Annotated in this window: 50 protein-coding genes and 1 tRNA gene (2 of these 51 only partly in view); 19 read left to right on the top strand and 32 right to left on the bottom strand. The window is 60.7% G+C overall.

What is annotated here, in order from left to right; genetic code table 11:
- Positions 1 to 457: the 3' end of a formaldehyde dehydrogenase, glutathione-independent gene (gene fdhA / locus JN524_RS24345; RefSeq protein WP_047596484.1), read on the top strand. Its footprint begins 743 nt before the window's first position; only the last 457 of its 1200 coding nucleotides appear in the window; its start codon lies off the left edge, out of view; the stop codon is at positions 455 to 457.
- A 117-nt stretch (positions 458 to 574) separates the two neighbouring features.
- Here the strand turns inward: fdhA and JN524_RS24340 are convergent, their stop codons facing one another.
- Positions 575 to 1249 carry an anti-sigma factor gene (locus tag JN524_RS24340; protein WP_202370989.1) on the bottom strand — a complete coding sequence of 225 codons (675 nt, stop codon included), beginning with the start codon at positions 1247 to 1249 and terminating at the stop codon, positions 575 to 577.
- The gene (locus JN524_RS24335) at positions 1246 to 1881 is read right to left on the bottom strand and encodes an RNA polymerase sigma factor (RefSeq protein WP_202370988.1); all 636 of its coding nucleotides are present in this window, start codon (positions 1879 to 1881) and stop codon (positions 1246 to 1248) included. The genes JN524_RS24340 and JN524_RS24335 overlap by 4 nt, the downstream gene beginning before the upstream one ends.
- Before the next feature lie 148 nt (positions 1882 to 2029).
- Here JN524_RS24335 and JN524_RS24330 point away from each other — a divergent pair, with 148 nt between their 5' ends.
- A complete protein-coding gene (locus tag JN524_RS24330) occupies positions 2030 to 2587 on the top strand; it encodes a DUF2780 domain-containing protein (protein WP_135296719.1) in 558 nt (185 codons plus the stop codon).
- Position 2588: 1 nt separating this feature from the next.
- Here the strand turns inward: JN524_RS24330 and JN524_RS24325 are convergent, their stop codons facing one another.
- A complete protein-coding gene (locus tag JN524_RS24325; RefSeq protein ID WP_202370987.1) occupies positions 2589 to 3485 on the bottom strand; it encodes an acyltransferase in 897 nt (298 codons plus the stop codon).
- 245 nt (positions 3486 to 3730) lie between these two features.
- Here JN524_RS24325 and rloA2 point away from each other — a divergent pair, with 245 nt between their 5' ends.
- The 3 genes from rloA2 (at position 3731) to creC (ending at position 6401) form a co-directional block, all read left to right on the top strand.
- Entirely contained in the window at positions 3731 to 4234 is a 504-nt protein-coding gene (gene rloA2 / locus JN524_RS24320) for a retropepsin-like aspartic peptidase RloA2 (protein WP_041069928.1), read from the top strand.
- A 68-nt stretch (positions 4235 to 4302) separates the two neighbouring features.
- Positions 4303 to 4983: a two-component system response regulator CreB gene (gene creB / locus JN524_RS24315; protein WP_202370986.1), complete on the top strand. Its 681-nt coding sequence runs from the start codon at positions 4303 to 4305 to the stop codon at positions 4981 to 4983.
- Positions 4983 to 6401, top strand: a complete 1419-nt coding sequence (gene creC, locus JN524_RS24310) for a two-component system sensor histidine kinase CreC (protein WP_202370985.1) — start codon at positions 4983 to 4985, stop codon at positions 6399 to 6401. The genes creB and creC overlap by 1 nt, the downstream gene beginning before the upstream one ends.
- Before the next feature lie 22 nt (positions 6402 to 6423).
- Here creC and JN524_RS24305 read toward each other — a convergent pair whose 3' ends face one another.
- Positions 6424 to 7434, bottom strand: coding sequence for an acyltransferase family protein (locus tag JN524_RS24305; protein ID WP_202370984.1), 1011 nt, complete (start codon positions 7432 to 7434; stop codon positions 6424 to 6426).
- A gap of 143 nt (positions 7435 to 7577) precedes the next feature.
- Here JN524_RS24305 and creD point away from each other — a divergent pair, with 143 nt between their 5' ends.
- Positions 7578 to 8948: a cell envelope integrity protein CreD gene (gene creD / locus JN524_RS24300; RefSeq protein WP_202370983.1), complete on the top strand. Its 1371-nt coding sequence runs from the start codon at positions 7578 to 7580 to the stop codon at positions 8946 to 8948.
- Between the two features lie 199 nt (positions 8949 to 9147).
- Here the strand turns inward: creD and JN524_RS24295 are convergent, their stop codons facing one another.
- From JN524_RS24295 to JN524_RS24260, 8 genes are all read right to left on the bottom strand, one after another.
- On the bottom strand, positions 9148 to 9777 hold the full coding sequence (locus JN524_RS24295) for a glutathione S-transferase (RefSeq protein ID WP_202370982.1): 630 nt from the start codon (positions 9775 to 9777) through the stop codon (positions 9148 to 9150).
- 133 nt (positions 9778 to 9910) lie between these two features.
- Positions 9911 to 10090 (bottom strand): hypothetical protein, encoded by a 180-nt coding sequence (locus JN524_RS24290; RefSeq protein WP_202370981.1) that lies wholly within the window; start codon positions 10088 to 10090, stop codon positions 9911 to 9913.
- Positions 10087 to 11220: a PepSY-associated TM helix domain-containing protein gene (locus JN524_RS24285; RefSeq protein ID WP_202370980.1), complete on the bottom strand. Its 1134-nt coding sequence runs from the start codon at positions 11218 to 11220 to the stop codon at positions 10087 to 10089. The genes JN524_RS24290 and JN524_RS24285 overlap by 4 nt, the downstream gene beginning before the upstream one ends.
- Before the next feature lie 74 nt (positions 11221 to 11294).
- On the bottom strand, positions 11295 to 13721 hold the full coding sequence (locus JN524_RS24280) for a TonB-dependent siderophore receptor (protein WP_202370979.1): 2427 nt from the start codon (positions 13719 to 13721) through the stop codon (positions 11295 to 11297).
- Between the two features lie 269 nt (positions 13722 to 13990).
- Entirely contained in the window at positions 13991 to 14962 is a 972-nt protein-coding gene (locus JN524_RS24275) for a FecR domain-containing protein (RefSeq protein ID WP_202370978.1), read from the bottom strand.
- The gene (locus tag JN524_RS24270; RefSeq protein WP_202371005.1) at positions 14959 to 15477 is read right to left on the bottom strand and encodes an RNA polymerase sigma factor; all 519 of its coding nucleotides are present in this window, start codon (positions 15475 to 15477) and stop codon (positions 14959 to 14961) included. The genes JN524_RS24275 and JN524_RS24270 overlap by 4 nt, the downstream gene beginning before the upstream one ends.
- Before the next feature lie 236 nt (positions 15478 to 15713).
- Positions 15714 to 16421 carry a 3'-5' exonuclease gene (locus tag JN524_RS24265; RefSeq protein WP_202370977.1) on the bottom strand — a complete coding sequence of 236 codons (708 nt, stop codon included), beginning with the start codon at positions 16419 to 16421 and terminating at the stop codon, positions 15714 to 15716.
- Positions 16418 to 18352, bottom strand: coding sequence for a putative nucleotidyltransferase substrate binding domain-containing protein (locus JN524_RS24260; RefSeq protein ID WP_337248675.1), 1935 nt, complete (start codon positions 18350 to 18352; stop codon positions 16418 to 16420). Before JN524_RS24260 ends, JN524_RS24265 begins: the two co-directional genes overlap by 4 nt.
- Before the next feature lie 259 nt (positions 18353 to 18611).
- Here JN524_RS24260 and JN524_RS24255 point away from each other — a divergent pair, with 259 nt between their 5' ends.
- Entirely contained in the window at positions 18612 to 19058 is a 447-nt protein-coding gene (locus tag JN524_RS24255; protein ID WP_096797572.1) for a response regulator, read from the top strand.
- Between the two features lie 154 nt (positions 19059 to 19212).
- On the opposite strand, the gene JN524_RS24250 is transcribed toward JN524_RS24255, so the two are convergent.
- The gene (locus JN524_RS24250) at positions 19213 to 21390 is read right to left on the bottom strand and encodes a malate synthase G (protein WP_202370975.1); all 2178 of its coding nucleotides are present in this window, start codon (positions 21388 to 21390) and stop codon (positions 19213 to 19215) included.
- Between the two features lie 648 nt (positions 21391 to 22038).
- Between JN524_RS24250 and JN524_RS24245 the strand changes: the two genes are divergently transcribed.
- On the top strand, positions 22039 to 22557 hold the full coding sequence (locus JN524_RS24245) for a glycine cleavage system protein R (protein WP_202370974.1): 519 nt from the start codon (positions 22039 to 22041) through the stop codon (positions 22555 to 22557).
- 223 nt (positions 22558 to 22780) lie between these two features.
- On the opposite strand, the gene rarD is transcribed toward JN524_RS24245, so the two are convergent.
- The 5 genes from rarD to JN524_RS24220 form a co-directional block, all read right to left on the bottom strand.
- The gene (gene rarD / locus JN524_RS24240; RefSeq protein ID WP_095137447.1) at positions 22781 to 23668 is read right to left on the bottom strand and encodes an EamA family transporter RarD; all 888 of its coding nucleotides are present in this window, start codon (positions 23666 to 23668) and stop codon (positions 22781 to 22783) included.
- A gap of 161 nt (positions 23669 to 23829) precedes the next feature.
- A complete protein-coding gene (locus JN524_RS24235; protein ID WP_027610685.1) occupies positions 23830 to 24804 on the bottom strand; it encodes a serine/threonine protein kinase in 975 nt (324 codons plus the stop codon).
- 209 nt (positions 24805 to 25013) lie between these two features.
- Positions 25014 to 26915, bottom strand: a complete 1902-nt coding sequence (locus JN524_RS24230; protein ID WP_202370973.1) for an alkaline phosphatase PhoX — start codon at positions 26913 to 26915, stop codon at positions 25014 to 25016.
- Between the two features lie 71 nt (positions 26916 to 26986).
- Positions 26987 to 27751, bottom strand: coding sequence for a TOBE domain-containing protein (locus tag JN524_RS24225; protein ID WP_202370972.1), 765 nt, complete (start codon positions 27749 to 27751; stop codon positions 26987 to 26989).
- Positions 27752 to 27964: 213 nt separating this feature from the next.
- A complete protein-coding gene (locus JN524_RS24220) occupies positions 27965 to 28699 on the bottom strand; it encodes a ComF family protein (protein ID WP_202370971.1) in 735 nt (244 codons plus the stop codon).
- A gap of 91 nt (positions 28700 to 28790) precedes the next feature.
- On the opposite strand from JN524_RS24220, the gene bioB reads away from it, so the two are divergent.
- The 9 genes from bioB (at position 28791) to JN524_RS24175 (ending at position 39300) form a co-directional block, all read left to right on the top strand.
- On the top strand, positions 28791 to 29846 hold the full coding sequence (gene bioB / locus JN524_RS24215; RefSeq protein ID WP_047596458.1) for a biotin synthase BioB: 1056 nt from the start codon (positions 28791 to 28793) through the stop codon (positions 29844 to 29846).
- Between the two features lie 129 nt (positions 29847 to 29975).
- Positions 29976 to 31154 carry an 8-amino-7-oxononanoate synthase gene (gene bioF / locus JN524_RS24210; RefSeq protein ID WP_202370970.1) on the top strand — a complete coding sequence of 393 codons (1179 nt, stop codon included), beginning with the start codon at positions 29976 to 29978 and terminating at the stop codon, positions 31152 to 31154.
- Positions 31147 to 31878 carry an alpha/beta fold hydrolase gene (locus JN524_RS24205; protein WP_202370969.1) on the top strand — a complete coding sequence of 244 codons (732 nt, stop codon included), beginning with the start codon at positions 31147 to 31149 and terminating at the stop codon, positions 31876 to 31878. Before bioF ends, JN524_RS24205 begins: the two co-directional genes overlap by 8 nt.
- Positions 31871 to 32683 (top strand): malonyl-ACP O-methyltransferase BioC, encoded by an 813-nt coding sequence (bioC, locus tag JN524_RS24200; RefSeq protein WP_202370968.1) that lies wholly within the window; start codon positions 31871 to 31873, stop codon positions 32681 to 32683. Before JN524_RS24205 ends, bioC begins: the two co-directional genes overlap by 8 nt.
- A complete protein-coding gene (bioD, locus tag JN524_RS24195; protein ID WP_202370967.1) occupies positions 32680 to 33360 on the top strand; it encodes a dethiobiotin synthase in 681 nt (226 codons plus the stop codon). Before bioC ends, bioD begins: the two co-directional genes overlap by 4 nt.
- 109 nt (positions 33361 to 33469) lie before the next feature.
- The gene (locus JN524_RS24190; RefSeq protein ID WP_003228898.1) at positions 33470 to 33766 is read left to right on the top strand and encodes a hypothetical protein; all 297 of its coding nucleotides are present in this window, start codon (positions 33470 to 33472) and stop codon (positions 33764 to 33766) included.
- 277 nt (positions 33767 to 34043) lie between these two features.
- The gene (locus JN524_RS24185; RefSeq protein ID WP_202370966.1) at positions 34044 to 35849 is read left to right on the top strand and encodes a phenylacyl-CoA dehydrogenase; all 1806 of its coding nucleotides are present in this window, start codon (positions 34044 to 34046) and stop codon (positions 35847 to 35849) included.
- 193 nt (positions 35850 to 36042) lie between these two features.
- Complete coding sequence (locus JN524_RS24180) at positions 36043 to 37332, top strand: GGDEF domain-containing protein (RefSeq protein ID WP_202370965.1); 1290 nt, start codon at positions 36043 to 36045, stop codon at positions 37330 to 37332.
- Between the two features lie 189 nt (positions 37333 to 37521).
- A complete protein-coding gene (locus JN524_RS24175) occupies positions 37522 to 39300 on the top strand; it encodes an acyl-CoA dehydrogenase C-terminal domain-containing protein (protein ID WP_202370964.1) in 1779 nt (592 codons plus the stop codon).
- Between the two features lie 226 nt (positions 39301 to 39526).
- Here the strand turns inward: JN524_RS24175 and JN524_RS24170 are convergent, their stop codons facing one another.
- Positions 39527 to 40456, bottom strand: coding sequence for a LysR family transcriptional regulator (locus tag JN524_RS24170; RefSeq protein WP_047596451.1), 930 nt, complete (start codon positions 40454 to 40456; stop codon positions 39527 to 39529).
- A gap of 169 nt (positions 40457 to 40625) precedes the next feature.
- Here JN524_RS24170 and JN524_RS24165 point away from each other — a divergent pair, with 169 nt between their 5' ends.
- On the top strand, positions 40626 to 41909 hold the full coding sequence (locus JN524_RS24165) for an aspartate aminotransferase family protein (RefSeq protein ID WP_202370963.1): 1284 nt from the start codon (positions 40626 to 40628) through the stop codon (positions 41907 to 41909).
- Between the two features lie 195 nt (positions 41910 to 42104).
- Positions 42105 to 42263 (top strand): YqaE/Pmp3 family membrane protein, encoded by a 159-nt coding sequence (locus tag JN524_RS24160; protein WP_003228885.1) that lies wholly within the window; start codon positions 42105 to 42107, stop codon positions 42261 to 42263.
- Positions 42264 to 42396: 133 nt separating this feature from the next.
- Here the strand turns inward: JN524_RS24160 and JN524_RS24155 are convergent, their stop codons facing one another.
- From JN524_RS24155 to JN524_RS24095, 13 genes are all read right to left on the bottom strand, one after another.
- Complete coding sequence (locus JN524_RS24155) at positions 42397 to 44208, bottom strand: S9 family peptidase (protein WP_202370962.1); 1812 nt, start codon at positions 44206 to 44208, stop codon at positions 42397 to 42399.
- Positions 44174 to 45346 carry a pyrroloquinoline quinone biosynthesis protein PqqE gene (pqqE, locus tag JN524_RS24150; protein ID WP_202370961.1) on the bottom strand — a complete coding sequence of 391 codons (1173 nt, stop codon included), beginning with the start codon at positions 45344 to 45346 and terminating at the stop codon, positions 44174 to 44176. The genes JN524_RS24155 and pqqE overlap by 35 nt, the downstream gene beginning before the upstream one ends.
- The gene (gene pqqD, locus JN524_RS24145) at positions 45318 to 45593 is read right to left on the bottom strand and encodes a pyrroloquinoline quinone biosynthesis peptide chaperone PqqD (protein WP_003228880.1); all 276 of its coding nucleotides are present in this window, start codon (positions 45591 to 45593) and stop codon (positions 45318 to 45320) included. The genes pqqE and pqqD overlap by 29 nt, the downstream gene beginning before the upstream one ends.
- Positions 45590 to 46342 (bottom strand): pyrroloquinoline-quinone synthase PqqC, encoded by a 753-nt coding sequence (gene pqqC / locus JN524_RS24140; RefSeq protein WP_003228879.1) that lies wholly within the window; start codon positions 46340 to 46342, stop codon positions 45590 to 45592. Before pqqC ends, pqqD begins: the two co-directional genes overlap by 4 nt.
- A gap of 135 nt (positions 46343 to 46477) precedes the next feature.
- A complete protein-coding gene (pqqB, locus tag JN524_RS24135; protein WP_202370960.1) occupies positions 46478 to 47389 on the bottom strand; it encodes a pyrroloquinoline quinone biosynthesis protein PqqB in 912 nt (303 codons plus the stop codon).
- A gap of 81 nt (positions 47390 to 47470) precedes the next feature.
- Positions 47471 to 47545 carry a pyrroloquinoline quinone precursor peptide PqqA gene (pqqA, locus tag JN524_RS24130; protein WP_003422658.1) on the bottom strand — a complete coding sequence of 25 codons (75 nt, stop codon included), beginning with the start codon at positions 47543 to 47545 and terminating at the stop codon, positions 47471 to 47473.
- Between the two features lie 158 nt (positions 47546 to 47703).
- Entirely contained in the window at positions 47704 to 50121 is a 2418-nt protein-coding gene (gene pqqF, locus JN524_RS24125; RefSeq protein ID WP_202370959.1) for a pyrroloquinoline quinone biosynthesis protein PqqF, read from the bottom strand.
- Between the two features lie 48 nt (positions 50122 to 50169).
- A complete protein-coding gene (locus JN524_RS24120) occupies positions 50170 to 50964 on the bottom strand; it encodes a carbon-nitrogen hydrolase family protein (protein WP_202370958.1) in 795 nt (264 codons plus the stop codon).
- A gap of 12 nt (positions 50965 to 50976) precedes the next feature.
- Positions 50977 to 52659, bottom strand: a complete 1683-nt coding sequence (locus tag JN524_RS24115; protein WP_202370957.1) for a flavin monoamine oxidase family protein — start codon at positions 52657 to 52659, stop codon at positions 50977 to 50979.
- Positions 52660 to 52866: 207 nt separating this feature from the next.
- Positions 52867 to 53328, bottom strand: a complete 462-nt coding sequence (locus tag JN524_RS24110; RefSeq protein ID WP_027610706.1) for an Lrp/AsnC family transcriptional regulator — start codon at positions 53326 to 53328, stop codon at positions 52867 to 52869.
- A 296-nt stretch (positions 53329 to 53624) separates the two neighbouring features.
- Positions 53625 to 53822: a hypothetical protein gene (locus JN524_RS24105; RefSeq protein WP_202371007.1), complete on the bottom strand. Its 198-nt coding sequence runs from the start codon at positions 53820 to 53822 to the stop codon at positions 53625 to 53627.
- 230 nt (positions 53823 to 54052) lie between these two features.
- A tRNA-Ile gene (locus JN524_RS24100) sits at positions 54053 to 54129 on the bottom strand.
- Between the two features lie 15 nt (positions 54130 to 54144).
- A protein-coding gene (locus JN524_RS24095; RefSeq protein WP_202370956.1) for a bifunctional diguanylate cyclase/phosphodiesterase crosses the window boundary here: on the bottom strand, positions 54145 to 57671 show its 3' portion. The gene runs 220 nt beyond the window's last position; 3527 of the gene's 3747 nt are visible here — the last part of the coding sequence; its start codon lies off the right edge, out of view — the gene reads right to left on this strand; its stop codon occupies positions 54145 to 54147.

Here is a 57671-nt window from a genome sequence, read left to right as displayed (position 1 = left end):
CGAGCTGCTGGGCGAGCCGGAAGTCGATTGCGCGGTGGATTGCGTGGGCTTCGAAGCGCGCGGCCACGGGCATGACGGGGTGAAAGCCGAAGCCCCGGCCACCGTGCTCAACTCGTTGATGGGCGTGGTGCGCGTCGCCGGCAAAATCGGTATTCCGGGCCTGTACGTGACCGAGGATCCGGGTGCCGTGGACGCCGCCGCGAAAATGGGCAGCCTGAGCATCCGCTTCGGTCTGGGCTGGGCCAAATCCCACAGCTTCCACACCGGCCAGACCCCGGTGATGAAGTACAACCGCCAACTGATGCAGGCGATCATGTGGGACCGCATCAACATCGCCGAAGTGGTCGGCGTGCAGGTCATCAGCCTCGACCAGGCGCCGGAAGGCTACGGCGAGTTCGATGCGGGTGTGCCGAAGAAGTTTGTGATCGATCCGCATCGGTTGTTCAGTGCGGCGTAAGTAAAGAGGGCGACCCACGGGTCGCCTTTTTTTAGATCAAAAGATCGCAGCCTTCGGCAGCTCCTACAGGGATCGATGTGGGAGCTGCCGAAGGCTGCGATCTTTTGATTTTTGCAATCAGAGGGCTGCCAAAGCGCCTTGGTACAGCACCGGACCCGTCGGCTGCCCGGTCGGCGAACCACCTTTCGGCTCCAGACTCACCGCCAGCGCAATCTGCTGGCCGATCAAGACTTTCTGCGCCGCGCTCAACTCGACCTTGCCTTTGCCGCCTGCAGGAATCACCCCCAGCGAAATCGGCTTGCCGTCTGCCGGTATCGCCCACAGTTCCAGGCTGCGATCTGGCCCGACTGCCGCCAATGTCAGCGGTTCGACTTGCAGATAGTCTGCATGCGCTTCGACCTTCAGCGCCGGTTGCGCGTCGGCACTCAGCAGGGTGGCGCGGTAGCGGGCGTCGTCGCGGTTGTACAGGGAGCCGAGGAATACCAGCACCACGATCGAGCAGAGTGCGGCGGTGACTCGCAGCCAGTTCCAGAGCGGACGTTTTTCCGGGACGTGCAGCACTTGCGGCTCTATGCGTGCGGTGATGCCTCGCCACACCCGATCCGGCACCGATTGCTCTGGTACTGCGTCGGTCAGGCTGGCAAGGCTTTCCTGCCAGTGAGCGAGTTCTGTGCGCAGTGCTGCATCGTCCAGCAGCAATTGTTCAAAGCGCCGACGCGCCGCCGCCGACATCAGGCCAATGGCGTAATCGGCAGCGAGGGCGCGGCGCAGGGCGGGGGTCTGGTAGTTCATGATTCAAGGCACCTGCGCAGACGTTCCATGCCACGGCGAATCCACGATTTCACCGAACCCAGCGGCGCGGCCAGGTGTTCGGCCAGTTCCGCGCAGGACAGGCCCTGAAAGTAAGCGACGCTGATCGACTGGCGCTGCATGCCGTCGAGGGTGTCCAGGCAACGGTGCAATGCGCTGGCTTCGCGGCTGCTGTTCAACAGGTCGTGAGCCGAAGGGCCTTCGTCCGGCAGTGTGTCCTGTTCGAAATCGGTCAGCGGCCGTTCGCGTTGTTTGCGCAACTGGTCAATGGCCTGATGGCGGGTGATGTTGATCATCCAGGTCAACGGTGCCGACAAATGGGCTTCATAGCGTGAGGCGTTGTTCCAGATGCGCACGAAGCTTTCCTGCAGCACTTCCTCGGCCAGATCCGCCCGGCCCATGAAGCGCAAGGCCACGCCGTGCAGGCGCGGGCCGACGCTGCGATAGAGGGTTTCGAACGCAGCACGATCGCCCAGTGAGCACTGGGCCAACAGCTGGCGCAACTGATCGGGGTCGGCGATGGAAATGACGGCTCTCCAGGCAATGGGCGGGCGACGAGGGCGCTGCTCGGGCTGTTCACAGGCTAGTTCAGCGACAGCGCTTGTGCCATTCATCTCGGGTTATCCGCGGTTTCACGTTTTATATACGTGGCTATGCTGAAAATGGATGCGCCGGCGAGGAACATGCCGGTTGAAACCCGGTCAAATCGGCAGTTTTGCCGCTCATAGACGGGCGGTTACCACAGCGCAAGAGGATGTCTGAATGAAGATTTCACGCGGTATTGCCTTGGCTTCACTGATGACCCTTGCAGCGAGCCCGGTGTTTGCCGGCTTCAGTCTGGACGATGTGACAAAAGCGGCTGCAAGCATGCAGGGTGGCAACGCTGCGACCGCCGCCGCGCCGACCTCGGAAACCGCCGGTTTGCTGCAAGCCGTTACCGGTCTCGGTGTTACGCCTCAGCAAGCCGTCGGTGGCACCAGCGCCATGCTCGGCCTGGCCAAGAATCAGTTGAGCAGCACCGATTATTCGCAGTTGGCCAAAGAAGTGCCGGGCATCGACAAACTGTCGGGCGGCAGCGGCAACCTGGCGGCGTTGAGTGGTTTGCTGGGTTCGTCGGGCAAGTCGGCCGGGCTGGAAAACGCGCTGGGCAACGTCAAGGACACCAACGACCTGAACAATGCCTTCGGTGCGTTGGGCATGGACAGCGGCATGGTCGGCCAGTTTGCCCCGGTGTTGCTCAAGTACCTGGGTGACCAAGGCGTCGGCGGCCCGCTGCTGCAGAGCCTGGGCAGCATCTGGGGCGCCGGCACCGGTAGCTGATTCAGCCGCGCTCGTAGCGCTCGCCGCGCAGTTCGCTGATGCGCTGATCCTTCTCGGTCCAGAGCTGGTTGACCCAGTTCTGGACCTGCTGGCGAAACTGCGGATCGTTCTCGTAATCGCCCTGCGACAGTGCCGGGTCGAGTTCGCGGGTCTGGATGTCGACAATCACCCGCGGCACGCTGCCGCTGATCAGGTCCCAGAACCCCGGAATCTTCTCCTGTGGATAAACCACGGTCACGTCGAGCAGCGCATCCAGCTGTTCCCCCATCGCCGCAAGAACAAACGCCACACCTCCCGCCTTGGGTTTGAGCAGATGCTTGAACGGTGACTGCTGCTGCGCGCTTTTCGCTGCGGTGTAGCGGGTGCCTTCCAGATAATTCACCACCGTCACCGGCTGGCGTTTGAACAGCTCGCAGGCCTGTTTGGTGATTTGCAGATCCTTGCCCGCCAGTTCCGGGTGCTTGGCGAGGAACGCCTTGGTGTAGCGCTTCATGAACGGGTAATCCAGCGCCCACCACGCCAGACCGAGGAACGGCACCCAGATCAGTTCTTTCTTGAGGAAGAACTTGAAGAACGGCGTGCGCCGGTTGAGGGTCTGGATCAGCGCCGGAATGTCGACCCACGACTGATGGTTGCTGATGACCAGATACGAAGTGTCACCGCGCAGGTCTGCGCCGCCGCGGATGTCCCATTGGGTGGGAATGCACAGGCGAAAGATCAGTTTGTCGATCTCGGCCCAGGTCTCGGCAATCCACATCACCGCCCACGAGGCGTAATCGCGCCAGCGCCCGGGCGCGATCAGCTTGAGCAGGGCAAAGACCAGCAACGGCCCGATCAGGATCAGGGTGTTGAGCAACAGCAGCAGGGTGACGAAACAGCCGGTGAGCAGGCGGCGCATAAGCAACTCTATGAAGGCGGATGGGCGCGCCATGATAAGTGTCTTCGGGTGACAGGCCAAATCGATGGTGACGAATGTTTCACCTTTTAACCCTTAAGATCAAAAGATCGCAGCCTTCGGCAGCTCCTACCCGATCGCTGTAGGAGCTGCCGAAGGCTGCGATCTTTTGATCCTGATTGAGCCGAACGAATTCAAAGGCCACGGTCTAAAATCCCGTTGCCCAACTCCCCAAGGAAGCCCTCTACGTGAAATCCCTCCTTGCACTGTTTGCCCTCGTCGCCCTGCCGGTCATGGCAGCCGAACCGACCCTGTACGGGCGTTATGAATACATCGCGCTGCCGGAAATCGGCGGTGAGGTGCTCAAGGCCAAGATGGACACCGGCGCGCTGACCGCCTCGCTGTCGGCCAAGGACATCGAGACTTTCACCCGCGACGGCGAGAACTGGGTGCGCTTCCGTCTCGGCACCAAGGACGCCAGCAACAAGGTCTACGAGCACAAGATCGCGCGGATCAGCAAGATCAAGAGCCGCTCGGACGAAGAGGACGAAGGCGACAGCACTGAAGTCGCCAAACGCCCGGTGGTCGATCTGGAACTGTGCCTGGGCAACGTCAAGCGCACCGTTGAGGTCAACCTGACCGACCGCAGCAACTTCAACTACCCGCTGCTGATCGGTGCCAAGGCCCTGCGCGAGTTCGGCGCGGCAGTGAACCCGGCGCGGCGTTTCACCGCCGACAAGCCGGACTGCTAAGTGGTCTCATTGACGTAACGTCAGGCTTGGGGCACCGTTCGCGCACTTAACCCATGGGCTCGGACGCCATGCCTCATATCCTGATTGTCGAAGACGAAGCGGCGATTGCCGACACGCTGATTTTTGCCCTGCAGGGCGAGGGGTTCGCCACCACGTGGCTGAGCCTCGGCGCGGCGGCGCTGGAGTTTCAACGGCAGACCCCGGCTGACTTGATCATTCTCGATATCGGCCTGCCGGACATCAGCGGTTTCGAAACCTGCAAACAGCTGCGGCGCTTCAGTGAAGTGCCGGTGCTGTTCCTCAGCGCCCGGGACGCCGAGATCGATCGGGTGGTGGGGCTGGAGATCGGCGCCGACGATTACGTGGTCAAGCCGTTCAGCCCGCGTGAGGTTGCGGCGCGGGTACGGGCGATTCTCAAGCGCATGGCGCCGCGTCCTGTGGTCGAAGCGTCCTCGACGCTGTTCCGCATCGATGCCGAGCGCGTGCAGATCACCTACCGCGGCCAGCCATTGAGCCTGACCCGCCACGAATTCCGCCTGTTGCAATGCCTGCTCGAACAACCGCAGCGAGTCTTCAGTCGCGAGCAATTGCTCGATGCGCTGGGGGTTGCCGCCGACGCCGGCTACGAGCGCAGCATCGACAGCCACATCAAAAGCGTGCGCGCCAAATTGCGCCTGGTGCGGGCCGATGCCGAGCCGATCCAGACCCATCGCGGCCTCGGTTACAGCTACAGCCCGGGGCACAGCTGATGTCGTTGGGGCTGCGGATTTTTCTGGTGTATGTGCTGTTTATCGGCCTGACCGGTTACTTCGTGCTCAACACGGTGATGGAAGAAATCCGCCCCGGCGTGCGCCAGTCCACCGAAGAAACCCTGGTTGACACCGCCAACCTGATGGCGGAGATTTTGCGTGATGATTTCAAGGCCGGCACGCTCAGCGAAAACCGCTGGCCCGAATTGTTGCGTGCCTACGGTGAACGCCAGCCGCAGGCGACCATTTGGGGTTTGCCGAAAAATCAGGTCAACCACCGCATTTACGTCACCGACGCCAAAGGCATCGTGGTGCTGGATTCCAGCGGCGTGGCGGTCGGTCAGGATTACTCGCGCTGGAACGACGTCTACCTGACTTTGCGTGGTGAGTACGGCGCTCGTTCGAGCCGCAGCGATCCGAATGATGCGAACTCCTCGGTGATGCACGTCGGTGCGCCGATCCGCGACAACGGCCGGATCATCGGCGTGGTTACCGTGGCCAAACCCAACAGCTCATTGCAGCCTTATGTCGATCGCACTGAGCGGCGTTTGCTGTTTTACGGTGCCGGGCTGATCGGCCTCGGTCTGCTGTTCGGCGCTTTGTTGTCGTGGTGGCTGAGCCGCGCGCTGCACCGTTTGACCGGGTATGCGCAGGCGGTGAGCGAAGGCCGGCGAGTGGAAGTGCCGCATTACCGTGGCGGTGAACTGGAACAACTGGCCACAGCGGTGGAGCAGATGCGCACCCAGCTCGAGGGCAAGGCTTACGTCGAACGCTACGTGCACACCCTGACCCATGAATTGAAGAGTCCGCTGGCGGCGATTCGCGGTGCCGCGGAATTGCTGCAGGATGAGATGCCAGCGATTCAGCGCCTGCGTTTTGTCGGCAATATCGACAGCGAAAGCGCGCGGATGCAGCAACTGATCGAGCGGCTGCTGAACCTGGCGCAAGTGGAGCAGCGTCAGGGGCTTGAAGAGCGGGTGGCGGTGCCGCTGGCGGCGCTTGTCGATGAACTGTTGCAAGCGCAGGCTGCGCGGATCGAAGGCCGGCGTCTCAGGATCGAGCAGGCGATTGCACCGGACCTGATGCTGATCGGCGAGCCGTTTCTGCTGCGTCAGGCGCTGGGCAACCTGCTGGAGAATGCGCTGGATTTCACCCCGGTCGCCGGGTTGCTGCGTTTCAGTGCCGAACGTGTCGGGGAACAGGTCGAGTTGCGCTTGTTCAACGAAGCCGCCCCGATTCCCGAGTACGCCTTGCCGCGCTTGAGTGAACGGTTTTACTCATTGCCGCGTCCGGACAGTGGGCGCAAGAGCACCGGGTTGGGGCTGAACTTCGTGGCAGAGGTGGCCAAGTTGCATGGCGGCCAACTGTCGATCAGCAACGTGTCGGGCGGTGTGCAAGCCGTTCTGAGCCTGCCCTGAAACCTGACGGACAGGCGCAAGCTCAGGGTGTGGACGAGGCCGCTGCGGTGTGCTGAAGCTTTTTCCGATGGGCGAAGTTCAACGCTGGCTGCTCCACCAGACGCCATGAAGCGATTGCCAGCGCGATCACGATCAGCGCCGAGACAAACATGGACGGCAGAAAGCTCAGGTGGGACTTGTTGATGACCAGTTGCTGGACCGGGAACGCATACAGGTAGATTCCGTAAGAAATATCGAATCGGCCCCGGATACTTTTGTCGACGTAGAGCAGGCCCAGACTCAGGGTGACCAGCGCACAGCCCAGCGTCGCCAGCACTGTGGCCAATGGGGTGCCGACACTGAGGCAGATCAATCCGGTCCCGACCGCCAGAGCGATCGCCAGCACACGGGGATTGCTGAGGTACTGTCTGTGAAAGGCAATCACGGAACCGGCAAAGAAGGCGATACCAGCACCGCAGTAGGTCGCCAGTTTTTGCGCCATGGCGCCGGACACTGCACTACTCAAGACATACGTTGCCACGGCAAACCCCGTCAGCAGGATCCATGGCAACAGGGCTTTTCTATAAAGACCGAGGGCCGCCGCCAGCAGCAAGTAAAAGCCGAATTCGATCTTCAGCGTCCAGAGGCTGCCATTGAAGGACTCGTTGAAGATAAATCCATCGGTAATCTGTTCGATGGTGGCCCGACCGAAAACCGAGATGCGCAAGAAGTCGAGCGCTGCACTTGAGCCTGTGACATAGCCTTCGGCAAAGAGTGCGCCGGCAATATAAGTCATAGCGAAGGCGCAGAGGATCAGTGCCGGAAATATGCGGGCAACGCGCTTGGTCAGGTAGTCGGTAAAGCTTGTGGAATTGACGAAGCTGCGGGTGATCAGCAGGCCGGAGATCGCAAAGAACGCGGTCACGGCGATCCCGCCCAGCGAGTTGAAGCCGGCGATGCCCGGCTCTGGCAGACCCCACAGCGCAAAGTGATGGCTGACCAGCACCATGAGTGCCGCAATGTGCCTGATCAAGTCGAATGAGTTGTTGCGCAACGTACGGGCCCTTTAGTTGAACATTGCCAGGATTGAAAGGAAAAAGCGTTTTACAGGTATTTCCACACAAAGCCCACATAACCTCCACAACAAAACCATACATCGCTTTCAGACTCGCTCCATTCCAACAAGGGAGCGTTCTCATGAATAGAAGTCTCACAATAAAGCTCGGGGTGATTGCCCTGTTGATCCTGCTGTTGCTGATACCGCTGCTGATGATTGACGGCATCATCGATGATCGCCAGCAACTGCGCGACGGCGTGCTCGAAGACATCGCCCGCAGCTCCAGCTACAGCCAGCAACTGAGCGGGCCGGTGATGGTAGTGCCGTATCGCAAAGTGGTGCGCACCTGGAAGATCAACGAGAAAACCAGTCAGCGCTATGAGGAGCTCGGCGAAGAGCGCGGTCGCTTGTACTTTCTGCCGGAGCGCTTCGAGCTCGACGGCCAGGTGCAGACCGAGCTGCGCAATCGCGGTATTTACGAAGCGCGACTGTTCCATGCCGACAATCGCATCAACGGGCATTTCTCGTTGCCGGCGCAGTTGGGGATCAAGGAAGACTTTGCCGATTACCAGTTCGACGCGCCGTTTCTGGCGGTGGGCATCAGCGATATTCGCGGCATTGAAAACGCGCTGAAACTGGAACTCGATGGCCAACGTCTGGACTTCGTGCCCGGCACCCAGGTGGGCTGGCTCGGCGAAGGCGTGCGGGTCACGCTGCCGGCGCTGGATACCCGCAACGCTACGGAGCTGACCTTCGGTTTCGACCTGCGCCTGCAAGGCACCGGTTCGTTGCAGGTGTTGCCGGTGGGCAAAAGCAGTCACGTCAGTCTTGCCGCCAACTGGCCGCACCCCAGTTTTGTCGGCAACTTCCTGCCGGGCAAACGCGAGATCAGCGACCAGGGTTTCAGCGCTGATTGGCAGACCACATTTTTCTCCACCAACCTGCAAGAAGCCATGAGCCGTTGCGTGATGGGCAATGACTGCGAGGCGTTCAACGGGCGCAGTTTTGGTGTGAGTTTCATCGATCCGGTGGACCAATATCTGAAGAGTGATCGGGCGATCAAATATGCGCTGTTGTTCATCGTCCTGACGTTTGCCGGTTTCTTCCTGTTCGAGGTGCTCAAGAGTCTGGCGGTGCACCCGGTGCAATACGCATTGGTCGGGGTGGCGCTGGCGTTTTTCTACCTGTTGCTGTTGTCGTTGTCGGAGCACATCGGCTTTGCCCTGGCGTATCTGCTGTCGGCCAGTGGCTGTGTGCTGTTGATCGGGTTTTATGTTTGCCACGTGCTGCACAGCGTGCGCCACGGCCTGAGTTTTTCTGCGGGATTGGCGGCGTTGTATGGCCTGCTGTATGGCCTGCTGAGCGCCGAGGATTACGCGTTGCTGATGGGTTCGCTGCTGTTGTTCGGCTTGCTTGGTGTGTTCATGGTGCTGACGCGCAAACTCGACTGGTACGGGATCGGGCAGAAACCGGCCAGGCCGCTGGAATTTGATGTGGGGGGGATGCAATGAGCGGGTTGCGGGAGGATCAGCGCTGGAAGGAAGAATTGGTGACGCGGATTGTCGGGTTTCTGCCTGTGGATGCGAGTTGGTGCCATCGCTGGCAAGCCAGCTCCCACAGGGTTTGTGCTGAAACAGAGGTCTCTGCCATACCAAAATCCATTGTGGGAGCTGGCTTGCCAGCGATGAGGCCAGAACAGGCGCGGCCGACTTAAGGCTTGGGCATCGTGGCGACCATGGACGGTCGCTGGCTCACCTCGAAATACCAGTTGGCCAGTTGCGGATTGGCGCTGCGCCAGTCCAGATCCGGATGACGCAGATCGATGTAGCCCAGTGCGCAAGCGACGCTGATTGCGGCCACGTCGAAGTGGCTGGTCAGCTCGGCGATGGCGTCACTTTCCAGATAGGCCAGGGCGCGGCGGATCTTCTCGCGCTGGGCATCGAGCCATTCGTCCCAGTGCTTTTCCGGGGCGCGCAATACCAGTTCGTAACGCACCATCACCGAGGCGTCCATGATCCCGTCGGCCAGCGAGGCCAGGGTCAGGCGCCGCCAGCGGGCCGAACCTTCGCGAGGGATCAGCGGATTGCCGACGTGCTGCTGGTCGAGGTATTCGAGGATCACGCGGCTGTCATGGATCACGCTGCCGTCGGCCAGATGCAGGGCGGGAATCTTGCCCAGCGGGTTGTCGGCGTTGAGCGCAGCGTCCGGGCTGACCGGAGTGAGGACGCAGTCTTGCAGGGCGACGCGATCCTGCTGGCCCGTCTCGTGCAACAGCACCATCACTTTGCGCACGAACGGGGAGAGCGTGTTGTGGAACAGGGTCATGCTGGGGGCGGACATTGGCAAACCTCGGTGGTCATCGAAGAACAGCAGGTTAGCCGTAGGAGCTGCGGAACGCTGCGATCTTTTGATCTTCATTTTAAAAAAGCATAAAGATCAAAAGATCGCAGCGTGCCGCAGGTCCTACAGGTATTCAGCTTCGCGGCAATAAACCTCTTATGGCCAGAAACGTCGGCACACCCAGCCCGACCCAGCTCAACGCATCCCAGATTCCATCCCCCAACAACGCCGCGAACAGCCCCGCCGCACTCAGCAGCGCAATAACCAGCGGCGTGCTGAACACTTTCCAGAAACTCGACTGACGCGGCTTCATGCAGCAGCCTCCGCCGTCACCGGTTTCACCGGTTTCACCGCTTTACGCCGTATCACCCACAGATACACGCCGCTGCCGAGGACAATGATGGTCAGCACGTCGAGGGTTGCCCAGAGGATCTTCATCGGCATGCCGCCGTAGTCGCCGAAGTGCAGCGGCTGGGACATGCCCATGGCGTCCATGTACCACGGGCGCTCGGCCACAGCGGTGACCCGCAGGGTGCTGGCGTCGATCAGCACCGGCGTCAGCAGGTGCGAGGTCAGGTGCGTGCCGCCCTTCATGAACACCGCGTAATGGTGCTCGCTGGAAAAACGCGTACCGGGGAAGGCGATGAAGTCCGGATTCATCCCCGGCGCCACGTCACTGGCGATGTCGAGCAGGCGGGTGGCGGGGGCCAGTCGGGTCAGCGGCGGGGCATCGCGGTAGGGCGCGACCATGGTGCTCAGCGTGTCATTGCGCCACGCGGCGATGAGCAGATCGGCGCAGGCGCTGATCACTCCGGTGACGCCGACCACCAAGGCCCAGGTCAGGGTGACGATGCCGATCAGGTTGTGCAGGTCGAGCCAGCGCAGGCGGGTGGACTTGTCCTGACGCACGGTGCCGAACTGCAAGCGGCGCATGAACGGCAGGTAGAGCACCGTACCCGAGATGATCGCGACCACGAACAGCACGCCCATGAACGCCAGCAGCAATTTGCCCGGCAACCCGGCGAACATGTCCACGTGCAGGCGCAGGATGAACAGCATCAGCCCGCCATTGGCCGACGGGGTTTCCAGCGCTTCACCGGTGCGCGCATCGAGCATGAAGGTGTGCGACGAGTTCGGTTCGGTGCCGGCGGTTTTCGCCATGATCGTCAGTACGGCGTTGGGTTCGTCGTCTTCGAAACCGAAGTATTGCACCACGTCGCCGGGGCGATGCTTTTCTGCGGCCTCGACCAGTTGCGCCAGGTTCAGGCGCGGCGTGTCGGCGGGCATCTCGCGTACTTGCGGGGCATCGCCAAGCAAATGCTCGATCTCGTGATGGAAGATCAGTGGCAGGCCGGTCAATGCCAGCAACAGCAAAAACGCGGTGCAGATCAGGCTGGTCCAGGTGTGGATGAACGACCAGCGGCGAATTGTTTTACTTTTCATTTCATGACCTTCAAAAACACCGAAGCCGTCCATGAAGGACGGCTTGGTGACAGGACCTGTTTCAGCTCACGCGGTTACCACTTGTAGGTGGCGCTGGCGACGACGCTGCGCTGGTCGCCGTAGTAGCAATAGAAGCCGTCGCAGGTGGAGATGTAATCCTTGTCGAACAGGTTGGTGGCGTTGACCGCGACCGATGCACCTTTGAGGCTGTTGTCCAGGCGGCCCAGGTCGTAATGCACGGAGGCGTCGAACACCGTGTAAGCATTGGCCTTGCCCAGCCAGGTGTTGCCCTGGTCGCCATAGGTGTTGCCGGTGTAACGCACGCCACCGCCGATACCGAAGCCGTCGAGCACGCCGCTGTGCCAGGTGTAATCAGTCCACAGCGAAGCTTGCTGGTTTGGCATCAGTTGCAGGCGGTTGCCTTTGTAGTCGCCTTTCTGCACTTCGGACTTGGCCAGGGTGTAGGCGGCAATCACTTTCAGGTTATCGGTGACGTCCGAGGTCGCCTCCAGTTCCAGGCCTTTGACTTTCACTTCGCCGGTCTGGCTGGTGATCGGGGTGTTGCCGACGGTGGTGGTGACCGCGACGTTTTTCTGTGTCAGGTCATACACGGCGGCGGTCAGCAGGGTCTTGCTGCCCGGTGGCTGGTACTTCACGCCCATTTCCCATTGCTTGCCTTCGGTCGGCTTCAGCGAACCGGTGGAGGAGGCGTCGGCGCCGGTGGTTGGCTGGAAGGATTCGGCGTAGGAAATGTACGGTACGAAGCCTGAGTCGAACACGTAGCTGAGGGCTGCGTTACCGCTGAAATTCTTGTCGCGCTGGGTGTTGGTGGCGTCGGCCTTGTTGAAGAATCTGGTGCCGGTGTGGACCCAGTCTTCACGACCGCCCAGCGTCAGGCGCCATTGGTCGAGGGCCATCTGATCCTGCACATAGAGGCCGGTCTGGTAGGTCTTCTGGTCGTAGTCGTAATACGCCGTCGAGCGATCCGGACGAACGATCGGCTGGCCGTAGATCGGGTTCAGCACGTTGGTTTTCAGGCCGTCACCGTAGATCGACAGGTAGTTGGTGTTGCTGCGCTGGTGATCCAGCCCCAACAGCACGGTGTGGCGAATGTCACCGGTGGCGAAGTCGGCCTGGAAGTTGTTGTCCACCGCGAACTGGCTGATGTCTTCGTCAACGCTGGTGCTGGTGCGCCCGACGTTACCTTGATCGTCCACCATGGTGTAGGGGTAGGAACCGACGGTCAGGGCCTGGAACGACAGGTCCGATTTGGTGTAACGCAGGTTCTGCTTGAACTGCCAGACATCGTTCAGCCGGTGTTCGAAGGCATAGCCGAGCGCGTAGTAAGTGCGGTCGTAGTATTCCCAATCCGGGTCGCCGAGGTTTTTGTGGTGCGAAACGCTACCGAACGGCATGTCGATCTTGGTGCCCTGCACCGGCAGGAACTGGCTGGTAATGCCGGTATCGTCGCGGGTGAACTGGCTCAGCAAGGTGAATTTGGTGTCGTCGTCGATGTTCCAGGTCAGGCTCGGTGCGATGTTGTAGCGCTTGTTTTCGATGTGATCGATTTGCGTGTCGCTGTCGCGCACCACACCGCTGATGCCGTACAGAAACTGCCCGGCATCGTCGATCTTGCCGGTGCTGGCGAAATTGATCTGGCGATGGTTGTCGCTGCCGTACTGCAACTGGATTTCGCTGCTGGCGTCGCTGCTCGGGCGCCGGCTGACCATGTCCAGCAGGCCGCCCGGCGGGGTCTGGCCGTAGACGGAGGAGGCCGGGCCGCGCAGCAGGGCGAGACGATCGAGGTTCCAGGTTTCCTGTTTCGGGTTGGCGTATACGCCTTTTGGCAGGGGCAGGCCATCGAGGAACTGGGTCGGCTCGAAACCGCGCACGCGCAGCCAGTCGGCGCGGGTGTCGCTGCCGTAGCTGCTGGCAGTGATGCCCGGCATGTAGCGCACGGCGTCATCAAGGCTGTGCACGCTGCGGTCGTCCATTTGCTGACGGGTCGCGACCGAGATCGAGCGCGGTGCTTCGACCAGCGCAGTGTCGGTCTTGGTGCCGGCGGCAGTGCGGGTGGCGGTGTAGCCTTCGACCGGACCCCAGGCGCTTTCGTAGTTTTCCACGCCGATCACTGCGGTTTCCGGCAGCGCTAGTGTTCCTTCTGGGACGGCAACCAGGGTGTAGGTGCCAGCGCTGCTTTGTTCCAGTTGCAGACCGGTGCCACGCAGGGCGGCACGCAGCGCGCCGGCGGCATCGTATTGGCCGCTGACCGGTGCCGAGGTCTTGCCGGCGGCCAGCGACGGATTCAATGACAGCGCGAGGCCGCCCTGGCTGGCGATCTGGTTCAGGGTGGTCGACAGCGGAGCGGCCGGCAAATTGTAGGCGCGCACGCTGGACGCCTGTTCAGCAGCGAGTAACGGGCTGCTGAGCAGCGGCGCGCTGAGGGCAATGGCGACGGCCAGCAGACTGGGGCGCAACAAGGTGTCTAGCGAACGGGACATGCGAAGGCTCCTGAATGGAAATATTTCTCAATTGCCTGTGTGCCGGACGAGAATTGAAAAGTGATAGGGCTGGATGAAAATAATTTCGATTAACTGAAAGTGGGGCTGCTGATTCGCGTGGCAACATTGGTTTTGTGCAGGTGCGGGCGGCCCCATCGCTGGCAAGCCAGCTCCCACAGGTTCAGCGCAGCTCACAGAATTGGTATTCACCATCGATCTCTGTGGGAGCTGGCTTGCCAGCGATGGCGGCCGCTCGGGCACCAGATAAATCAGGGCTTTGTATCTGCTTTGGCCACCGTGACCCAAAACGGTGTATGCCGCTCGATCTGCACCGGCAGGGTCGGCAGCAGGGCGCTCAAGGCCTTGTCGGTGTCGTGCAGCGGGAAGCTGCCGGTGATGCGCAGGTCAGCGACTTCCGGCGTCACGCCCAGATGCCCTCGGCGATAACGACCGAGTTCGTGCACCAGATCGCCGAGCCGTGCGTTGTCCACCACCAGCATGCCGCGGGTCCAGGCATCGGCGCCGGGCGTGAGCGCGGCGACCGTGTCGAGGCCGTCATTGCGGATCAGCACTTGCTGGCCTTCACGCAGGATCTGCTCTTCAGGATGGCTTTGCGGATGCGCCGCCACCGCCGACTGCAACACGCTCAAGCGTGTGCCTTGGTCTTCACGCTTGACCAGAAACCGCGTGCCCAACGCGCGCATGCTGCCTTCGCGGGTCTCGACGATGAACGGCCGCGCATCACCGTGACCGGTCTCGACCATGATCTCGCCTTCCTGCAATACGATCAGCCGCTGCCTGGCATCGAAGCGCACATCCACCGCGCTGTGGGTGTTGAGATTGAGCACGGTGCCATCGGCCAGGCGCACCGTGCGCTGCTCGCCGGTGGCGGTGCGTTGATCGGCGAGCCAGTAATCCAGCGGCAAGTAGCGATCACCGGCAAACAGCGCCAGCCCGATCACCGCCACCACGCTGGCCAAGCCGCTGCCGAGCTTGCGCACACGGCGTCGAATGCCTTCGCGCGATTGCAGCAAGGCTGCGCGAGCCGGGCCGTTGGCGACGTTGAAACGCTGATCGAGCATGCCTAGCTGGCGCCAGGCGCGGGCGTGTTCTTCATGGGCCGCATGCCACTTGGCGAACTCCTCGCGCTCCAGTGGACTGCCGGAATCCAGCGACAACTGCCAGGCAATCGCCGCGTCCAGCACCTGAGCCGAGACCGGTTTGGAACTCGCCGGATTCATGTCGGCTCACCGTAGAGGGCGATGTAGCACTGGCGAATGCCTTGCGCGAGGTATTGCCGCACGCGGGGTACCGAGACGCCGAGCTTCTCGGCGATTTCGCCATGGCCGAGGCCGTCAAGGCGGTTATACAGGAAAGCGGCGCGGGCCTTGGTCGACAGTTTGCCGAGCAGGCGATCGATGGCCTTGAGGTCTTCGAGGATCAGTTGCTGTTCTTCCACCGAAGGCTGTTCGCCTTCGGGGATCAGCATCAATTCGGTGAGGTAGGCCTGCTCCAGCGCGGCGCGGCGGAAGTAATCGAACAACAGGCCCTTGGCGATCGCCACCAGAAACGCCCGGGGTTCGCGCGGCGTCAGCAATTCATCGCGACCGAGCAAACGCACGAAGGTGTCCTGACTGAGGTCTTCGGCCCGCTGCGGGCACGCCACGTTGCGCCGCAACCAGCTCAGCAGCCAACCGCGATGGTCGCGATACAACGCACCGACGAGTTCACTGTGAGGGCTTGGGACTGACGACACCAGACGCACCGATTGGGAAATGTTAACCAACGAGAATTGTTCGCGATTCTCGCAGAGGTGGGAATGGTTAGCAATTGGCCACTGGTCGGGTGAACTTAATGGAGCGCCCTGTAGGAACTGCCGCAGGCTGCGATCTTTTGATCTTGCTGTTTATAAAATCAAAAGATCGCAGCCTTCGGCAGCTCCTACATGGGATGTGATTTGGCGCAAAAAATGCCAATTCAGGTGCCGAAAATCTAGAAGGACGGCGCCTGCTGACGACGCTTCCACTGGCTCAGGCGTTGCTGCAGGTTCAACGGACTATGAATCTGCTGCTGCCGTGCCCGGCTGAACAGGATCAACGCCAGCTCTGCCGTCGCCAGTGCATCGGCGCTAGCGTTGTGCCGCTCGAACACCTCAAGCCTGAACCAGTCGATCCATTCATCCAGCCCGGCCTCGCGGATATTCGCCTGCGGGCACAACAACGGCGCCATGTCCGCGACATCCAGAAACACACTCTGCAGCTTGTAACCCAAGTGTTCTTTCAATGCGCGCCCGAGCATGTGCTGATCGAAGGGCGCATGAAACGCCAGCACCGGGCTGTCGCCGATGTATTCCATCAACTCCAGCAATGCCTCGGCCGGGTCGCTGCCGGCGGCAATCGCATTCGGCCCCAGGCCATGAATCAACACGCTCGGGCTGAGTTTCAGCTCCCGACATTGCAGGGTGCGCTCAAACTGCTGACTGAAGTCGATCGCGCCGTCTTCGATCACCACCGCGCCGATCGACAGCACGCGATCCTTGTTCAGGTTCAGCCCGGTAGTTTCCAGATCGAGCACCACCCAGCGCTGTTCGCGCAGGCTGCATTCTTTCAGTTCGCTGATCGCCGGCAGTTTTGCCAGACGTTGTTGCAGGTCTGCCGACAGCAGAGGGCTGGCCGGCCGCAGCCACGAGAACAGGCTCATAGCTGATACCGCAATGCCAGGCTGCTTTGCAGGCGCTGGGCCTGGCGCAGGGATTCGCGCAGGATGCGCCGGTCCAGATGATTGAGGCTGTCGGGATCGACCCTGTTCGACCAGGGCAGATTCTCACGGCTCTGGATCTGGTGTTGCTGCATGCGCGTCTGCTGGATGAAGTGGTAAGCCTCTTCATACGCGGCGCCATCGAGACGTTCGATGACCTCTTTTTCGACCAGCTGACGCAAGCGCTCCAGAGTGTTGTTGGTTTCGATGCCATGCGCCAGCGCCAACAGGCGTGCGCCGTCGACGAAGGGCGTCAGGCCCTGGACTTTGAGATCAAGGGTGGCTTTCTCGCCATTCTTGCGCGCCAGCACAAACTCGCGGAAACGCCCCACCGGCGGACGATTGCGCAGGGCGTTCTCGGCCAGCATGCGCTGGAACAAACGGTTGTCGCCGACCTGATCGAGAATCCCCCGGCGCAGTTGTGCGCAGCCTTTCTCGTCGCCCCACACCATCCGCAGGTCGAAATAGATAGTCGAACCAAGCAGGTTCTCCGGCGTCGCCTCGCGGATAAATGCTGCAAAGCGCCGCGCCCATTCCGCGCGCGACAGGCACAGCTCAGGGTTGCCGGCCATGATGTTGCCCTTGCACAGGCTGAAGCCGCACTGCGCCAGGCTCTGGTTGATCTGCTGGGCGATCGGCAGCAGCTTGCCGCGAATCTCCGCCGCGTGTGCCGCGTCCCGCGCTTCGAACAGAATGCCGTTGTCCTGATCGGTGTGCAGCGTTTGCTCGCGCCGGCCCTCGCTGCCGAAACACAGCCAGCTGAACGACACGCCGGGGTCGCCTTTTTCGGCGAGAGTCAGTTCGATCACCCGGCACACGGTGTGATCGTTGAGCAGAGTGATGATGTGGGTGATCTGCGTCGAGGACGCACCGTGGGCGAGCATGCGTTCGACCAGTTGGCCGATCTCGCCGCGCAGGCTCACCAGTTGTTCGAGGCGCTGGGCACTGCGGATGGTCCGGGCCAGATGCACCAGATCGACCCGTTGCAGCGAGAACAGATCACGCTCGGACACCACGCCGCAAAGACGCTGATCCTTGACCAGACAGACGTGGGCGATGTGCCGTTCGGTCATGGCAATCGCCGCGTCGAAGGCGCTGTGATCGGGCGACAGAAAGAACGGCGAACAGGTCATGTGGCGCTCGATGGTTTCGCTGAAATCACCGCTGCCATTGGCGACCACTTCGCGCAGATCACGCAGGGTGAAGATCCCCAGCGGCGCCTTGTGCTCATCCACCGCGACGATGCTGCCGACCTGTTGCTCGTGCATCAGCTTCACCGCTTCGCGCAACGGCGTGTCGGGGCTGCAAGTCACCGGATGGCGCATCGCCAATTCGCCGAGGCGGGTGTTCAGCGAATACTGGGTGCCGAGGGTTTCCACGGCTTTCTGCTGGACTTGCTGGTTGACCTGATCGAGCAGGCTGCTGACCCCGCGCAAGGCGAAATCGCGGAAGCTGTTGGACAGGGCGAACAGTTTGATGAACGCCGGTTTGTTCAGTTGCAGGCAGAAGGTGTCTTCGCTGGCCAGATGCTCGGTGCGGGTCGCCCGTTCGCCAATCAGTGCGGCCAGCGGGAAACATTCGCCGGTGGTGATTTCGAAAGTGGTTTCGGTGCCGGGCCGGGTGATGTGCTGGCGTTCGCCGACCACCCGGCCCTGTTTGACGATGTAGAAATATTCGACCGGCCCGTCGGCGGGCTTGATGATGCTCTCGCCCTGACCATAGAAACGCAGCTGACATTGTTCCACCAGAAAAGCCAGGTGGGCGTGTTCCATCTGATTGAAGGGCGGGAAGCGCTGGAGGAATTGCAGGGTGCCCTGAATGTTCTGCAACACCGCGGTTTTCCCTGCCTGGGTGAAGGCGTCCGCTTTACTCATAACCATTACCGCAGTCTTTTTTGAATTGTTGTTGTCGGATCGTTGCGGCCATGGTCGGCCCCTGCGCGCGGGGTGCCCATTGGACGTAAGTCTAGGTTTGCCATGCCGTTCGGCACATTTGGGAAGTGCCCTACAAAAACAGTCGGAAATTCCCCCGCCAGCCACTTGGAAAAAAATCCGACGAAGTGCACATTGAAGCTCTGCTTAGCGATGTCTGACGACTGTGCCAGGTGACTGAATTGAAAACGTAGAGAATGCCATGTCCGACCACGATATTTTGAGCGACGCCGAGCGTGAAGCGCTCAGCGCAGTAATGCTCGAACCCGACTTGCCGCCGCAGCGTGTACTGATCGTCGATGACGACAAGGACGCCCGGGAGCTGTTGTCGGAGATACTCGCGTTAGATGGCATTCGTTGCATGACCGCGGCCAGCGGCGAAACCGCACTGAAGATGCTCGACGAAAAACCTTCGATCGGGCTGGTGATCACTGATTTGCGTATGGGCAATGTCGGTGGACTGGATTTGATTCGGCAGGTGCGTGAGTCGGAGCGGGCGGCGTTGCCGATCATCATTGTTTCCGGCGATGCCGATGTGAAGGACGCCATCGCCGCGATGCACCTGAGCGTGGTGGACTTTCTGCTCAAGCCGATTGATACGGTGAAGCTGCTGGGCCTGGTCAAACACGAATTGGGCATTGAGCCCTGACTTTTTGAAGATCAAGAGATCGCAGCCTTCGGCAGCTCCTACAGGAAATCACTTGTAGGAGCTGCCGAAGGCTGCGATCTTTTGATTCTGCTTTCCAAAAAAAAAGCCCTGATCGCAAGATCAGGGCTTTTTCATGTCCGGCAGTCAGCGCAGGTTACAGGCCGTTGGCCTTCTTGAACTCGCGACGACGACGGTGCAGCACAGGCTCGGTGTAGCCGTTCGGCTGTTTGGTGCCTTCGATCACCAGTTCGACTGCTGCCTGGAAGGCGATGTTGCTGTCGAAGTTCGGTGCCAGCGGACGGTACAGCGGGTCGTTGGCGTTTTGCCGATCGACCACTGGCGCCATGCGCTTGAGGCTTTCCATCACTTGCGCTTCGGTGACGATACCGTGCCGCAGCCAGTTGGCGATGTGCTGGCTGGAGATGCGCAGCGTCGCACGGTCTTCCATCAGGCCGACGTCATTGATGTCCGGCACCTTCGAGCAACCCACGCCCTGGTCGATCCAGCGCACCACGTAACCGAGAATGCCCTGGGCGTTGTTGTCCAGTTCGTTCTTGATCTGCTCCGGGGTCCAGCTCGGGTTGACCGCCAGCGGAATGGTCAGGATGTCGTCCACCGAAGCACGGGCACGCTTGGCCAGTTCGGCCTGACGGGCGAACACGTCGACCTTGTGGTAATGCAGCGCGTGCAGCGCAGCAGCGGTCGGCGACGGTACCCAGGCCGTGTTGGCACCGGCCAGCGGGTGAGCGATTTTCTGTTCGAGCATCGCCGCCATCAGGTCGGGCATCGCCCACATGCCTTTACCGATTTGTGCACGACCTTGCAGGCCGGTGCTCAGACCGATATCGACGTTCCAGTTCTCGTAGGCGCCGATCCACTTCTCGGCCTTCATGTCGGCCTTGCGCACCATCGGGCCGGCTTCCATGGAGGTGTGGATTTCATCGCCGGTACGGTCGAGGAAGCCGGTGTTGATGAACACTACGCGCTCGCTGGCCGCCTTGATGCAGGCCTTGAGGTTGACCGTGGTGCGGCGCTCCTCGTCCATGATCCCGACTTTCAGGGTGTTGCGTTTGAGGCCCAGCACGTCTTCGATACGACCGAACAACTCGTTGGTGAACGCCGCTTCTTCCGGGCCGTGCATCTTCGGTTTGACGATGTAGACCGAGCCGGTGCGAGTGTTCTTGCGCGAGGTGTTGCCGTTGAGGTTGTGCATCGCCGCCAGACAGGTCACCAGACCATCGAGGATGCCTTCCGGCACTTCGTTGCCATCCTTATCGAGGATCGCATCGATGGTCATCAGGTGACCGACGTTACGCACGAACAACAGCGAGCGACCGTGCAGGGTCAGTTCACTGCCATCGACCTTGGTGTAGGTGCGATCCGGGTTCATGGTGCGGGTGAAGGTCTGGCCGCCCTTGGCGACTTCTTCGGACAGGTCGCCCTTCATCAGGCCGAGCCAGTTGCGGTAGATCACCACTTTGTCGTCGGCATCGACGGCGGCCACGGAGTCTTCGCAGTCCATGATGGTGGTCAACGCCGCTTCCATCAGGATGTCTTTGACGCCGGCGGCATCGGTCTGGCCGACCGGGGTGCTGGCGTCGATCTGGATTTCGAAATGCAGGCCGTGATTCTTCAGCAGGATCGCGATCGGGGCATTGGCGTCGCCCTGAAAGCCGACCAGCTGAGCATCGTCACGCAGGCCGGTGTTGCTGCCGCCCTTGAGGGAGACCAGCAGTTTGCCGTCAGAGATCTTGTAACCGGTGGAATCGACATGGGAGCCGGCAGCCAGTGGCGCCGCTTCGTCGAGGAACGCACGGGCGAAGGCGATGACTTTGTCGCCACGCACCTTGTTGTAGCCTTTGCCTTTTTCCGCGCCACCGTCTTCGCTGATCGCGTCGGTGCCGTAGAGGGCGTCGTACAGCGAACCCCAGCGGGCGTTCGAGGCATTGAGGGCGAAGCGGGCGTTCATCACCGGCACCACGAGTTGCGGGCCGGCGGTACGGGCGATTTCATCATCGACGTTTTGCGTCGTTGCCTGGAAATCAGCCGCTTCTGGCAGCAGATAACCGATTTCTTGCAGGAAGGCTTTGTAGGCCACGGCGTCGTGCGCCTGGCCGGCATGTTCCTGGTGCCAGGCATCAAGACGAGCCTGGAAGTCATCGCGTTTGGCGAGTAGGGCTTTGTTCTTCGGCGCCAGGTCATGAATGACCTTGTCGGCACCTTCCCAGAATTTTTCGGCGGTGAGGCCGGTACCGGGAATGGCTTCGTTGTTCACGAAGTCGAACAGGACTTTGGCGACCTGCAGGCCACCGACTTGAACGTGTTCAGTCATTGCTTGCCTCACTCTGCTCAGCTATTTCGCTTTTCAGCTCTTCAATTTTGACAATGAAGCCTCTGGCCATTTAAACCACAAACCTTCCGACCAGTACATGCCATTGCTGGCGGCTGGGCTGGGACCAATCAACGGCTTGGGGGCCTTGCTGACGGGGCTTTCAGGGTTGCGAACATGCCTTGGGCAGACATCGATCCAGCGTTATGTAGTGCGCGCCGAGGCATACTACATGATGCGTTGCGCTTGTGAAAATCAGACTAATAACGTCGTTCTGCGACCTCATGACGCATTGCGGTCACGTCACGGAACGGGATGTTCTCAAAAAACCATCGGATTGTTCCAGCTAAATATAAAAAGTTGTACACATAAATCCTTTCTGCCTGCTATGGCATCCCCCTGCGGTGCACACTCTGTAGCGAGGGATTTATCCCCGATGGGTGGCGAAGCCGCCCCCTGCGCGCTGACAGGTAGACCGAGCTGACAGGGTTTACGGCTGCTGCGCATCCGATCGGGGATAAATCCCCTCGCCACAGGCTGCCTCCAAAACCCAGACACAGGTCACTCGCACAAATTGCTGCCCGGGCTGAATCAAACCCCTTGCCTATACTTGCCTTTCTATAACAAAAGTCATGACAAGAGGGCGGCGCCATGGACCATCTCGTACTCACTGTGTTTGCTCCGGACATGCCCGGGCAGGTCGAGCGCATCGCCCAATGCATCGCCGAACATGGCGGTAACTGGCTGGAAAGCCGCATGTCACGGATGGCCGGGCAGTTCGCCGGGATTCTGCGGGTGGGCGTACCGGCGGAGGCTTACGACGAATTAGTCGATTCCTTACAAGCACTGTCGGCCCAAGGCATTCGCGTGCTGATCGCCGAGAGTGGCATCGAGCAGTCCTGCACCTGGAAACCGATCGCAATGGAGTTGGTGGGCAATGACCGCCCGGGCATCGTGCGCGACATCACTCGCTTGCTCAGCGAGCAGGGGGTGAACCTCGAACGGCTGGTGACCGAAGTGCGCCCGGCACCGATGAGCAGCGAGCCGTTATTCCACGCTGAAGCAATTCTCGCGGTGCCGCTGACCCTGTCGCTGGATGTGCTGCAATCGCGCCTGGAAACCCTGGCCGATGATCTGATGGTCGAACTGGTGTTACGCACAGACGTTTAAGCGCCGCCAGGGTTATCCAGTTTTAACGTGCACCTGCCTGTGGATAACCTGTAGAGACCGGGCGCAACGCCACGTCGGCCGTGGCTTGCAGCATGCTGATCAAAAAACCGCCAGCATTCAGTGACTTGCGCACAAACGGCGGGGATCACACTGTGGATAACCTTGGGAAGGAACGTTGCAGGCCACGAGAGCCGTGGCCTGCGAAGCTTTGTGCGTTTTTTGATCAGCTGCGCCGGCGCAAGCTGATGACCGCATCGACGCTGTAAACGGCCAGACCGGCCCAGATGAAGATGAACGCGATCAGCGTGCTCGACGACAGGTGCTCACCAAACAGCAGCACCGCCTGCAGCAGCACCAGGGTTGGCGCCGTGTACTGGAGGAAACCGATGGTGGTGTAGGGCAGATGACGGGTGGCCGCGTTGAAACACACCAGCGGGATGAGCGTCACAGGACCCGCCGCCACCAGCCACCAGGCTTGCGAAGTGGTCCAGAACTCGGGTTGTGCGCTGGTCGCGGTCTGGTTGAACAACAACCAGGCCACAGCGATCGGCACCAGCATCCAGGTCTCCACCACCAGCCCCGGCAAGGCCTTGACCGGCGCCTGTTTGCGGATCAGACCGTAAAAACCGAAGGTCAGCGCCAGCACCAGCGACACCCACGGCAGACTGCCGACTTGCCACACCTGCTGCGCCACGCCGACGGCCGCCAGGCCCACCGCGATCCACTGCATGCGCCGCAGGCGTTCGCCCAGAATCAACATTCCCAGCAACACGTTGACCAGCGGGTTGATGTAGTAACCGAGACTCGCTTCGAGCATGCGCCCGTTGTTCACCGACCACACGTAGGTCAGCCAGTTGGCCGCGATCAGGGTGCCGCTCAGGGCCAGAATCGCCAGACGCTTGGGGTTGTCGAGCAACTCGCGTAACCAGCCCGGATGCTTCCACACCATCAGCAACAGTGCGCCGAACAGCGCCGACCACAACACGCGGTGAATGATGATCTCGACAGCGGGGACTTCGGCGATGGCTTTGAAGTAGATCGGGAACAGGCCCCAGATGATGTAGGCACTCAGGCCCAGAATGTACCCGCGACGCGGGTTGGCGGCTTGCATGCAGAATCCTTGCTTAGGCAGCTGACAAAGCAGGGATTGTAAGGAGGTTGTATAGATGTGTCGTGTCAGAAAGCAAAAAGATCGCAGCCTGCGGCAGCTCCTACATGGGAAAGCGTCTTCCTGTAGGAGCTGCCGCAGGCTGCGATCTTTTGATCTTTAAATCAGAACAACTTCAAAGGTTCTTCATTGAGCGCTGACAGCTGTTCACGCAGCGCCAGCACCTGATCACCCCAATACCGCTCCGTACCAAACCACGGAAAGCTGTGCGGGAACGCCGGGTCGTCCCAGCGCCGCGCCAGCCAGGCGCTGTAGTGCATCAGGCGCAGGGCGCGCAGCGGTTCGATCAGCGCCAGTTCACGCGGATCGAAGTCGTGGAATTCGTTGTAGCCGTCCATCAGCTCCGAGAGCTGGCCCAGGCATTCCTGACGGTCGCCAGCGAGCATCATCCAGATGTCCTGCACGGCCGGGCCCATGCGGCAGTCGTCGAGGTCGACAATGTGGAACATTTCATCGCGGCACATCATGTTGCCGGGGTGGCAGTCGCCGTGCATGCGGATGTTCTGGTGGGGCGTGGCGGCGTACACGTCTTCGACACGCTTGAGCAGGTCGCGGGCCACGGACTCGTAGGCTGGCAGCAAGCTCTTGGGGATGAAGTTGCCTTCAAGCAATGTTGCCAGCGAGGCATGGCCGAAGTTCTGTACGCCCAGTGCTTCACGGTGTTCGAACGGCTTGGTCGCGCCGACCGCATGAATACGCCCGAGCAACTGGCCGAGGCGGTACAGCTGATCAAGGTTGCCCGGCTCCGGCGCGCGACCGCCACGACGGGGGAACAGGGTGAAGCGGAAACCCGCGTGTTCGTGCAGGGTCTGGCCGTTGTGGATCAGCGGCGCCACCACCGGGATTTCGACGTCGGCCAATTCGAAGGTGAACTGGTGTTCTTCGAGGATGGCTTCGTTGGTCCAGCGCTGCGGACGATAGAACTTGGCGATCAGCGGTTCGGAGTCTTCGATGCCGACCTGATAGACGCGGTTCTCATAGCTGTTGAGCGCGAGAATACGTGCATCGCTCAGAAAGCCGATGCTTTCGACGGCATCGAGCACGAGATCGGGTGTGAGGGTTTCAAACGGGTGGGCCATGCTGACTCCTGCGCGCAGCAGGCTGCCGCGTCCGGCCCAGCATGGTAGCGCAGACTGTGGAGGTTGAGGGTTTTGCCTTGAATAGTGGGCTGCCTGGAAGGGCCTCTTCGGGAGCAAGCCCCCTCCCACAGTGGATCTCCGGTGTGCCGACCATCTCATGCACTCAGCCGATCCAATGTGGGAGCGAGCTTGCTCGCGAAAGCGGTTTATCAGGCGCCGACGATCCCGCCATCCTCACGGGTAATCGCCATCACCGATGAACGCGGCTTGCCATTCGGCAGATGCTCGGGGAAGGTCGAACCGCCGTTCTCGCCCGGATGCTGAATCCCGACAAACAGGGTTTTCTGGTCCGGCGAGAAGCTGATCCCGGTCACTTCACAGCCAATCGGCCCGACCATGAACCGGCGAATCTCGCCGGTCTTCGGATCGGCGCAGAGCATCTGGTTGTTGCCCATCCCGGCAAAGTCCCCAGCGTTGCTCGAGTCGCCGTCAGTCAGAATCCACAAGCGCCCGGCCTTGTCGAAGCCCAAACCGTCCGGGCTGTTGAACATATTCTGCGGGGTGATGTTCGACGAGCCGCCCTTCGGCGTACCGGCGTGTACACCTGGATTGCCGGCGACCACAAACAGGTCCCAGGCGAAGGTTTTCGCCGCATGATCGTCGCGGTCGGTGCGCCAGCGCAGGATCTGCCCGTAGACGTTCTTCGCGCGCGGGTTCGGCCCGCCCACCGGTTGCCCGTCTTCCCCGCGCTTGGCGTTGTTGGTCAGGGTGCAATAAACCTGGCCGTCCTTCGGGCTGACCACGATCCATTCCGGGCGGTCCATGCGCGTGGCGCCGACCACACTGGCGGCGAGGCGGGCGTGGATCAGCACTTCGGCCTGATCGGCGAAACCGCTGCTGGCGTCGATGCCGTTCTTGCCGTGGGTCAGTTCGATCCACTGGCCTTGGCCTTTCGGGTGATCAGGGTTGCCGTCACCGGCGTCGAACCTGGCCACATACAGCGTGCCGTGGTCGAGGATGTCGCGGTTGGCTTTCGCATTGCGATGGTTGATGCGGTCGCGACTGACAAACTTGTAGATGAACTCGCCACGCTCGTCGTCGCCCATGTACACCACGGCGCGACCGTCATCGGTCTCGGCCAGCGCGGCGTTTTCATGCTTGAAGCGACCGAGTGCGGTGCGCTTGACCGGGGTCGATTGCGGATCGAACGGATCGATCTCGACCACCCAGCCGTGACGGTTGAGTTCGTTGGGGTTCTTGGCCATGTCGAAACGCGGGTCGAACGGGTGCCAGTTGATCTCGCGGCTGGCGGCCGACACGCCGTAGCGCTTTTGCGCCGGGTCGAACTGCTGCTGAGCGTTGCTGCTGCCGAAACAGTCGGTGAAGTTTTCTTCGCAGGTCAGATAGGTGCCCCACGGCGTCTTGCCGTTGGCGCAGTTCTGGAAGGTGCCGAGGACTTTCTTACCGTGCTTGTCGGCGGCCGTCTTCATCAACTCGTGACCGGCCGCCGGGCCGCTGATGCGCAGCGGCGAGTTGCCGTGGATGCGGCGGTTGTAACGCGAGCCCTGGACGAACTGCCATTGACCATTCCTGCGCTGCACTTCAATCACTGACACCCCTTCACAGGCCAGCGCCTTGCGCACGTCTTCGGCCGATTGCGGCATGCCGCCGTGCGGGTAGAGGTAGCGGTAGTTGGTGTATTCGTTGTTGATCGCCATCAACGCACGGTTTCGGTCGTCGGGGAATTCGAACAGGCTCATGCCGTCGTTGTTGTCGCCGAACTGTACTTCCTGGGCGGCGGCGGTGCCATTGCCACTCGGGTCGAACGCCGGGCCGTTCTTGTGCAATGGCTGACCCCAACTGATCAGCACCGAAGACTTGTAGCCCTTGGGCAGGCTGATGACGTCGGTGGTCGCGGCGGGAATGCTCTCGAAACCCAGCAGGCGGCTGTTGCCGGCGCTGATGCCGGTGGCCAGCGCGCTACGGCTGAGCAGGTTACCACCGAGGAACATGGCGGCACCGCACAGCGCACCGGCGCTGATGAAACCGCGACGGCTGAGGCCGACCATCTTTTCCAGATCTGTGGATTGGTTTTCTTCTAATAGGCTCACATCAGGCTCCCTGCTTGGTTTTGGCAGCAACCTTAATGGGGGGCGATGAAGCTTTTGTTGCAGAAAGTCCGTTACAGCGGCGTGCCTATCAGCACATTGGACGGCGAGAATTGCACCTGCACCGGTTGCTCGACACTCAGCTTGCGGGTGCGAAGCTGCAGCGGCTCAGCCAGAGCGCAGAGCGTCTGGCCGTTGGGCAGGGTAATGCGCACTTCGCTGGGGCCGTCCTCGGCATCGAGAATGGCTTCAATGGTGCCCTGCAGAAGATTGTGTCCAGATGTTGCAGCTTGATCCATGGCCAGCAATTCAAGCCAGCCGGCCTTGATCAGTGCCACCACTTCGGTGCCCGGTTGCAGTTCCAGATGCACGGTGCTGTCGTGGGTGATCTGCGCGTTGATCCACAGCCCTTCGGCCAGTTCGAGGCGAATCAGGTCATTGCGACCCTGACCTTCGATAGCCACGACTTTGCCGTGCAGTTGGTTGCGCGCGCTGGTTCTGAGCATCAATCGCCCGAGCAGATCAAGATCGCTGGCGTCTTCAGCGGCCTCCAGCACCTGTGCCTGTAAAGCTTGCAGCTTTTGATACAGACGCAACACCCGCTCGCCTTCGCTGGACAATCTGGCGCCACCGCCGCCCTTGCCGCCGACCGCGCGCTCCACCAGCGGTTTCTGCGCCAGGTTATTCAGCTCATCGATCGCATCCCACGCCGCTTTGTAGCTCAGGCCGGCGCTTTTTGCGGCGCGGGTGATCGAGCCCTGTTCGGCAATGTGTTGCAGCAGGGCGATGCGCTGCGGACGGCGGACGATGTGCTGGGAGAGCAGGCTGGGCAGGGACATGGATGGGTGCTTTTTTGCTGTGGCGGTGGGGAGTGAAGTTGGCGCCTTGCGACGCATGAGTCAAGCCAAACACAGAACCCTGTGGGAACAACGACCTGTTCACTGAGCGATATCCATGTAGGAGCTGCGGCACGCTGCGATCTTTTGATTTTGATTTCAAAGATCAAGCTCAAAAGATCGCAGCCTCGTTTCACTCGACAGCTCCTACAGGCTTCAATTTCCGGGCTTTGGCGTGCGGGCCAGACAATAGACGTCGACTCTTGCAGCGCCCGCATCCCTCAGCAATCGAGCGAGAGCTTGGGCCGTGACGCCGGTGGTCAGCACGTCATCGATCAATGCGAAGTGCCGACCTTTCACCTTTGCGTCAGGGGCCAGGGCGAAGGCGTGACGCAAGTTGCGCTTGCGCGCCTTAGCGTCGAGATCCTGTTGGGCGCTGGTGTCGTGGACCCGCCGTAGAGCATGTTCCTCAAAAGGCAGATCCAGCTGTTGGCTCAACCATCGCCCGAGCATCGCCGCTTGATTGAACCCGCGTTGGCGCAGACGTTTGCTGGCCAGTGGCACCGGCACCAACACGTCGGGTCGCGGCAAGCCTTCATCGAAGCGATGTTGCAAGTATTGTCCGGCAACGTCGGCGAGCAGGTGACCAAACGGCCATTTCGCGTTGTGTTTAAAGCGCGTAATCAAACTGTCCACCGGGAAGTCATAGCGCCACGGCACGACCACCTGTTCGAACGCCGGTGGCTCTAGCAGGCACTCGCCGCAAGTCAGTCCAGCGCCGGTCAGCGGCAAGGCGCAGGTCTGACAGTGGTCGCCGAGCCAGGGCAGATCGGTTTCGCAGGCGACGCAGATTGGCACTTCTGCTTCTGCGGGTTCATCGCACAGCAAGCAGGTCTGTACGTTTTTTAAACAGATGTAAACCTGTTGTTCGTATCGTGGTTGACAGCGCATGACTCTTCCTTAAATATGCCGAACATCCGTGTCGCGCCTGTGGGTATTCCGTTCCCGCGGCCGCCAGCCAAGCATAACCAAGGAACTGCCCATGAGCGCCAGCACCTCTGCCACCCTGCGTCACGACTGGTCTTTAGCCGAAGTCAAAGCGCTCTTCGTACAGCCATTCAACGACTTGCTGTTCCAGGCGCAGACGGTGCACCGCGCCCATTTCAACGCCAACCGCGTGCAGGTTTCCACGCTGCTGTCGATCAAGACCGGTGCCTGCCCGGAAGATTGCAAGTACTGCCCGCAGTCCGGTCACTACAACACCGGCCTGGAAAAAGAAAAGCTGATGGAAGTGCAGAAAGTCCTTGAAGAGGCTGCCCGCGCCAAAGCCATCGGCTCCACGCGTTTCTGCATGGGCGCGGCGTGGAAGCACCCGTCGGCCAAAGACATGCCGTATGTGCTGAAGATGGTCGAAGGCGTGAAAGCCATGGGCCTGGAAACCTGCATGACCCTCGGTCGTCTCGATCAGGAACAGACCGAGGCGCTGGCCAAGGCCGGCCTGGATTACTACAACCACAACCTCGACACCTCGCCCGAGTTCTACGGCAGCATCATCACCACCCGTACTTACAGCGAGCGTCTGCAAACACTGGCCTACGTGCGTGAGTCGGGGATGAAGATCTGCTCCGGCGGCATCCTCGGTATGGGCGAGTCGCTGGACGATCGCGCCAATCTGTTGATCCAGTTGGCAAACCTGCCGGAGCATCCGGAGTCGGTGCCGATCAACATGCTGGTGAAAGTCGCTGGCACGCCGCTGGAAAACGCCGAAGACATCGACCCGTTCGACTTCATCCGCATGCTCGCTGTCGCGCGCATCCTCATGCCGCAATCCCACGTGCGCCTGTCCGCCGGCCGCGAAGCGATGAACGAGCAGATGCAGGCCCTGGCGTTTTTCGCCGGTGCCAACTCGATTTTCTACGGTGACAAACTGCTGACCACTGCCAACCCGCAGGCCGACAAGGACATGCAACTGTTCGCGCGCCTTGGCATTCAGCCAGAAGCACGCGAAGAGCATTCCGATGAAGTGCATCAGGCCGCGATCGAGCAGGCGCTGGTGGAGCAGAAGAGCAGCGAGCAGTTCTATAACGCTGCGGTCTGATCACCCCACGGATTCCATGTAGGAGCTGCCGCAGGCTGCGATCTTTTGATCTTGTCTTTTAAAAGCAACATCAATAGATCGCAGCCTTCGGCAGCTCCTACACAGTCATTTTTCAGATGTGAGGCCTGCATGTCTTTCGATCTCGCCGCACGCCTTGCTGCCCGCCGTGCCGAAAATCTCTATCGCCAGCGTCCGTTGCTCGAGTCCCCGCAGGGGCCTGAAGTGGTGGTCGACGGCCAGCCGTTGCTGGCGTTCTGCAACAACGACTATCTCGGACTGGCCAATCACCCGCAGGTGATCGAAGCTTGGCGCGCCGGTGCCGAGCGCTGGGGCGTGGGCGGCGGCGCGTCGCATCTGGTGATCGGTCACAGCGGCCCGCATCACGCCCTGGAAGAAGCTCTCGCCGATCTCACCGGCCGGCCGCGTGCGTTGCTGTTCACCACTGGCTACATGGCCAACCTCGGCGCGGTCACGGCGCTGGTCGGGCAGGGTGATACGGTGCTGGAGGACCGGCTCAATCACGCGTCGTTGCTCGATGCCGGTCTGTTGTCCGGCGCGCGTTTCAATCGTTATCTGCACAACGACGCCGACAGCCTGGCCAAGCGCCTGGAGAAAGCCACCGGCAACACGCTGGTGGTCACCGACGGCGTGTTCAGCATGGACGGCGATCTTGCCGATCTGCCGGCGCTGGCGCGTGAGGCCAAGGCCAGGGGCGCGTGGCTAATGGTCGATGATGCCCATGGCTTCGGCCCGCTCGGTGCCAATGGCGGCGGGATCGTCGAGCATTTCGGTTTGAGTCAGGACGATGTGCCGGTGTTGGTCGGTACCCTCGGCAAGGCGTTCGGCACCGCCGGTGCGTTTGTCGCCGGCAGTGAAGAGCTGATCGAAAGCCTGATCCAGTTCGCCCGGCCCTACATCTACACCACCAGCCAGCCGCCAGCGCTGGCCTGCGCGACCCTGAAAAGTCTGGAATTACTGCGCACCGAGCATTGGCGGCGTGAGCACCTTAACCTGCTGATCCGCCAATTTCGTCGAGGGGCCGAGCAGATCGGTCTGCAGCTGATGGACAGCTTCACCCCGATCCAGCCGATCCTGATCGGCGATGCCGGTCGCGCCGTGCGCCTGTCGCAGCTGCTGCGTGAACGCGGCTTGATGGTCACGGCAATCCGTCCGCCTACCGTCCCGGCAGGAAGTGCACGCCTGCGCGTGACCCTGACCGCCGCTCACAGCGAGGCGCAGGTGCAGCTATTGTTGGAAGGACTGGCCGATTGCTTTGCCCAACTGCCGCCGGAGCCAAGCCATGCGTGATCGCCTGATTCTGCTGCCCGGCTGGGGCCTCGGCGTTTCGCCGCTGGAGCCCTTGGCCGCGGCATTGCAAGGGCTCGACGAGCATCTGCATGTCGAGATCGAGCCGTTGCCGGAGCTCGATTCCAGCGACTTGCAGGACTGGCTCGACGAACTCGATGAACGTATTCCTCAAGACGTGTGGCTGGGCGGTTGGTCGCTGGGCGGCATGCTTGCCTCTGAATTGGCAGCACGGCGCGGCGAGCGTTGCTGCGGGCTGTTGACGCTGGCGAGCAATCCTTCATTTGTCGCCCATGAGCATTGGCCGAGTGCGATGCCGGGCGAGACGTTCGATGCTTTTCTCGCTGGCTGCCAGGCAGATCCGCGGATAACACTCAAGCGTTTCTCACTGTTGTGTGCCCAGGGTGCGCAAGACCCGCGCGGCTTGTCGCGGCTGCTGCTAGGCGGTGCGCCGAATGCGGCGCCCGAGACCTTGATGGCCGGGCTGGAATTGCTCGCACAGCTGGATACCCGGGAAGCGTTGCAGGCGTTTCGCGGCCCGCAGTTGCACTTGTTCGCCGGTCAGGACGGTCTGGTGCCGGCAGAAGCGGCGGGGGCGTTGTTCGCCCTGTTGCCGGATATCGAAATTGGTCTGATCGAACAGGCCAGTCATGCGTTTCTTCTGGAAGACCCCCATGGCGTGGCGGGTGCGATCCAGGCTTTTCTACACGAGTGCGGTGATGACTGATTTGTCTCTTGTTGCGCTGCCCGGCGGCTTGCCTGACAAGCGCCAGGTCGCGGCCTCTTTCTCCCGTGCGGCGGCCAGCTACGACAGCGTTGCCGAGTTGCAGCGCGACGTCGGTTCACAGTTGCTGCAGCGTTTGCCGGCAAGTTTTCTGCCGTCAACCTGGCTGGATCTGGGCTGCGGCACCGGCTATTTCACTCGCGCATTGGCCGAGCGATATGTCGAAGGTCAGGGGCTGGCGCTGGATATCGCCGAGGGCATGCTCAATCACGCACGACCATTGGGCGGCGCGCAGCACTTCATCGCGGGTGATGCGGAGCGTCTGCCGTTGCAGGATTCGATGTGTGAGCTGATTTTTTCCAGCCTCGCGGTGCAGTGGTGCGCGGACTTCGAATCGGTGCTCAGCGAAGCCTTTCGCGTGCTGAGACCCGGCGGGATTTTTGCGTTTGCTAGTCTTTGTGTAGGGACCTTGTACGAGTTGCGCGACAGTTGGCGGCAGGTCGATGGTCTGGTGCACGTCAACCGCTTCCGCGAATTCGCCCGTTATGAGCAGTTGTGTGCCGCCAGCGGCTTGCGGGCCGTGAGTCTGCAGAATCAGGCGCATGTGCTGCACTACCCGGATGTGCGCAGCCTGACCCACGAACTCAAGGCGCTCGGCGCGCATAATCTCAACCCCGGTCGGCCGGGTGGCTTGACCGGACGCGCGCGGATTCTTGGGTTGGTCGAGGCTTACGAGCAGTTCCGTCAGGCACAGGGATTGCCGGCGACTTACCAGGTGGTCTACGCCGTGTTGGAGAAACCGTTATGAGCGCAGCCTATTTCATCACCGGGACTGACACCGATGTCGGCAAGACCACCGTGGCTGCCGGGTTACTGCATGCTGCGCGCTCGGCCGGGCTGAGTACAGCGGCGGGGAAACCGGTGGCTTCAGGTTGCGAGGTAACGCCCAAGGGTTTGCGTAATGCCGATGCGCTGGCGCTGCTGGCGGAATGTTCGGTGCCTTTGACTTATCAACAGGTCAATCCGGTGGCATTCGAGCCGGCCATCGCGCCGCATCTGGCAGCGCGTGAGGCCGGCGTCGCGCTGACCGTGCAATCGTTGCTGGCGCCGATGCGCGAAATTCTGGCGCTGAATGCCGATTTCACGTTGATCGAAGGGGCGGGTGGCTGGCGGGTGCCGTTGGCCGATCAGGACAATCTGTCGGATCTGGCTATCGCGTTGAAGCTGCCGGTGATTCTGGTGGTGGGCGTGCGCCTGGGCTGTATCAGTCATGCCTTGCTGACCGCCGAGGCGATTGCCCGCGATGGCCTGCAACTGGCCGGTTGGGTGGCGAATATCATTGATCCGAAAACCTCGCGTCTGGAAGAGAATCTGGCGACGCTGGCCGAGCGGATTCCGGCGCCATGTCTGGGGCGGGTACCGAAACTGAAGTTGCTGAGTGCCGAGGCAGTGGCTGATCATCTGCAACTCGATCTGCTGGATTAATGTTTTTGGCTATGACAAGGCACTGTGCCATCAGTATTTTTGACGGGTGTTTTTCTGGCGCCTCTGCTTCAATGGCAGCCATTGATCCTTCCCAAGGATGAGAACTCCCATGGAAATCTCCGGTAACACAGCTTTTTATGCGGGTTTGAGCACGATTCAGACCGGTCAGAACCGTGTCGATCAGGCGGCCAGCCAGATCGCCAACAACACCATCGAGCGTTCGGTCACCAGCCAGTCTTCCGAGGCGCAGGTCGATCGTCTGCGCGGTATCGACCGCAGTCAGCAAATGGATCCGGGCAGCGCCATGGCCGAAATGGCCCAGGGCAAGTTTCAGGTAGAGCTGGGCACCAAGGTCGCCAAGGCTTCCGATGAAATGCTCGGTACGATCATCGATACGTTTGCCTGATTTTTAAGTGTCTCCTGCCAGCTGAACGCCGCGCCTCGTCGCGGCGTTTTTCGTTGTAAGTCCTTCTCCCTCAACTAATCTTTTTTCATTGCCCGTGGCGCTTTGCAGTCCATGGCGGTTTGCCGTGTCCGGCATTTGAGAAAAGTCATGACGAGCGGCAAAAGATCGACGCTTGACAAGATTTCGGCGTAAACGTATGTTTCAAACAACTGTTTGACCGTTATAACAAATCAACACGGTCGTTCATTCCCGGTTACATCAGCAGAGGTTTATCGCTATGCCTGACTACAAGGCCCCCTTGCGTGATATTCGCTTCGTTCGTGACGAACTGCTCGGCTACGAAGCGCACTATCAGAGCCTTCCAGCTTGCTCCGAAGCAACGCCGGACATGGTTGACGCCATTCTTGAAGAAGGCGCCAAGTTTTGTGAGCAGGTACTGGCACCGCTGAACCGCGTGGGCGACCTCGAAGGCTGCACCTGGAGCGAGTCCGGTGTGAAAACCCCGACTGGCTTTAAAGAGGCCTACAAGCAATTCGTCGAAGGCGGCTGGCCAAGTCTGGCGCACGACGTCGAGCACGGCGGTCAAGGCCTTCCAGAGTCGCTGGGTCTGGCTGTGAGCGAAATGGTCGGTGAAGCCAACTGGTCGTGGGGCATGTACCCAGGCTTGTCGCACGGCGCGATGAACACCATCTCCGAGCACGGTACCCCTGAGCAGCAAGAAGCCTATTTGACCAAACTGGTTTCCGGCGAATGGACCGGCACCATGTGCCTGACCGAACCGCACTGCGGCACCGACCTGGGCATGCTGCGCACCAAGGCCGAGCCTCAGACTGATGGCTCCTACAAGGTTTCCGGGACCAAGATCTTCATCTCGGCCGGTGAACACGACATGGCCGACAACATCGTCCACATCGTACTGGCCCGCCTGCCGGACGCTCCGGCTGGCACCAAAGGCATTTCCCTGTTCATCGTTCCAAAATTCCTGCCGAACGCCGATGGCACAATCGGTGCGCGCAACGCAGTGAGCTGCGGTTCGCTGGAACACAAGATGGGCATCCACGGCAACGCCACTTGCGTGATGAACTTCGACGGCGCGACCGGTTTCCTGATCGGCCCGGCGAACAAAGGCCTGAACTGCATGTTCACCTTCATGAACACCGCACGTCTGGGTACCGCGCTGCAAGGTCTGGCCCACGCCGAAATCGGCTTCCAGGGTGGCCTGAAATACGCTCGCGATCGTCTGCAAATGCGCTCCCTGACTGGCCCGAAAGCGCCGGACAAGGCTGCTGACCCGATCATCGTGCACCCTGACGTACGTCGCATGCTGTTGACCATGAAGGCCTTCGCCGAAGGCAACCGCGCGATGGTGTACTTCACTGCCAAGCAGGTCGACATCGTCAAATACGGCGTCGACGAAGAAGAGAAGAAGAAAGCCGACGCACTGCTGGCGTTCATGACGCCGATCGCCAAGGCGTTCATGACCGAAGTCGGTTTCGAAGCCGCCAACCACGGCGTGCAGATCTACGGTGGCCACGGCTTCATCGCCGAGTGGGGCATGGAGCAGAACGTTCGCGACAGCCGTATTTCGATGCTGTACGAAGGCACCACTGGCATCCAGGCACTCGACCTGCTGGGCCGTAAAGTGCTGATGACTCAAGGCGAGGCCCTGAAAGGCTTCACCAAGATCGTCCACAAGTTCTGCCAGAACAACGAAGGCAACGAAGCCGTCAAAGAATTCGTTGCGCCGCTGGCTGCACTAAACAAGGAATGGGGCGAGCTGACCATGAAGGTCGGTATGGCTGCCATGAAAGATCGCGAAGAAGTTGGCGCGGCCTCCGTGGACTACCTGATGTACTCCGGTTACGCCTGCCTGGCCTACTTCTGGGCCGACATGGCACGTCTGGCCGCCGAGAAGCTGGCAGAAGGTACCGGCGACGCTGCGTTCTACACCGCCAAACTGCAAACCGCGCGCTTCTACTTCCAGCGCATCCTGCCACGTACCCGTACCCACGTGGCCACCATGCTGTCGGGCGCCAACAACTTGATGGACATGAAAGAAGAAGACTTCGCACTGGGCTACTAAGCCTCAACGCGGTCTGACGAAAACCGTTGCTCCCTCGGGGGGCAGCGGTTTTTTTGTTGCTGAATCGCTCAGCAACCCGGGTTTTCTGCCGTTAAAGAGACTGCGTGTGATCTGGATCACATTGTGTGTGCTTAACTGGCCACATTGCAGGCACAATGCCATCTCTTTGATATGACGGGTCGGAGCTTTACCCTTGCCGCGTTCTTCTGCTGTACGTTTCAGCCATTTCCTACCTTCACTGCTGTTGTTGCTCGCGGGGTTGGCGGCTGCGTACGTCAAAGACCTCAACGTATTCTTCACTTCGCTGTTCAACGTGTTGCCGACCCTGGTGCTGCTGTTGGGCGGCGCTTACTGTGCGGTTTACCGACGTCAGCGCGAGCTGTTTCTGATGCTCACGGTGTACATCGCCTACTTTTTGCTCGACACCCAGACCGACTATTACCGCGACAATGGCAAAGTGCGCGATGACGCAGCCGTGGTGTTCCACCTGGTCTGCCTACTGCTGCCGTTGCTGTTCGGGCTGTTCGCCGCGTGGCAGGAACGCACGCATCTGTTCCAGGACATGGTCGCGCGGTTCGCCGTGTTGTTGGCCTTCGGTAGCGTCGCCCTCGGCCTTGAGCAGAGTTATCCCCAGGCGCTGTTGATGTGGCTCTCGGAAATTCGCTGGCCGGCGCTGCATGGCGCCTGGATGAGCCTGATCCAGATGTCCTATCCGGTATTCCTCTCGGCATTCCTGCTGCTGGCCTGGCAATACTGGCGCAATCCGCGCCCGCTGCACGCGGCGCAGCTGGTCGGGTTGCTCGGGGTGTTCTGGATGCTGCCGAAAACTTTCATCCTGCCGTTCACCCTGAACATCATGTGCAGTCAGGTGATGCTGATGATTGCCGCTGCCGTGGCGCATGAGGCCTATCAAATGGCCTTTCGCGATGAACTCACCGGTCTGCCGGGCCGCCGCGCGCTCAATGAACGCATGCAGCGCCTGGGGCGCAACTATGTGCTGGCGATGAGTGACGTCGATCACTTCAAGAAATTCAACGACACCCACGGTCATGATGTCGGTGACCAAGTACTGCGACTGGTCGCCAGCAAGCTGTCGAAAATCAGCGGCGGCGGTAGGGCGTATCGTTATGGAGGTGAGGAATTCGCCTTGGTGTTTGCGGGCAAAACCCTCGAGGAGTGCATGCCGCACCTGGAGGTGATTCGCGAGTCGATTGCCTCCTACAACATCCAGTTGCGCAATCAGGAGAGCCGTCCGCAGGACGATCAGCAAGGTCGTCAGCGTCGTAGCGGCAGCGGTGCTTCCAGTGTGTCGGTCACGGTCAGTATCGGCGTCGCCGAGCGCGTCGAGCAACGGACACCGGAGGAAGTCCTCAAGTCCGCCGACCAGGCGTTATACAGTGCCAAGGGCGCCGGGCGTAACTGCGTCATGGCGTTCGGACAGAATCGTCGCGGCGCGGTGCGAATGGACAGCGCCGCTGGCTGACTCAAGCCACACGTCATCACTCAAAAGCCCGCTGATTGCGGGCTTTGTTTTATCTCTGAATGCTTGTGACCAAAAATAACAAATCAGTCACTGGTTGACCCTATGTGTCGCAAAAGTTGTTGAGGTACACTCGGCCTCAACGAAAACACCCTTCCACGAATCACCTGTTTAGATCTTGCGAGGTTTGCCATGGCTGACTACAAAGCGCCGCTGCGCGATATGCGCTTCGTCCTCAATGAAGTATTCGAAGTCGCCAAACTCTGGTCCGAACTGCCGGCCTTGGCCGAGACTGTCGATGCAGAAACCGTAGAAGCCATTCTCGAAGAAGCCGGCAAGGTCACCAGCAAAAGCATCGCCCCCCTGAGCCGCGCAGCCGACGAAGAAGGCTGCCACTGGAAGGACGGTGCCGTCAGCACCCCGGCCGGTTTCCCACAGGCCTATCAGACTTACGCTGAAGGCGGCTGGGTCGGCGTCGGTGGCGATCCGGCCTACGGCGGCATGGGCATGCCCAAGGCCGTTTCGGCGCAGGTCGAAGAAATGGTCAACTCCGCCAGTCTGTCTTTCGGTCTGTACCCGATGCTGACCGCCGGCGCCTGCCTGTCGATCAACGCCCACGCCAGCGAAGAGCTGAAGGCCGCCTACCTGCCGAACATGTACGCCGGCATCTGGGCCGGTTCCATGTGCCTGACCGAGCCGCACGCCGGCACCGACCTGGGCATCATCCGCACCAAGGCCGAACCGCAGGCCGATGGTTCCTACAAGGTTAGCGGCACCAAGATCTTCATCACCGGCGGTGAGCACGACCTGACCGAGAACATCATCCACCTGGTGCTGGCGAAACTGCCGGACGCCCCGGCCGGCCCGAAAGGCATCTCGCTGTTTCTGGTGCCGAAGTTCATGGTCAATGCCGATGGCAGTCTGGGCGCACGCAACCCGGCGAACTGCGGCTCGATCGAGCACAAGATGGGCATCCAGGCGTCCGCGACCTGCGTGATGAACTTCGACGAAGCCGTGGGTTACCTGGTCGGCGAGCCGAACAAGGGGCTGGCGGCGATGTTTACCATGATGAACTACGAGCGCTTGGGCGTCGGTATTCAAGGTCTGGCCAGCGGTGAGCGTTCCTATCAGAACGCCGTCGAATACGCTCGTGATCGTCTGCAGAGCCGTTCGCCGACCGGCGCGCAAAACAAGGACAAGGTTGCCGACCCGATCATCGTCCACCCGGACGTGCGTCGCATGCTGCTGACCATGAAAGCCTCGAACGAGGGCGGTCGCGCCTTCTCCACCTACGTGGCGATGCAACTCGACACCGCCAAGTTCAGCGAAGACGCGACCACCCGCAAGCGCGCAGAAGACCTGGTCGCACTGCTGACTCCGGTGGCCAAGGCATTCCTCACCGACCTGGGCCTGGAAACCACCGTCCACGGTCAGCAGATTTTCGGCGGCCACGGCTACATCCGCGAGTGGGGTCAGGAGCAACTGGTGCGTGACGTGCGCATCACCCAGATCTACGAAGGCACCAACGGCATTCAGGCGCTGGACCTGGTCGGGCGCAAGATCGTCGGCAGCGGTGGCGCGTTCTACAAGCTGTTCGCAGACGAGATCCGCCACTTCACCGCGACCGCCAGCGCTGACCTCGGCGAATTCACCAAGCCGCTGAACGATGCCGTCAGCACCCTCGACGAGCTGACGGCGTGGCTGCTGGATCGGGCGAAAACCAATCCGAACGAAATCGGCGCGGCCTCGGTCGAATATTTGCAAGCGTTTGGCTACACCGCTTATGCCTACATGTGGGCACTGATGGCGAAAGCCGCGCTGGGCAAAGAAGCCCAAGACGATTTCTACGCCAGCAAGCTAGGCACCGCGCGCTTCTATTTCGCCCGTCTGCTGCCGCGTATCCACTCGTTGAGCGCGTCGGTGAAGGCGGGTAGCGAGTCGCTGTTCCTGCTGAATGCCGAGCAGTTCTGATGATGTAACGTCATGTAAGCATTCTCTTACATGACGTGCTGCTGTTCTCCCATAGGCGTAGATTGGATCCACAGCTAATCTACAACTCATGGACGTCGCGCAGGAAGCGCAAAGCAACAACACGGACACGTAGGATTCTGCCAGGGTGGCGGAGTGAAATGGATGTCAGGGAAACAGTCTGCAAAGCCCCGCTTCGGCGGGGTTTTCTTTTGCCTGAAGAAAAGTATCAGGCCAGCGGATCCAGTGGCGGCGCGGCTTTGAGCGGTTTGTCTTCACGCTGAATCACTTCTTCCAGCAACGTGCGCAGCAACGCCAAAGACGCCTGCTGGCGCTGCACATCGCGACACACCAGTCCAACCTTCAGCGGCACCCGTGGTTCGCTCAACGGCTTCCACAGCAGATCCTGCTCGTCGTATTCCCTCTGTGAGCGCCCGGGCAGCACCGTCGCCAGTCTGGTGTGCGGCAGACTGTCGAGAATCCCCAGCATATTGTTCAGCTCGGCCTGCACTTGCGGGCGCCGACCCAGGCTGGTCAGTTGCGCCTGCCAGATCTGCCGGATTTGAAACTCTTCTCCCAGCAGCAACATCGGTAATTCCGCTGCCTGCCGCATCGAGACCTTCTTGAATTCACGTAGTGGGTGATCCGCCGGGATGACCAGCGTCAGTTCGTCCTCGTACAGCATCACGCCATGCAGCCCCGGTTGGCGCGGCGGCAGGTAGCTGATGCCGATGTCCAGCGAGCCGTTGAGCAAACGGCGCTCGATCTCCAGGCCCGTCAGTTCATAGATCTGCACCACAAGATGCGGCTGCGCCTTGCGCACCCGTTCGAGCATTTGCGGCACAAGGCTGGTGTGCACGGTTTGCAGTACGCCGATCGCCAGCGTACGCAAGGCCTGCCCCTTGAAGTTGCCCAGCGCTTCCCGCGCCCGCTGCAAACCGTCGAGCAGCGGCACGGCGTGGTTGTACAGCGTGTGCGCGGCAAGGGTCGGCAACAGGCGTTTGCTGCTGCGTTCGAACAGCGTGACGTCGAGGTTCTGTTCGAGCTGACGAATCTGCTGCGACAGTGCCGGTTGCGAAATCGACAGGCGTTCGGCCGCGCGGCCAACATGACCCTCTTCATAGACCGCGACGAAATAACGCAGTTGTTTGAAATCCATAAGTAATGCTTATCGAAAATGCTGGTAAATCGAAATGGCCCGAAGCCGTCAGTGAGCCTAGTCTAACCGCAATCACAAGGCTTACAGGGCCAGAGAGCGCGATGAATAGCGTTTGCTTCGACAGTGTTTGCATAGGCGGTTCAAAAAACCTCAAGCGAGGTTTTTTGCAATGAATCTGTTCAGTCTGCGGCGTCAGGCGCCGAGTCTCGATGACCTCGCTTTCGAGGCCGGTCCACCCCAGGCAGGCGATAGCCTGAATGCCGAGCGACTGATGCGCAGCGTCGAGCGACCGGCGCAGGTCTTCGTGCGTGGCCAGGGCTCTTGGTTGTGGGACAGCAACGACCGCGCTTATCTCGACTTCTCCCAGGCCGGCGGCGCCAACAGCCTCGGCCACAGCCCTTCGGCCCTGGTCAAAGCCATCTCCAGTCAGGCCCAGGCGCTGATCAATCCCGGTTTCAATCTGCACAACCGAGGCATGCTCAGCCTTGCCGAACGCCTGTGCGCCAGCACCTCCAGCGATCAGGCTTACCTGCTCAACAGCGGCAGCGAGGCCTGTGAGGCGGCGATCAAACTGGCGCGCAAATGGGGCCAACTGCATCGTGGCGGCGCCTCGCGGATCATTGTTGCGAAGCAAGGTTGTCATGGCCGCAGCCTGGCAACGATTTCCGCGTCGGACAGTTGCAACCTGCACAACCGCTTCGCACCGTTGCTGCCGGGTTTCGATCTGGTGCCGTTCAATGACTTGCCAGCGTTACATGCCGCCGTCGATGCGCAAACCGTGGCAATCATGCTCGAACCGATCCAGAGCGATGCCGGGGTGATTCCGGCCACCGAGCATTACCTCAAGGGCGTCGAGCGTCTGTGCCGCGAGCTGGGCATTCTGCTGATTCTCGACGAGGTTCAGACCGGTATAGGTCGCTGCGGCACTTTGCTCGCGGAACAGTCCTACGGCGTGCGCGCCGATATCGTCGTGCTCGGCAAGGGCCTCGGCGGCGGTGTTCCTCTGGCGGCGATATTGGCCCGTGGCAAGGCCTGCTGTTTTGACGCCGGGGAACTGGGCGGCACTCATCACGGCAACGCGCTGATGACAGCGGCCGGTCTGGTGGTGCTCGATAGCGTGCAGGATCGGGCATTTCTCGAGCAGGTCAAAGACCTCGGCCAGCACCTGCGCGAGGGACTTGCTCGTCTGGCGCACCGTTATGGCCACGGTGAACTGCGTGGGCAAGGTCTGTTCTGGGGACTGAGCCTGTCAGAGGATTCCGCTGATGCCGTAGTCAATGCCTCCTTGCACGAAGGCCTGCTGCTCAACGCGCCGCAAGCCAACTGCCTGCGTTTCACTCCGGCACTCACCGTCAGCAAGGCCAACATCGACGAAATGCTCCTGCGCCTGGCCCGCGCCTTCTCGCGAGTGCGTACCGCGCAACTGCAATGCCGCAAAGGGATTGCAGTCTGAGCTGAAGTTTCCTACCCGATTTGAAGAACCGTCTCGCGGTATAACGCACGCCCCACGCCTGATTCTTTTGGCGTGGGGCGTTTTTTTGTGCCCATGGTGGCGATCAAATGGCGTTTGCACTGAACCCTGAAGAACGGCGCAGGTCGATTAGCTTGTATGGCTCATGTGAGCCAACCCCCATTCAGGAGCTGACCCATGGACTTCATTCGTATCATCATCGCTATTCTGTTGCCGCCACTGGGTGTGTTTCTGCAGGTCGGGTTCGGCGGGGCGTTCTGGCTGAACATTCTGCTGACGCTGTGCGGTTACATCCCGGGGATCGTGCATGCGGTGTACATCATCGCCAAGCGCTGAGTTCAGCGGCACCTGATAGATAGCTTTCGCGAGCAGGCTCGCTCCCACAGGGGATTTTGTGCACAACACAGATCCAATGTGGGAGCGAGCCTGCTCGCGAATGGGACGACGCTATTTTGAATGGGGGCAGCGATCAGTCCACCAACCCCATCACCCGCCGATAAAACTTCCACTCCTGCTCCAACGCATGCGCCTGATTCACCGCCCGGCGAAAGCCATGGCGTTCCTCGGCGTAGTAATGCGCCTCGACCGGGATGCCGTTTTGCTCCAGCGCCGCGACCATGTCGCGGGTCTGTTGCGGCACCACCACCGCATCCAGTTCTCCCTGAAAGAAAATCACCGGCACTCGGATGTTGCTCGCGTGCAGTAGCGGCGTGCGGGCGGCGTAGCGCTCGGCGTCCTGCTCAGGATCACCGATCAGCCAGTCCAGATAATCACCTTCAAACTTGTGGGTCGCCTGGGCCAGTGCCACCGGGTCGCTGACGCCATAGAGGCTGGCGCCCGCGCGGAACACCTGCTGAAACGCCAACGCGCATAACGTGGTGTAACCCCCGGCACTGCCCCCGCGAATAAAGGCGCGTGCTCCGTCGATCAGACCTTGTTCGGCCAGATATTCCACCACCGCGCAAGCATCCTCGACATCCACCTCACCCCAACTCAGATGCAACGCCTGACGGTATTCGCGGCCATAACCGCTGCTGCCGCGATAGTTGAGATCGGCGACGGCGAAGCCGCGTTGCGTCCAGTACTGAATGCGCGGGTCGAGCATCGGGTAGCAGGCCGAGGTCGGACCGCCGTGGATGAACACCACCAGCGGCGGCTGGGCTTCGTCGTTCATCGCCGGATAGAAAAATCCGTGAGCCTCACCGCTGCCGCTTGGGTAGCGCAAGGTCTGCGGACGGCTGATGCGCTCGGCCGGCAAAGGTGCAACACCCCCAGCCAGCACTTGCACCGAGCGGGTCGAGCGATCGATGGCGATCACCGCAGAAGGGCTGATCGGCGAAGCGGCGATGCAATAGATAAATTGCTGATCCAGCGCCAGATGCCGAAAGCGGCTGTAGTCGCCGGTAAAGTCTTCGCCGTCGAGCGCCAGGCGACCAAAACCGCCTTCGCTCCAACTTGCCAGAAACGAATCGCCTACCGGCAACCAGGTACTGCCACCCATTTGCCACGGGGCGGGCGCATGATCGGCTTCGGCACAGGGCAGTCGCTGCAAACCGTCGGACGTTTCGCCCCACGGCTGCCAGAAACCGCCGCGATCAGTCAGGCATAACAAGCGTCCTTTCGCGTCGAACCGCGGTTGCTGGATCGACTCTTCAAGGTCAGCCCCCGTCACGCAACGCGGTGCGCCAAAGCCACCCTCAGCCAGACGCTCGGCCACCATCAATCGCGTGGATGTCCAAGGCTGATGCGGCCGACTCCACTCGATCCAGGCCAGTCGCGAACCGTCCGGGCTGATGGTCGGCGCAGCGTAAAAGTCAGCACCTTCCGCCAGCAAATGCCGCGTGCCATCAGCCAGATCAATCGCTACCAGCCGATGCTGGTCGCGCAGTTCCTCAACCGCCAGCACCTGGCCGAAAGCACAATGCAGATCGCCATAACGACACTCGCCAGAAGTCAGCACCTCGGGCGCGCCATCCAGCGTCTGCCGATACAACTGCTGATCCGCCTCATTGACGAAAACCACCCCGTCCGGCGTCAGACAAAACGCGCCACCGCCATATTCGTACACCCGGCTGCGCACACTGAAGCCATTCGGCGTCAGACATTTCGCCACGCCGTCGCGCCAGTGCCAGATCCGGCACGCAGCATCTTCGGGGCGATATTCATTCCAGAACAAACCGTGGGCACCGAGTTGCAGTTCGGCGAAATCCATTCCGGCGGCGACAGCCTGGGCGGCGCTGAAAGGCTCAGCCCTTGGCGATGAGGCGTGAGTTTCGTTCATTACGGAAGGCCAGTTGTTCGATGGTCTGGGTGGCGTGCTCAGCTTCTTCGCGGGCCGCGAGGATCACGCCGTGATGTTCGGATTTGCTGCACACCGGGTCGGCATTGCTCGCGTCACCCGTCAGCATGAACGCCTGACAGCGGCAGCCACCGAAATCCTGTTCTTTTTCGTCGCAGGAGCGGCATGGCTCAGGCATCCAGTCGTAACCGCGAAAGCGGTTGAAACCGAACGAGTCGTACCAGATGTGCTGCATGCTGTGGTCGCGCACGTTGGGAAATTGTACCGGCAGCTGTCGGGCACCATGACAGGGCAGGGCAGTACCGTCCGGAGTCACCGTCAGAAAAATACTGCCCCAGCCGTTCATGCAGGCTTTCGGGCGTTCTTCGTAGTAGTCCGGGGTGACGAAAATCAGCTTGCACGGATGCCCTTCGGCTTCCAGTTTGGCGCGGTATTCGTTGGTGATGCGTTCGGCGCGCACCAGTTGCTCCTTGGTCGGCAACAGGCCGACACGGTTGAGCTGTGCCCAGCCGTAGAACTGGCAGGTGGCGAGTTCGACGAAGTCCGCTTCGAGCGCAATACACAGCTCGATGATGCGGTCGATCTTGTCGATGTTGTGCCGGTGGGTGACGAAGTTCAGCACCATCGGATAGCCGTGGGCCTTCACCGCCCGAGCCATTTCCAGCTTCTGCGCGAAAGCCTTCTTCGAGCCGGCGAGCAGGTTGTTCACTTGCTCGTCGCTGGCCTGGAAACTGATCTGGATGTGATCGAGACCAGCCTTCTTGAAGTCACTGATCTTCTGCTCGGTCAGGCCGATGCCGGAGGTGATCAGGTTGGTGTAGAAACCCAACTGCCGCGCTTCGCGGATCAGCTCGGCGAGGTCCTGACGCACCAGCGGTTCGCCACCGGAAAAGCCCAGTTGCGCCGCGCCCATCTCCCGCGCTTCGCGGAAGACCTTGATCCACTGCTCGGTGCTCAGCTCTTTGCCCTGCTCGGCGAAATCCAGCGGATTGGAGCAGTACGGGCATTGCAGCGGGCAACGGTAAGTCAGCTCGGCGAGCAACCACAGCGGCAGGCCGACTTCAGATTTTGGCGGTACTTGCACCGATGCTTCAGGCAAGTTCGATCCAGTGCTGCGCACGGGCAACCTCCATGAATTGCTCGATGTCTTCACCGAGCTCGGGCACGCCGGGAAACTGCTCGTCGAGTTTGGCGATGATCGCCGCGACATCGCGTTCACCGTCGATCAAGCCGCCGATCAGCGCGGCGCTGTCGTTGAGCTTGATCATGCCCTCGGGGTAGAGCAGCACGTGGCCTTTTTGCGCCGGTTCATACTGAAAACGGTAACCGGGACGCCAGGTCGGGATCTTGCTGCGATCAAAACTCATAGGGTGATTCCTTTGTGCCAGACCCGCTGCTCGGTGACGCTGTGATACGGCGGGCGGTTCAGTTCGTAAGCCATGCTCATGGCATCGAGCATGCTCCAAAGAATGTCCAGTTTGAACTGGAGAATTTCCAGCATGCGCTCCTGACCCTCGCGGGTCTTGTAGTGCTCGAGCGTGATCGCCAGACCATGCTCGACATCGCGCCGCGCTTGACCGAGGCGAGTGCGGAAATATTCGTAACCGGCCGGGTCGATCCACGGGTAATGCTGCGGCCAACTGTCGAGGCGCGACTGGTGGATCTGCGGCGCGAACAGTTCGGTCAACGAACTGCTGGCGGCTTCCTGCCAACTGGCGCGGCGGGCGAAGTTGACGTAGGCATCGACGGCGAAACGCACGCCGGGCAGCACCAGTTCCTGGGAGCGCAGTTGATCCGGGTCGAGGCCGACCGCCTGACCGAGGCGCAGCCACGCTTCGATCCCGCCGTCTTCACCGGGGGCGCCGTCGTGGTCGAGCAGGCGTTGAATCCACTCGCGACGGATCTCGCGATCCGGGCAATTAGCGAGGATCGCCGCGTCTTTCAGGGGGATGTTCACCTGATAGTAGAAGCGGTTGGCGACCCAGCCCTGAATCTGCTCGCGGGTGGCACGGCCCTCGTACATCGCCACGTGATACGGGTGGTAGATGTGGTAATAGGCGCCTTTGGCGCGCAGGGCCGCTTCGAATTCGGTGGGGGACAGCGGGGTGTCGGTCATTGCGGTTCTCCGGGGAACAACCGTTAAAATCCTGGGTGTCTGGTCGGACGTCATCGCTGGCAAGCCAGCTCCCACAGTTTTTGTGTACGCCACAGAACCCTGTGGGAGCTGGCTTGCCAGCGATGGGGCCATCCGCTACAGCACAATACTCATGCCATCAAACGCCACTTCAACATTACGCCGCGCCAGCTCCGCGCGCTCCGGCGAATCTTCATCGAGAATCGGGTTGGTGTTGTTGATGTGGATAAGCACCTTGCGCTGCTCGGGCGACTGCTCCAGCACTTCGAGCATGCCGCCGGGGCCGTTCTGCGCCAGGTGGCCCATCTCGCGACCGGTGCGGGTGCCGACGCCACGGCGCTGCATTTCATCGTCATCCCACAGCGTGCCGTCCACCAGCAGGCAATCACTGCCGGCCATGATTTCCAGCAGCGGCGCGTCGACCTTGCCTAGACCCGGGGCGTAAAACAGTTTGCCGCCCGTGTTGAGGTCTTCGACGATCAGGCCGATGTTGTCGCCCGGGTGCGGGTCGAAACGGTGCGGCGAATACGGTGGCGCGGCGCTGCGCAATGGCAGCGGGGTGAAACGCAGGTTCGGGCAGGCAGCGACAGTGAAGCTCTGGTCGAGCTCGATGCGATTCCAGTTCAGTCCGCCGTTCCAGTGGGTCAGCATCTTGAACAGCGGGAAACCGGTGCTCAAATCTTCGTGAACCATGTCCGTGCACCAGACCTCATGCGGGCAGCCTTCGCGCAGGCTGAGCAGGCCGGTGGTGTGGTCGATCTGGCTGTCCATCAGGATGATCGCGCTGATGCCGGTGTCGCGCAGTGCTCGGCCCGGTTGCATCGGGGCGAAGCTCTGCAGTTGCGCGCGGATGTCCGGCGAAGCGTTGCACAGCACCCAGTTCACGCCATCATCGGAAATTGCGATGGACGATTGGGTACGGGCCTTGGCGTTCAGGCTGCCGTCGCGAAAGCCTGCGCAATTGACGCAGTTGCAGTTCCACTGCGGAAATCCGCCACCGGCGGCCGAACCCAGAATCTGGACGAACATGTACGCTCCCATCTTTCAACGCTGAAAATAAAACGCCCCGGCGAGCCGAGGCGTTGCACTGCAAGTCTGCGTAGGCAGAACTCAGCGGCTGGCGAAGTACATGGTGACTTCGAAGCCGATACGCAGGTCGGTGTAAGCCGGTTTTGTCCAGGACATAAGGTGACTCCTCATTGGGTGGGTGGGATAGCGCTATCCATAGGTATAGTCCACGGCAGCGCAGGGATGTTCCAAATAGTTAGGCTGCTATGTTACTCAAAATTTCAACGGTATTGCCCGTGAATCTTTGAGAAAGCTCCTTGCAGCCTTGGTAATGATCATTTTGTCGCTTGCCACGGCGCGCCGGGTGACGATTCGCTGGCCAGGCAGCGCCAGCCGCCCTCGGCGTTGAGCAAGCGCTGCGCTGCCGCCAGCAATGCTGAGCGTTTCAGTTGACCAATGGCCGTGTGCAGTTGCGCCAGATAATCCGACGAGTGGCCAGCGAGCTTGGCCTGCCACAGCAGCTCGGCGGCGTCTTTGCTGGACAGATGACTCTCAGCGAACTGATCCGCGAGTGACTGTCGTTGTTGGGTGAAGTGCTCTTCATCGAGGTTTTCGATCAGCGCTGGAATGCCCTTGAGGAACTGCTGGATATGGCCGAGCAGCTCAACTGGCGCAGTATCTGGCGACTGCACGCCGAACAGCAATCCACTCTGACCATGCATCTGCCGCAAGGCGCTGAACACGGCGTAGCCCAATTGCAATTCGACCCGCAGGCGCTGATAAAACGGGGTCTGACACAGTTGCGCGAGCAGGCGCCAGGCGGCTTCGTCGGCGATCTCGCGGCTGGCGGTCGGGCAGAACAGCAGCAAGGCGTGTTCGCTGGACACGCTATCGATGTGGCTCCACAGATGTTGCGTATTGATCGTCGGCGCTGCCGACAATTGATTGTCCGGTGTGCCGGGGATGCGGCTCAGGGCCAGGCCCATGGCCGATTGCGTCTGTGCGTTGAGGCCAAGGGCCAGTCCGTCCCAGCGCGAATTTGTCCACAGCTGTCTGGCGTCGTTCGACTCGACGGCCGATGGCAGACAATATTCAGGCAACGCCTTGAGCAACTGGCGGATCGGTATCAACGGCGCTTCTGGCTCTACGCTCGCTGAATCGGCGTCAATTTGCGTCAGACATTTCAGCGCGTGTTCGAGGACACTGGGCATCGGCTCCTGCAGGCCCGTCAGTTTCAGCAGCCACTGCGTGCCGGTGGCACTGAACGCCAACTCGACGCCGGCCTGCCGCGCATCTTCCTGCGTTTCCCGCAGACTGCGTCGCAGCTTGCCTTGCAGATCTGTGCCGGCCGCCGCCTGCGTTTGCCAACGCAAGTAAATCGCGCCGTGGTCGCTATGATCCGGCAACGCCTGGCTGAATTGCATCGGCGAACGCTCACGCCGACCGCGCGAGCGATCCTGAGCGAAAGTCCGCAAGCCACGATGGGCGCTGGTCTGGCCGCGAATCAGGCCGGCGTTGGCCAGCGGCTCGTTGGAGCCTAGAAAAGGATTGGCGGCAGGCAGGTGCCAATGGTCGCTGAAGTTATCCACAACACCGATGTCGCGCAGGATCTGTTTGAGCGCGACCACGCCGTTTTCCGACAGACCGTTTTCGCGTTGTTCACTGTCGAGCCGCGCCAGTTGCAGGGCGCCGCTGATTTGCTGCTGACGCTCACGCAGCTTGGTGTATTCCTCGCGCAACGCTGCCCAGTCCTGTTGCGCGGCAAAGAAGCTCAACCAGTCCAGAAACTGTTCACGAATGGCGCTGAAGGATTCGGCTGGGGTGGTGAATTGCAGATGCAGCAACGCTTGCCCGGCGAACTGATACAGCGGCACGGCTTTCAAACCGTCCGCGAGGCGTTGTTGCTGCAAATGGGCGAGCAGCCCGCCGGGCTTGGCGCTGTTCAGCCAATGGCAGAGAAACGCCAGCGCTTCGGCGGACGAGTCGGGCAGCGCTTCGAAAGCGAACAACAGATTGCCGCTTCGCTCGCCGACCTGTTGATAACTTTTTACCGCCAATGGCAGCGGCGCTGCTTGCTCGACCTTATCCCCAACCGGCAGCACGGCGGCGAACTGCTGCGCCAGTTCGCGCAATTCCTCGATGCTCTGCGACCCGACCAGGCTCAGCGTCATTTGTCCGGTGCGATAAAACTGCCGGTGGAAATCTTTCAGCGCCTGTTGAAACGCTGGTAAATCAACTTTCAGGCTGTCGCGATTTCCCGCATGAAACCCGCGCAGCGGATGTGTGGCCGGCAATCCCTCGTACAGCGCCAGTTCCTGCTGAGCCGTGGGATCTTGCGACCACGCGACAAATTCTGCGTCCAGCACTTCGCGTTCGCGCAACTGATCGTCCGGATTCATACGCGGCTGGGCGAGCATGTCTGACAGGCGCTCGAGCCCGGCACTGAAGGCGGAGGTCGGCAGTTCGAAGAAAAAGTCGGTGGTGCGTTCACGGGTGCTGGCATTCACTTGCCCACCGTGACTTTGCACGTAGGCCATCAGCGCCTGACTCGCAGGAAAACGCTCAGTGCCGAGAAACAGCAGATGCTCAAGGAAATGCGCCAGCCCCGGCCACTCCAGTGGCACATCATGGCTACCGGCAGCTACCCGCAACGCAGCGGCACTGCGCTTCAAGCCGGGCACCTGACGCAGGGTCACGCGCAAGCCGTTGGCCAGGGTTTCGGTGTGGGGGCGGGGGTGAGTCGGCGCAGGCATGGGCACTTCCAGAACAGTGAAGTGCCAATGCTAGCGGATTGTGTGGGGTCAGCGCTTGTTCAACGCGTGGTAAAGCTCTGGACGACGGTCGTTGAAGTAGCGATTGGCGGCGCGGGAGTCTGCCATCAACTGTCGATCCAGCTCACCGACGATCAATGCTTCATCGAGTCCGGCCTGGGCGATACGGCTGCCGTCCGGCGCGGCGATGCTGCTTTGTCCGCAATAGTGGATCTCGCCTTCCTGCCCGCAATAATTGGCGTACGCCACGTAACACTGGTTTTCGAAGGCGCGGGAACGCACGGTGACGTCGGCGACGAAATCGAACGGAATCATGTTTGCCGTCGGTACCAGGATCAGCTCGGCGCCGGCCAGGGCCAGGCGTCGTGCGTTCTCCGGAAATTCCAGGTCGTAGCAGATCAGGAAACCGAGCTTCCAGCCATTGAGCTCAACCACCGGAAACGCATCCTCCCCGGGGCTGAACATTGACCGATCGAGATCGCCGAAAAGATGGGTCTTGCGGTAATTGCACAGGCGCTCGCCGTGCGCGTCGATCAACTGCACGGCGTTGTAGATCTGCCCGTCGGCCGTGCGCTCGGGGTATCCGTAAGCGATCGCCAGCCCGGCGGCTTTGGCGATTCGACCGATCTGTTGCGCCCATTCACCGTTGTAGACCTCGGCCCGCGTACTGACTGCCTCGGCGCCGATGTTGTAGCCGGTCAGGAACATCTCCGGCAGCACCAGCAGGTCGGCACCCTTGGCCTCCATCGCCAGTTGCTGCAGGCGATGCAGGTTGGCGGCGGGTTCCAGGGGCAGCGGTGGACATTGGTAAAGGGCGACACGCATCGGGGAATCCTCTTACTCGGGCAGGGCGATAGGGCCGATGTCTTTGAACACATCACCCGGGCCCGGGTTCTCTTTATGTGTCGAACCGCCGAAATGCTTCATGATCCCCCACACCGCGTTGAGCGAAGTCTGCACCGCGCCTTCGACCCATGCCGGCGTCCACGACACGTCGTCACCGGCGATGAAAATCCCCCGCTGCTCCGCCGGCATGTCGTCCTGCATGAAGTGCGCGTACATGCGCTGGTTGTAGCGATAGTGGCCGGGCAGGGCGCCTTTGAATGCGCCGAGGAAGTACGGGTCGGCTTCCCACGACACGGTGATCGGATCGCCGATGATCCGCGCGGCGATATCGACTTTCGGGTAGATCTTCTTCAGCGCGTTCAACGCCAGCTCTACGCGTTTTTCCACCGGGTGCGGCAGCATCTTCAGTGCATCGCTCATCCACGAGTAGGACAGGCAGATCACCCCCGGCTTATCGTCACCGTTGTCGAACAGATAGGTGCCGCGGGTCAGGCGATCGGTGAGGGTCATGCTCATCAGGTCGCGACCGGTTTCCGGATCCTTGTCCTTCCAGAATGGCCGGTCGACCATGACGAAGGTCTTCGACGACTGCATGTAGCGCGTGCGATCCAGCGCCATCCACATCTTCTGCGAAAACAGGGTTTCGTCGCATTCGATCTGGGTGGTCAGCAGCCAGCTCTGGCAGGTGGTCAGCACGGCGGCGTACTCGCGGGTGTCGCCGTTGTTGTCGGTGACGGCGAAACGGCCGTCCGGCGCGTGAGCGATTTTCTTCACGCCGGAACGTGGCGCGCCCCGGTGCAGGGATTTCAGGCTGGTGCCTTCCGGCCAGTGCACGCAGCGCTCCGGCACATGGCGCCAGATGCCTTGCGGCACTTGTTCCACACCGCCAACCACCAGATGCTGGTGATCGTCGCAGTTGGTCATCACCACGCGGAAGATTTCCAGCATCGAATTGGGGAAGTCCGAGTCCCAGCCGCCAGTGCCGAAACCGACCTGACCGAACACTTCGCGGTGATGGAACGACAGTTTGGCGAAGGCCTTGGAGGTGGCCACGAAGTCGTAGAACGTGCGGTCGTCCCACAGCGGAACGAGTTTATTCCACAGTTCTTTGAGGCGTGGTACGTCGCGCTCACGGATCGCTTGCTGGATATCAGCGAACTGCGAGCCAGCCTCCAGCGCATCCGCCCAGGCGTCAGCCACTTCCTGGAACAGTGCAGGAAGATCCTTCAGGCTTTGTGCGTAATGGGTTTTGCCTTCGAGATCGATCACCGTGCTGCCGGAGGCCGGCGTCAGCGGGTTCGGGAACGGTTTGGTCTCGAGACCGAGCTTGTCGACGTAGTGATAAAACGCAGTTGAGGACACCGGGAAACGCATGCCACCCAGTTCCGCGACGATGCCGTCGGTGCCGTTGAACGCTTGCGAACGCAGGCGGCCACCCAGTTTCGAGGCCTCGTACACCACTGGTTTCAAGCCGAGCTTCATCAGTTCGTAGGCGGCCACCAGACCCGCGATACCGGCGCCGACAATCGCCACTTCAGCGCCATGGTGCTGTTCAGGAATGCTGCCGAGACCGGCCGGGTGTTCGATCCATTCGTCGAAGGCGAACGGAAAGTCCGGGCCGAAAATGGTGACGGGTTTCTTACCGTCTGCAGGATGGCGATTGTTCTTGTTCATGGCTGACCTTGCTGGCGACCCGACGCAGGATGCGCGTCTGAGTATAGGAAAAGATGCCAGCCATTCTAGGGAGCGTAGAACACGTTAATAAGACGCAAAGTGTCGTCGTTTTGCCAGTTAATTGATTAATATGACGATTAATGACTACATTCCGACCAAATGTAGGAGTGAGCCTGCTCGCGATGAGGCCATCAAGCTCACCAGCGCTCAAACCGGCTGCCCCCGATCAATCTTGCTGCTCAAAATGATCGAGGTCGTGGTCTTCTCCACCCCATCCACACTGCCAATCTGGTCCAGCAACTGATCCAGTTGCTCCGGCGAGTCGGTGCGCAACCACGCCACATAATCAAATTCGCCACTCACCGCACACAACTGCTGCACCTGCGCCATCGCACTCAAGCGACGCAGCACTTCCTTGCCAGAACGCGGCTGCACCTTGATCCCGACATAAGCCTGCAACCCGCCATCGACCACGCGCTGCCCCAAACGTACGCCATAACCGGTGATCACCTTGGCCCTCTCCAGCCGCGCCAACCGCGATGTGACGGTGGTCCGCGCAATGCCCAACTGCCGGGCAAGCATGGCCACGCTTTCGCGGGCGTTGATTTGCAGGGCGGCGATCAGTTGGCGGTCGATTTCGTCGAGTGCGGGGGGGCGGGTGTCGGGCAACGGTGTGGCTCCATGACTGTCGAGGGCGGATGAGTTTGCATGTTACAGGCACTATCGGCGACACGCTGCTGGCGCTGACTGAACACGTCACTTATGCGTGGAGGCAATCGTTGCGCCAAAACAAACATCAAATATCTGGTTTGACTTGCCGGGCCTATTTATCAAGAATGCCAACAAGAGCGCGAAATCTGCTGCCTTGCAGGGCTTTAGCGGACGTAGGTACCTCAGCGATGCTGCAACATCGGTGTAAGGTGAGACCTCTTCATCCCATTTCCTGAGGATGCAAATATCAGGATTCAAATATCGAGGGCAGCCAACGGGCTGCCCTTTTCTTTGTCTTCAAGAATGTACCGTTTGTACAAAAGATCGCCTTGGCGGTGCTTGTTCATTGCTCTTGACGGAGCGTGCATGAAATTCCAGAGGACGTGCCCGTTTCCCACATCGACCACTACGAGCATGTCGTTTTTTGCCTCATAGGCGTTGATGAATGCCAATCGGAAACCGCCATAGCATTCACAAGCATAAAAACAATCCTGGACGGGCGGTGGCGTCCGGAGATTACTTGTCTGGGGAAACAGTCAACAAGGCACGGGGAGGGGAGAAAACATAACTTCGGAACACTCCTACAGCCTTCGGGGAGGTCTTCCGAACATTGCGCTCGCAAAGATTGTCCCCTCAACCGATCGCCCAAGAAAAAGCCGCGCAATTGCGCGGCTTTCAAATGTGGTGGGCCCACACGGACTTGAACCGTGGACCAAAGGATTATGAGTCCTCTGCTCTAACCAACTGAGCTATAGGCCCTCAGTAGGCCGCGGATTATAGCGACGGTTTGGCGGCTGTGCTATCCGAATAATCCGATACGGTTACACGAAGAAACGTTGCGGCGAATTCTTCCGGGGGCAGCGGCAGGCTGACGATGTAGCCCTGGATCTGTTCGCAACCTTCGGCGGCGAGGAATTGTTGCTGGGCCTGGGTCTCGACGCCTTCGGCGATCACGGTGAATTGCATGCTCCGGCCCAGAGCGATGATCGCGCGGACAATCGCCGCGTCGTGCGGGTCATCGGGCAATCCGCGAACAAAAGACTGGTCAATCTTGAGGATGTCCAGCGGCAGGCGTTTCAGGTAACTGAGCGAAGAATAACCAGTGCCGAAGTCGTCGATCGCCAGTTGAACCCCCAGATGTTTGAGCTGGTGCAGCACCGCCAGTGCTTCTTCGGCCTGGCTCATGATGAAGTTTTCGGTAATTTCCAGTTGCAGTAAATCCGGCTGCAGGCGGTTGTCCCTGAGCAATTGTTCGATGCGCCCGAGCAGATTCGGCTGGCGTAGTTGCGCACCGGCGAGGTTGACCGACAGCGGGCCGAGGCTGTCGTAGATCTGGCTCCACTCGAACATCTGCCGGCAGGCGGTTTCCAGCACCCAATCACCTATCTGCAGGATCATGCCGTTCTCTTCGGCCAACGGGATGAAGTGCTCCGGCGGTACTTCGCCGAAGGTTGGGTGTCGCCAGCGGATCAGTGCTTCGGCGCCGACCAGGCGATGGTCGTCGAGGCTGATTTTTGGTTGGTAGTAGAGGAACAACTCTCCGCGCTCGATGGCCCGGCGCAGTTCATGCTCCAGTGCGACACGTTCGCTGGCCTGGGCGGTGAGGTCGCGAGTGTAGCTTTCGACGCGGTTGCGGCCCTTGGCCTTGGAGCGGTACATCGCCGCGTCGGCGTTTTTCACCAAGGTGGCGACATCGCAGCCGTCCCGTGGATAGAGGCTGGTGCCGATGCTGGCGCTGATGAAAAACTCGTGCTCACCGGCCTGAAACGGTGCGCCAAAGCAGTTGAGCAGTTTGAATGCGATGTTGTCGGCATCGCTGGCTTGTTGCAGACCCGGCAACAGAATGATGAATTCATCACCGCCCAGTCGTGCGACGGTGTCGATATCGCGTAGCTGTTCTTTCAAACGTACGGCAATGCCTTTGAGCAGCAGGTCGCCGACCGGGTGGCCAAGGCTGTCGTTGATGTGTTTGAAACGGTCGAGATCGAGGAACAGTACCGCTCCCTGACCACCGTTTTCCTGCTGACTGTTCAGCGCGGTGAGCAGGCGACTTTCGAACAGGGTGCGATTCGGCAGGCCGGTGAGCGGGTCATGGTGCGCCTGATAATCGAGCTTGGCTTGTGCGTGTTTGAGGCTGGAGATATCGGCAAACACCGCAACAAAGTGGGTGATGAACTTGTCGCGATTACGTACGGCGCTGATGGTCAGCCAGCTCGGATACAACTCGCCGTTCTTGCGCCGGTTGGAAATCTCGCCCTGCCAGTGTCCCTCAGCAGTCAACTGGTGCCACATTGCCGCATAAAACGCGCTGTCATGCAGTCCCGAGGCGAGCAGACGCGGGGTGTGGCCGAGCGCCTCGCTTTCGCTGTAGCCGGTGATTTCGGTGAACGCACGGTTGACCGCGCTGATGTGCTGCTGGGTGTCGGTGATCAACACGCCTTCGGCGGTGCTTTCGAAAACGGTGGCGGCCTGCTGCAGTTTTTCCTGCATCAAATGGCGCTCGGTGATGTCCCGGGCAATGGTCAACATGCAGTCTTCTTCGCCGATCGGCAGCGGACGGCTGGACACTTCGCACAGACGGATCTGCCCGTCGCTGCGGCGGATATGGCAGGTGAAATCGCGCACGAAGCCATCGCGGTGCAACAGGTCGAGCATCTGCTTGCGTTCGTTGAGGTTGACCCAGATCCCCAGATCCAGCGCCGAGCGATCCACCGACATAGCGCTGTTGAATCCGGTGATGCGACTGAAGCCCTCGTTGACTTCCAGCAGCAAGCCATCGCTCTGACGCGACAGCAGCAAGCCGTCCGGTGAGGCATGAAAAGCCTTGGCGAACTTTTCTTCGGAGGTTTGCAGTTGCTGCTGGGTTTCCTTGAGCTGGGTGATGTCGCGCACGACCACCACCAGCGCCGGAGTGGTATCGAGGTCGAAGGGCTCGGCGGAGATCAGACCGGTGAACACCTGGCCGTTGTTGCGGCGAAAGGGCATCTCCAGGTTGCGGATGCTGCCGGCCTGCAAGCGCTGTAACAGCCCGGGCCCGACCCCGGGGATGCCCCAGATATTCAGTTCAGTGGCGGTCTGGCCGACCACGTCTTCCGCCTTCAGGCCAATCTGCTCTTCAAAGGCTTCATTGACCTCCAGCAGGCAGCCGTCGGACAGTCGCGCGATTACCAGGATGTCCGGGCATTGCTGGAACACCGAGGCGAACTTTTGCTCAGACAGGCGTAGTGCTTCCTCGGTGCGCTTGGTTTCGCTGATGTCGATCATCAATCCGCGCATCACCGGCTCATGGCCGTGCTCGATCAGGCTGACAATATCGCGCACCCACAGGCAGCGCCCGTCTGCGGTAATCACCCGATAGTCGAGGGTGTGATCGCGTCCTTCGCGCACCGCGTCGTCGCAGATGGCTTGGGCGCGAGTCAGGTCGGCGGGGTGGATGATGTTGCGCCAGAAGCCCGGAATCAGCCAGTGCGCCTGTGGATAACCGAGCAGATCCTCGGCATGTGGTGACACATAGCTGTAGGTGAAGTCGCTCATGCGCGCTTCCCAGGCGATGGCCGAAAGGCTCTCCACCAGTCCGCGGTAGTGGTATTCGCTGCTGCGCAATTCCTGTTCGAGGTCGACGCGGCGGGCGATTTCCGAACTCAGACGGCGATTGATACGAATGACCACCGCCAGGATGATCACCAGCAATAACAGGCCCGGCAGACCGTAGATCAGCAGGTCTGACCAGAATGTCCGATGATCCAGAACATTGCCGACCCAATGTTCCTGAATGCTGCTGATCTCCTCGGGGCTCATGTCCGCCAGGACTTTGTCCAGAATGCCCACCAGCATTTTGTTTTCGCGGGGTACGCCCATTGCCAACTGATAGCGATACGGGGTTTCGCCACTCACGTACAAACCGTCGAGCTTGAGCTGCCGCAGACTCCAGACGCTGGAGGCAAGGTCGCCGACCACGGCGTCTACCTCGTCGGTAGCCAGAGCCTGCAAGGCCGAGCTGACATTGGGCATGGCCACCAGATTCAGGTCGGGATGGTGGGTGCGCAGGAGTTCGTGGGGGGCGTAGTTTTCCACCACCGCGATCTTCAGACCGTACAGATCCTCGATTTTGCGCGGCTGAGCGCCGCCGATGTGGGCGAGGATCACGATCGGGAAATCGAGGTAGGGACGGGTAAACGACAGATAGTTCTGGCGCTCCGGCGTGGACATGATCCCCGGCAACAGGTCGATCTTGCCGGTTTTCACCTGCGCCAGGACTTCGGTCCAGCTTGAGGGCTCGATCGGATTGAGTTTGATCGACA

Source organism: Pseudomonas sp. MWU318, from assembly GCF_016756945.1.
GTDB classification, from domain to species: domain Bacteria; phylum Pseudomonadota; class Gammaproteobacteria; order Pseudomonadales; family Pseudomonadaceae; genus Aquipseudomonas; species Aquipseudomonas putida_A.
Note: the sequence above shows the minus strand (reverse complement) of the source record. Positions and strands in the feature narration are given on the sequence as shown.

Coding starts and splice junctions, on each gene's coding strand:
- JN524_RS24340 (WP_202370989.1), bottom strand. CDS start 1,249: ATGAACTACCAGACCCCCGCCCTGCGCCGCGCCCTCGCTGCCGATTAC.
- JN524_RS24335 (WP_202370988.1), bottom strand. CDS start 1,881: ATGAATGGCACAAGCGCTGTCGCTGAACTAGCCTGTGAACAGCCCGAG.
- JN524_RS24330 (WP_135296719.1), top strand. CDS start 2,030: ATGAAGATTTCACGCGGTATTGCCTTGGCTTCACTGATGACCCTTGCA.
- JN524_RS24325 (WP_202370987.1), bottom strand. CDS start 3,485: ATGCGCCGCCTGCTCACCGGCTGTTTCGTCACCCTGCTGCTGTTGCTC.
- creB (WP_202370986.1), top strand. CDS start 4,303: ATGCCTCATATCCTGATTGTCGAAGACGAAGCGGCGATTGCCGACACG.
- creC (WP_202370985.1), top strand. CDS start 4,983: ATGTCGTTGGGGCTGCGGATTTTTCTGGTGTATGTGCTGTTTATCGGC.
- creD (WP_202370983.1), top strand. CDS start 7,578: ATGAATAGAAGTCTCACAATAAAGCTCGGGGTGATTGCCCTGTTGATC.
- JN524_RS24295 (WP_202370982.1), bottom strand. CDS start 9,777: ATGTCCGCCCCCAGCATGACCCTGTTCCACAACACGCTCTCCCCGTTC.
- JN524_RS24290 (WP_202370981.1), bottom strand. CDS start 10,090: ATGAAGCCGCGTCAGTCGAGTTTCTGGAAAGTGTTCAGCACGCCGCTG.
- JN524_RS24285 (WP_202370980.1), bottom strand. CDS start 11,220: ATGAAAAGTAAAACAATTCGCCGCTGGTCGTTCATCCACACCTGGACC.
- JN524_RS24280 (WP_202370979.1), bottom strand. CDS start 13,721: ATGTCCCGTTCGCTAGACACCTTGTTGCGCCCCAGTCTGCTGGCCGTC.
- JN524_RS24275 (WP_202370978.1), bottom strand. CDS start 14,962: ATGAATCCGGCGAGTTCCAAACCGGTCTCGGCTCAGGTGCTGGACGCG.
- JN524_RS24265 (WP_202370977.1), bottom strand. CDS start 16,421: ATGAGCCTGTTCTCGTGGCTGCGGCCGGCCAGCCCTCTGCTGTCGGCA.
- JN524_RS24260 (WP_337248675.1), bottom strand. CDS start 18,352: ATGAGTAAAGCGGACGCCTTCACCCAGGCAGGGAAAACCGCGGTGTTG.
- JN524_RS24255 (WP_096797572.1), top strand. CDS start 18,612: ATGTCCGACCACGATATTTTGAGCGACGCCGAGCGTGAAGCGCTCAGC.
- JN524_RS24250 (WP_202370975.1), bottom strand. CDS start 21,390: ATGACTGAACACGTTCAAGTCGGTGGCCTGCAGGTCGCCAAAGTCCTG.
- JN524_RS24245 (WP_202370974.1), top strand. CDS start 22,039: ATGGACCATCTCGTACTCACTGTGTTTGCTCCGGACATGCCCGGGCAG.
- rarD (WP_095137447.1), bottom strand. CDS start 23,668: ATGCAAGCCGCCAACCCGCGTCGCGGGTACATTCTGGGCCTGAGTGCC.
- JN524_RS24235 (WP_027610685.1), bottom strand. CDS start 24,804: ATGGCCCACCCGTTTGAAACCCTCACACCCGATCTCGTGCTCGATGCC.
- JN524_RS24225 (WP_202370972.1), bottom strand. CDS start 27,751: ATGTCCCTGCCCAGCCTGCTCTCCCAGCACATCGTCCGCCGTCCGCAG.
- JN524_RS24220 (WP_202370971.1), bottom strand. CDS start 28,699: ATGCGCTGTCAACCACGATACGAACAACAGGTTTACATCTGTTTAAAA.
- bioB (WP_047596458.1), top strand. CDS start 28,791: ATGAGCGCCAGCACCTCTGCCACCCTGCGTCACGACTGGTCTTTAGCC.
- bioF (WP_202370970.1), top strand. CDS start 29,976: ATGTCTTTCGATCTCGCCGCACGCCTTGCTGCCCGCCGTGCCGAAAAT.
- JN524_RS24205 (WP_202370969.1), top strand. CDS start 31,147: ATGCGTGATCGCCTGATTCTGCTGCCCGGCTGGGGCCTCGGCGTTTCG.
- bioC (WP_202370968.1), top strand. CDS start 31,871: ATGACTGATTTGTCTCTTGTTGCGCTGCCCGGCGGCTTGCCTGACAAG.
- bioD (WP_202370967.1), top strand. CDS start 32,680: ATGAGCGCAGCCTATTTCATCACCGGGACTGACACCGATGTCGGCAAG.
- JN524_RS24190 (WP_003228898.1), top strand. CDS start 33,470: ATGGAAATCTCCGGTAACACAGCTTTTTATGCGGGTTTGAGCACGATT.
- JN524_RS24185 (WP_202370966.1), top strand. CDS start 34,044: ATGCCTGACTACAAGGCCCCCTTGCGTGATATTCGCTTCGTTCGTGAC.
- JN524_RS24175 (WP_202370964.1), top strand. CDS start 37,522: ATGGCTGACTACAAAGCGCCGCTGCGCGATATGCGCTTCGTCCTCAAT.
- JN524_RS24170 (WP_047596451.1), bottom strand. CDS start 40,456: ATGGATTTCAAACAACTGCGTTATTTCGTCGCGGTCTATGAAGAGGGT.
- JN524_RS24165 (WP_202370963.1), top strand. CDS start 40,626: ATGAATCTGTTCAGTCTGCGGCGTCAGGCGCCGAGTCTCGATGACCTC.
- JN524_RS24160 (WP_003228885.1), top strand. CDS start 42,105: ATGGACTTCATTCGTATCATCATCGCTATTCTGTTGCCGCCACTGGGT.
- JN524_RS24155 (WP_202370962.1), bottom strand. CDS start 44,208: ATGAACGAAACTCACGCCTCATCGCCAAGGGCTGAGCCTTTCAGCGCC.
- pqqD (WP_003228880.1), bottom strand. CDS start 45,593: ATGAGTTTTGATCGCAGCAAGATCCCGACCTGGCGTCCCGGTTACCGT.
- pqqC (WP_003228879.1), bottom strand. CDS start 46,342: ATGACCGACACCCCGCTGTCCCCCACCGAATTCGAAGCGGCCCTGCGC.
- pqqB (WP_202370960.1), bottom strand. CDS start 47,389: ATGTTCGTCCAGATTCTGGGTTCGGCCGCCGGTGGCGGATTTCCGCAG.
- pqqF (WP_202370959.1), bottom strand. CDS start 50,121: ATGCCTGCGCCGACTCACCCCCGCCCCCACACCGAAACCCTGGCCAAC.
- JN524_RS24120 (WP_202370958.1), bottom strand. CDS start 50,964: ATGCGTGTCGCCCTTTACCAATGTCCACCGCTGCCCCTGGAACCCGCC.
- JN524_RS24115 (WP_202370957.1), bottom strand. CDS start 52,659: ATGAACAAGAACAATCGCCATCCTGCAGACGGTAAGAAACCCGTCACC.